Source organism: Arthrobacter sp. 05N428_2 (assembly GCF_056397065.1).
On sequence record NZ_JBFTMR010000009.1, the window covers coordinates 56,005 to 113,675 of the forward strand.

Genomic DNA, 57,671 nt, shown 5'->3' on the forward strand with positions numbered 1-57,671 from the left:
CTCGACGGCGGGATCGGCCGCGCGCACCAGGGCCCGGACCTGCCGGCAGACGGCCTGCTGCCAGGCCGGGAGGGCATCGATGTATTGGTCCACCCGCGGATCGTCCATGCGGGCATTATGCCTGATGCGGGCCCCCGGCGCGTCCCGTACCCGGCAGGGGACTCGCCGGTTCGGTCCCGGTGCCCGCCATAGGACAGACTGTTGCCGTGAGCAACTCTTCCCGGACCGGCCTGGCCGTCGCAGGGCTCAGCCTCGGTACCGCGCTGAACCCGCTGAACTCGTCGATGATCGCCGTCGCGCTGGTGGTGCTGCGCGCGGATTTCGAGCTCGACGTCGCCACGGTCACCTGGGTGGTCACGTCCTTCTACCTCACCTCCGCGGCGGGCCAGCCGCTGATGGGCCGGCTGGCGGACCGCTTCGGCCCGCGCCGGCTGTTCCTCTGGGGCATGGCTCTGGTGGCGGTGACCTGCGCGCTGGCACCTTTCGCGCCGAACTTCGCGCTGCTCTGCGTGGCGCGGGCGTTCATGGCGCTGGGGACCGCGACGGCGTACCCGAGCGCCGTCGTCATGGTCGCCGCACTGGCGCGGCAGGCGAACGTGAGATCCACCCGGCCGCTGGGCCGGATCCAGATGGCGAACACCTCGGCGGCCGCCGTCGGGCCGGTGGTGGGCGGACTGCTGGTGAGCCTGGTGGGCTGGCAGGCGCTGTTCCTTGTCAACGTCCCGCTCGCACTGGCGGCCATCTTCATGGTCCGGCGGTTCGCCCCGGCGGACGGCGCGCGGGAGCGCGGCGAGGTGCGGGACCTCGTCCGCGACTCGGACCTGCCGGGGATCGGCGCCTTCATCGGCGCCCTGGTGCTGGTGATGATGGCGGCCCTGAATGTGCTGCCGGACTACCGGTGGTGGCTGCTGGGTGGCGGACTCCTGCTCGCGGCCTTGTTCGCGTGGCGGGAGCTGCGCTTCAAGCCGCCGTTCCTGGACCTGAGGCTGCTGGGCCGCAACCGGCCGCTGCTGCTGGTGTACCTGGGCTTCGCGCTGTTCAACGGCGTCTACTACTTCGCGTTCTTCGGCCTCCCGCAGTTGCTGCAGACCGCCGGCGGCTACGACCCCGGGATCGTGGGATTGCTGATGCTGCCGCTCGCCGCGATCTCCGTGGTACTGACGCCGTTCGCGGTCCGTGGCATCGACCGGTTCGGGGTGCGGCGGGTGATGATCGCCGGCGTCGTACTGCTGGTCGTGGCGTCGGGGGCGATGTGGCTGCTGACCGCGTCGCTGGCCGCGCCGCTGGTGCTGGCCATGACGGCGCTGCTGGGGGTGCCGTATTGCGTGGTCAGCATCGCCTCCAGCCAGGGCATGTACCTGTCCACCCGGCTGGCGGAGCGCGGGGTGGCTGCCGGGATCTTCCAGACCTGCCGTTACCTGGGCGCGATCACGGCCACCGTGCTGATCGGCATCTTCTATGGCAGCGGGGTCAGCCAGGCCAACTGGGGGCTGATGGTGTTCGTCATGCTGGGGCTGGGCGCCGTGGTGTTTGTGGTGTCGCTGGCGTGGCGGGAGCGGCGGACCGCGTAGGCGCTCCTAGCCCTGGGCGTCCCGCTCGAGGGCCTCATCGTGCCGGGCGTGGGCGCGGCGGAGGAGGTCCATGAAATCGGTTTCGTTGCGGATCAGGCGCCGGTACTTTTCCGGCAGGGACCGCAGGTAGTCTTCCTCGTCGGTCATCTTGGTGAAGATCCGGGCGCGTTCGCTGAGGTCCGTCTCGTAGTCGAGGTCCAGGTAGTCCGTGGCGTGCCGTTTGGCGCCGGAAATCATGGTCTTCGCCTTGCCCATGGGGCTGAGGACGGAGACCACCACGGTGACCAGCAGGACGCCGAGGATTACTCCGAGGGATAGCCCGGTGCTGATCTCGACGACGCTCACGGGCTCGCCGCCGTTGATGAAGGGGAGGTTGTTTTCGTGGATGGCGTGCAGGACCAGTTTGACGCCGATGAAGCCGAGGATGACCGCCAGGCCGTAGGACAGGTAGACCAGGCGGTCCAGGAGCTCGTCGATCAGGAAGAACAGCTGCCGCAGCCCCATCAGGGAGAAGGCGGTGGCGGTGAAGACCACGTACACGTTCTGGGTCAGGCCGAAGATGGCCGGGATCGAGTCCAGCGCGAAGAGTACGTCCGAGCCGCCGATGGCCACCATGACCAGCAGCATCGGCGTCAGGACGCGTTTGCCGTTGTGGACGGTGAAGAGCTTGTCTCCGTCGTAGTGTTCCGACGCCGGCAGGAACCGTTTGGCGAGGCGGACCACCGTGCCGCCCTCGGCGTCGTCGTCGCCGGGTTTGAGGAGGTTGCCGGCCGTGATCAGCAGGATCAGGCCGAAGATGTAGAACACCCAGGCGAAGCTGGTGATCAGGGCGCCGCCGAGGAAGATCAGGCCGGTGCGGGCGAGCAGCGAGAAGGTGATGCCGAAGAGGAGCACCTTTTGCTGGTCCGCGCGGGGCACCCGGAAACTGGTCATGATGATCAGGAACACGAAGAGGTTGTCCACGGACAACGCCTTCTCCGTGACGTAGCCGGCGAAGTATTCGGTGCCCAGCTGGGTCCCGCCCAGGACGAACCCGCCCAGGCCGAACAGCAGCGCGAGGCCCACGTAGATGGCGGACCAGGTGGCGGATTCCTTGAGTTTGGGGGAGTGGGCCTTGCGCACGTGGACGAGGTAGTCGAAGGCCAGGAGCGCCAGGATGGCGGCGACGGTCAGGATCCAGACGTGGGTGGGAACTTGCATGGTCCGTGTACCCGGTGCCGCTTAGCCGGTGTGGCCGGGTGGCTGTTCCCGGGCGAGGGCCATGACCCAGTCCGGGGTCACCTTGCCCAGCCGGCGGTCGGTGACTTCGCGGAGCTGGGCGGCCGCCACCTGCATGGCGCGGTCATCCTCGTCGAAGGCATCTTCCGCTTGTTCGGCTTTGGCCTGGGCGGCCTGCGCGGCCTGCGCTTCTGCCCGGACGGGCCGCGGGGTCCCGGCGTGGGCGCCATGAGTGACCGGGCGACTTGCGGTGCTCATCGTCGTGGCTTCTTCGGCGTCGCCGGTCTCGCGGATTTCTTCATTGTCGCGCGGCGCGGGAGGGCCGTCCATCCCGGCGCCCGACGGCGTGGGCCGGGTCCGGGCTTCCCCCGCGGGTTGCGCTTCGGCAGGTGCGCGGCCCGTCCGGGCCGCTGTCGTACGGGCCAGGGCCGCCGTGTTGAGAGGCTTCTCCGCTGCGGCTTCGAGGACGGCGAGCTCGCCACTGCCGGCCAGCGGGCTTTCACCGAGGACCTTGAGGACTTTCAGCCCGATGGTGCCGCGCKTTTTATCCCCGGAGTAGACGGAGTCCAGGGCCCACTGCGTCCGCCGCCACCATTCGGCGCGGTTGTCCGCTGCCGCTTTCTGCCGCAGGGTCCGCCAGCCGATGATGCCGGCGAGGACGGCGCTCAGGAGCACCGCCAGCGGGCCCAGAGCGGCAACAATCTGCCACCAGTCGGCCGGCCCGGAGTGCAGGAAGACCTCGACGGGGGTTGGAGACGGAGAAGGCGGCATGCGACCAGCCTAGACCGCAGTACTGACGCGGGCACGGGATCCGGCCTACTGATTGTTGCGGGCGCGGGCGGCTAAGGCTGCGCTCAGCCGACGGCGGCCGCGGTCAGTCGTTCGCCGTTAAGGTATTCGAGCTCCCAGCCGTCGACGGGGTGGTGGTGAGCCAGGTTCAGCACTGCATTGTCGATGCTCGGCAGCGTGCGGTCGAGCGCGAGGCCCAGGCTCAAGCGGATGAGGGTGCCATGCGCGACCACCAGGACGCGGCGGCCGCTGAACTCCTCGGCCAGGGCCTCGAAGGCAGCCAGCCCGCGGGCGGCTGCCTCGTCGTCGCTCTCAGCACCGCGAAACCCGCCCGGGATGCGCAGAGCCTCCAGCTCGGGTCCCGCCTGCATGCCCTCGGCCGGGCCGAACGAGCGTTCGGTGAGCTCCGGCACGCGGCGCGCCACGCTGAGCCCAAGCCCTGCGGCGATCAGGTCCGCCGTTTCCGCGGCGCGGCTTAGCGGCGAGGAAACCATCACGTCCCACTCGTACCCGGCCAGGGCGTCGACGGCGTCGTGCGCCTGGCCGCGGCCGACGTCGTTCAGCGGAATGTCGCTGGATCCCTGCAGCCGGCGCTGCGCATTCCAGTCGGTCTGGCCATGGCGGACGAGCGCGAAGGTTGTGAGGGTCATGGTTCCATTCTGCCGTGGGCCGGGCGCTGGCCGGGACGGGGGAGTCAGGAAGCCCGCGGTGCTTTCCGGCAGACATTCCCTGTCTAGTCCACGTTCCGGAACGGGCTGCAGCCCCAGTGTCGTCTAAAAAGCAGGCTGTTCGGGACAAGCGACTGACTGCCGAATGTAAGGAGTCGATCAGGAGGACCGAGCCATAAATTCACAGGTTCCCTTCGGATGGGACGGATCGGGCAATCAACGACTTCAGGTAACGAAGCGCTAGCTGTGGCCGATAGTCATGGTGGATGTATGAGTTCGTCCTACGCGAAGTAGCGAGCGTGAGTTCGGCCCGCCGTAGCGAGTGCAGCCCAGCTATCTTCCCATTTGGCTTCTCCAAGTGGGGACTAACCAATAGGAGAATCATTGAAGCCGCGCAGTATTGCAGCCCCGCTACTTTTGCCTTTCGTCACTCTCGGTATTTACTCGCTTGTTTGGAGTGTCAAGACTAAGACTGAGATGAATCAAGCCGGGACATCCATCCCCACGGCTTGGCTCCTCATAGTGCCTATCGCAAACATTGTCTGGCTGTGGAAATACTCGGTAGGCGTTGAACTGTTCACCCGCAGGGGCCTCGGTCGCCATGCGGCCTTCTGGCTGATGTTCCTCCTTGGCCTCATCGGCCACGCCGTGGTCCAGAGTAAATTCAACAAGGCGATCCAGGGTGCACCTGCGGAGAAATTGGTCGCGGTCTAACGCCCGGTCCTGAGGGTGAGAGCCGGATCGCGTTACGACTGCTGCCGATACGGGCAAGCGACACTTAGGGCCCCAACGTTCAGCGAAGGAAGGTGCACGGCCCGGAAATGGCCTCAGCACCAGCACCCAGGCGGCGTTGTTCGGCTGCAGCCAGCCATCCTCGACCAACGGCTTCGCGCTGAGAAGCACCGTGCCGGCGGGCAGCCGCACCCGTTCTGTGCCCATCGCGACGGCGACCAGGAAGTCCTTGTTGCGCTCGCAGATCAGCAGGTTCCCGTCCTCGACGCGCCAGCCACCGCCGTCACCTGCGGCGAAGACCTCGTTCTGCCACAGCTGCCGGCGCCGTTCCAGCGCCGCCTTGGCGAGATACAGGGCGGACCCGGCGTCCTGTTCCTGCACTTCGATGGCGTAGCTGCCCCAGTCTGTGGGGATGGGAAGCCAAGACTTTGGCGACGGCCGCAACGGTGACGGCGACGGCGACGTGCCTAGCGAGAACCGTGGTTCAACGCGGGGTCCGCGGTCCAAGGTCACCGAGCGGACAATGTCGTGGTTCTCCAACGCCCAGCTCGGGGTGGCGCCGTGCAGTTGGCGGCAGCTTCGAGCTCGTTTCCGACGGGGCCCAGGACTCCGGCTCCCAGCCGAGCTTCACAAATGCGAAGGCGAAGGCCGCTGGGCACGATCATGGCCTGGTGCGTGTTGATCCCGCCGATGTCCGTGAAGAGCCGCACCAGCGGCACCGGGAAGAGTCGTTCGCTGTTTAGCATCGGGGCCGAGAAGTTGATTCCGTGAGCGTTCGACGACGGCATGCCGGTTGGGTTACGGTGCCCGCGGTGGCGCGGCCCTCCATGGCTGCCGCGGCGGCAGCACGACCCGAGATTGAAGTCACGAGTAGCGCCCCAAAAGTTTGTCCGCCGCTAGCCCGCCACCGCCGCCTTTGCCTCCTGCTTGGCCGCCATCCACTCGCTCAGCCACGGGGCCCGGACGCTCGACGTGATCCGGCAGTCGGCCACGAAGGTTCCCCTGGCGCCGGCGTCGATCCAGTCCTGGAGCGCGGAAAGGTCCGCCAGGGAGCGGATGATCGCGGATTCGGCACCGAGCGCGCGGGCGATGCCGCTGAAGTCCACTTCGGGGATCAGCATGGGCTTTTCGGTCAGGCCTTGGGAGCCGTACTGGTGGATTTCGGCTCCGTAGGCGGCATCGTTGTAGATCACCACGACGGCGCTGCTGGCCGCACCAATCAGCGATTCGAGGTCAGACAATCCCATCAGGAGACCGCCGTCGCCGGAGGCCAGCACCACGGTGCGGCCGCCCTCCACCGCACGGGCTGCCCCGACGGCGCTGGCCAGGCCCAGCCCGATGGCCTGGAACGCGGTCCCCACCATGACCAGGTCCTGGGGCCTCGGGATGCGCCAGTACATGGGTGCCCAGCCGACGAAGTGCCCGCCGTCCTGGACCACCGTGCGGCGCTCCGGCAGTACCGTGTCAAGTGCCCTGGCAAGGGAGCGCGGATCCAGCCGACCGTCCGGCGTCTCCGCTGAGCCGGGATGGTGGGCCGGTCCCTCCGACAGGCGTTTACGGGCTTCCGCGCGCCACGCTTCCGAGCGCGTGTCCGCCGGAACGCCGCCTTCGAGCATCCCCAAGATGCGTCCCGCAGCAGACTTCACGTCCGCGCTGACGAACGTGTCCACTCGGGGGTGCGTCGGCTGCAGGGCGGTGTCGATCTGGATGACCGTGCTGTCCGGGCCGAGAAGGTGCCCGAACCGCATGGTGAAGGGGCTCAGGCTTGCCCCGGCCACGAGGACCACATCGGCCTCACCCATGAGCCCGGCCGCGGTGTCCGTACCGAAGCCGCCCGCGACGCCGAGGTACCCGGCGCCCTCGAGGAGGTTGAGCGCAAGGGCGGTTCCGGCGGTCAGCGCGCCCAAGCGGTCGGCGAGCTCCCGGAGTTCCGGGCCGGCGCCGGCGAGATGTGCGCCGCGGCCGGCGAGGATCAGCGGCCGCTTCGCTCCGGCGAGCAGGCGGGCTACCTGCCCCAGGCCGCCGTCGACGTCGTCACTCCCCGCCGGTGCCAGCGGCGCTGGAAGCTCTTCCTCCTCAACTTCCAGGGCTGCGAGGTCGTAAGGAATGGCGATCACGACGGCGGTTCGCTTGGTGAGCGCGTATTCCACCGCCTGCTGCGTGATGGAGCCCGCGGCGTCGCGGGTGACGGTGAAGGTGGCGGCGCCGAGGCCCGCGGCGATGGCCGCCTGGTCCACGTCCTGGGGCCGGGCGCCGCTACTCGGAGCGTCTCCGGTGACCAGCACCACCGGGATTTGTGCCTGGACGGCCTCCGCGAGGGCGGTGAGTGCGTTGGTGTAGCCGGGGCCGTAGGTGGTGGTGCCCGCTGCGAGGCGTCCTGACGTCCGGTAGTAGGCGTCGGCCGCGGCGATGGCGGCGCCTTCGTGGCGGACGGCAGAGAAGCGGAGGCCCAGCTTTTCCGCGGCGTCCAGGAAGTAGACGTTTCCGTTGCCCATGACGCCGAAGACGTCGCTGAGGTAGCGGCTGAGAACCTGCGCCACGCGGCCGGAGACGGTAAGTGAAGTCATGCAGGAATCATGTGGCCTGGTTCACACAATGGCAAGAGAGTGGAGTTTCATTGGGACATTTGGCAGTGTGACGCGACGAACCTGAAAATCTGCGCACTTATAGTGGTCGTCGCCCGATCAGGTGGAAGGCCGTGATTCCTGCTCCGACAGCCGGCTCAGGAGGCCGTCGTAGCGGGGCGGCATGAGTTCCAGCACGGAAATAGCGGTGCTGGTCCGTTGGATCCCCTCGATCTCCAGGATCTCGTTGGTGATGCGGTAGAGATCGGCCGTACTGCGTGCCACCACCTTGGCCATGAGGTCCGCATCCCCGGTGGTGGCATGCACCTCGATGACCTCCGGGATCGCGGCGAGACCGTCTTCCACCGCGCCTGTCCGGGTCTGGCTGATGGACAGGGAGAGGAAAGCCATCAGGTCATAACCCAACGCGGCGGGATCCAGCCTGCGACTGAAGGAGCGGAGGGCGCCGCTGCGCTCGAGCCGTGCCAGCCGGGCGTGGACCGTGTTCCGTGCGACGCCGAGCGTCCGCGAGAGTGCCAGGGCGCTGGCTTCGGGTTCCTTGTCGAGGGCCAGGATGATCCTGCCGTCGAGGGAATCCAGGGTGCGGGGGTTCGGGATGGTCATATTTTCACCACAGACAGTAGATGTTGAGCAGAAGTCCCAATGGGTTGAGGGTATCTTGCATTGTGGGCCGAGTCACAATCATGATCGTTCCTCATGACCCGTGATCAGATCCTCACCGCACCGGACACTGCGCTTCCCACCCTTCGTGGCGCGGTGGCCGGACTTCCGCCCTACGTCCCGGGCCGGCGCAGCGCCGGCCTGGACATTGCTGCCCTCGCCAGCAACGAAAGCCACTACGAACCGCTGCCCGCTGCCACCGCTGCGGTGGCCGCAGCGGCCGGCACCATGAACCGCTACCCGGACAGTGCCGCCGTCGAACTCCGTGAACGGATTGCCCGCCACCTCGGCATCACGGCCGGCGAGGTGGCGGTGGGACCCGGCAGCGTCGGCGTCCTGCAGCAGATCATCACCGGCCTGTGCGACGCCGGGGATGAAGTGATCTTCGCGTGGCGCTCCTTCGAGGCTTACCCCATCCTGGTGGAGCTCGCAGGCGCCCAGCCGGTCCGAATCCCGCTGGACAACGCCGAGGGCCACGACCTCGACGCCATGGCCGCGGCCGTCACTGACCGCACGAAGGTGATCCTGCTCTGCACCCCCAACAACCCCACCGGCGTACCGATCAGCCATGAACGGATCGAGGCCTTCCTGCGATCCGTCCGCTCCGACATCCTTGTGGTGATCGACGAGGCCTATGTGGAATACGCCGAGGCGGGCAGCGGCCCCGACTCCCTGGTGCTCTACCGCCAGTACCCGAACGTCTGCATCCTGCGCACCTTCTCGAAGGCGTACGGACTCGCCGGCCTGCGCGTGGGATACGCCGTGGCCTCGCCCGCCATCGCCGAGGGACTGCGCCGGACCGCCCTACCCTTCTCCGTGAGCGCGCTGGCCCAAAAGGCTGCCATCGCGTCGCTGGAGGCCGGGAAGGAGATGGAAGCGCGGGTGACCGCCGTCAAACAGGAACGCGCCCGGATGGCCGCGCAGCTGGAAGCCCAGGGCTGGAAACTGCCGCCGAGCCAGGGCAACTTCCTGTGGATCCGCGCGGATGAGCTGCTCCAGGCGAGGCTGGTGGACGCGTTTGACCGCGCGGGCATCCTGGTCCGGGCGTACCAGGGGGACGGCGTGCGGATCACCGTTGCCGGCTCCGCCTCCAACGACCGCGTGCTCCAGGTTTTGGAAGCCCACGCTGCCTCAACAATCGACTGACCTAATCCCCACTCCGTCCCACCTACATTCAGAGGACTCCCCATGGAACAACAGACAAAGACGTCTGGCCGCGCACTGGGCGCCGCACTCAAACCCCGCCAACTCACCATGATGGGGCTCGGAAGCGCCATCGGCGCGGGCCTGTTCATCGGCTCCGGCGCCGGCATCCAGGCTGCCGGCCCGGCAGTGCTGATCTCCTACCTCGTGGCCGGCACCCTCATCATCCTGGTGATGTGGGCCCTCGGCGAGATGGCCGCCGCCAATCCGGACAGCGGAGCCTTCTCCGTCTATACCGCCAAGGCCTACGGGCCGGTGGCCGGTGCCACAGTGGGCTGGCTCTGGTGGATCCAGCTCGTGGTGGTCATCGCGGCCGAAGGGCTCGGTGCGGCCGGACTGCTGGCCACCATCTTCCCGGCGCTGCCGGTGTGGCTGATGGCCTTCGTGTTCATCGTGGTGCTCACCGCTGTGAACCTCACCAGCGTGAAGAACTTCGGCGAGTTCGAGTTCTGGTTCGCCCTGCTCAAGGTGGCAGCCATCGTGGGATTCCTCCTGGTGGGCGCTGCCCTGCTCTTCGGCTGGCTGCCGGGCGTGCAGTCGCCGGGCCTGACCAACTTCACCGGCGCCGGATTCGCTCCCAGCGGGTTCGCCGGGATTGCCACGGCACTCTTCGTGGTGGCGTTCGCGTTCGGCGGCACCGAGATTGTGTCCGTGGCGGCAGCTGAGACCGCTGAGCCGGCCCGCAGTGTGAAGAAGGCGGTCCGGACGGTGCTGTGGCGCATCCTCATCTTCTACATCGGCGCCATCTTCGTGATCGCGGCGGTGGTTCCCGTGGGTTCGGCGGGGCTGAAGAGCCCCTTTGCCGCCGTGCTGGACGCCGCCGGCATGCCCGGCGCGGCCACCGCCATCACCCTGGTGGCTGTGGCGGCACTGCTTTCCGCGCTCAACGCCAACCTCTACGGCGCCTCCCGGATGGCGTACTCCCTCGCGGAGCGCGGTGAGGCTCCGCGCCTGCTGGCTTCCGTGTCCAAGGCCCGGGTTCCGGTTGTCGCAGTCCTGGCCAGCGTTGCTTTCGGCGTTGTCACGGTTGTGCTGGAGTTGGCTTTCCCGGAGAAGGTCCTTCCCGTGCTGCTCAACATTGTGGGCTCGACGTGCCTGCTGGTGTGGACGTCCGCGCTCCTCGCCCAGCTTGCGCTGCGCCTCCGGGCCGACCGCGAGGGAACGGCGCTTCCCCTGCGCATGCCCGGCTTCCCGTGGCTCACGGTGTTTGGTCTGGTGATTCTCGCGGCGATTTTCACGGTGGGCTTCATCGGCGAGGATTCCCGTCCCCAGCTCCTTAGCACGTTCGGTCTCGTGGCGCTTCTGGCGGTGGCGAACTGGCTTCACCACCGGAACGGGAAGGTTTCGCCGGTTGTGGAATCTGCGGATAGTACCAAGCAGCGGGTGCTCGTCGACTGAGTCAGGTGCTGTGGACCCACATGGCGTGTGGACTTCGGAGCTCTTTGGCGGTGTTCTGGTGGCGCTCTTTGTCGTCAGTTGCCAATGACGAGGGTGCTGGCGGCCGCTTCGATGACGTCGTCGGTGATGGTTTCGAGTTGGTTGATCTTCAGTTCACGGGTGATCTGGGGGAAGAGTCGTTCGAGGAGCCGGAAGTTGCCGCGGGTGATCCGTTCGATTGCGGCTATTGCCTGGGCGTCGGTGAAGTCGTCCGGGTCGAGGGACCTGCCGAGCCGTTTCCAGTGCCGATCGGGACTGTGGAATTAACGGTTTATCCGGCTCGACACGCCAAGCGGTAAGCCTGGCGGGAAGGAGCCCGATATGGCCGCAACACTTGAGGCTGTGCCGCGCGGCCGGGAAGCAGACCGCGAACTCCCGCAACGGGGTCCGCCCGAAAACGGTGCTGACGGAGACGACCGGCCCCGTAGAGGTGGACGTGCCGCGGGACCGGGCCAGCACGTTCGAGCCGGTCATCGTCAAGAAGCGCCAGCGCCGCCTGACGGGGGTTGATGAGATGGTCCTCTCGCTCTATGCCAAGGGCCTGACCACCGGGGAAGTCAGCGCGCACTTCGCCGAGATCTATGGTGCGTCCGTGTCGAAGGAGACGGTCTCGCGGATCACCGACAGGGTGTTGGAGGAGATGGCGGCCTGGCAGAACCGGCCGCTGGACGAGGTCTACGCGGCGATCTTCATCGACGCCATTAATGATGCGTTTCAGGAGACCGCGTATCGGGCAACGGAGTGGGCGCCTATTGCCGTGTTGAGTTCTTCCAGGGTCGGGGGGTTCGCCCCCGGGCGCTGTACGGTAATGGCCGCGGCCGCAGTTGCGGTGTGTCCGAGCTGCTCCAGGACAGCCGGGGCGAAGCCTTCGGTTCCTCGGGTGAGAAAGCCCAGGATCAGGGCGGACATGAAGGAGTCCCCGGCGCCGATGGTGTCGGCGACGTTGGATTTCACGGCAGGAATCCTGATGTTAGCGGCGGGGGTGGTGAATTGTGAGCCTTCTGCTCCCTTGGTGATGACGGCAAGTCCGGCGCCCAAACCGAGGATGTGGGCTGCGGTCTCGTCCAGGCTCTTTTGGGGGTAAAGCCACTGGGCGTCTTCGTCGCTGAGTTTGACGACGTCGGTTAAAGGTATGAGTTCTTCGAACGTGGCTTTGGCTTCCAAGTGGCTGCCGAGCAGGGCTGGCCTGATATTCGGGTCATAGGTGATCATGCAGTGTTTGTGGGCCTGTTCGAGCAGGGATTTCACGGCGGCGGCGCCGGGATTAAGGAAGGTGGCGATGGATCCGGTGTGCAGTATTTTTGGGAAGTAGGCGGGGGCTGTCGGGGCAAGGTCCCAGGTGATGTCGAAGTCGTACTTTGCGGAGCCGTCGGGTTCAAGGGTTGCGGTTGCCGATGCCGTCCGGGTGAGGGATTTTGATCCGGGCAGGAGTATGACGCCCGCGCTGTGGAGATGGTTTTCGATGAAGGTCCCCCGCGCGTCCTGGGCGATGGCGGTGAGCAGGCCGGTGGCTACGCCGAGGCGCCCGAGTCCATAGGCGACATTGGCCGGAGAGCCGCCCGGGTGTTCTACTTTGTCGTGTGACGTGGTGACCACGTCAATCAGCGCTTCGCCTACCACCATGACGTCGAGTATCTGGTGAGCGTCGTGGCGGGCTGTCTTGAGGTAATCCATGGTCTGTCTCTCGTGGAAGCTGATGGCGGGGACTGTCCGAGCCACGTCAGTCCGCGGACCGATCAACCGGGTCCGCGGACTGATTAGTGGCAGGCGGCAGATGTTCAGGCGGTGGCTGCACCGGTCATGATCGCAACAGCGTCGGTCATGGTGTGTGATTGCGGCGTGATGGTGGCGGCGCACTTGCCGAGGCGCTGGATGTGGATGCGGTCCGCGACGTCAAACACATGGGGCATGTTGTGACTGATCAGAATGACCGGCAGCCCGCGGTCCCGGAGGTCCCGGACCAGTTGCAGGACCTGGTTCGATTCCCGAACACCGAGTGCCGCCGTCGGCTCATCCAGCACTACCACCTTTGAACCGAACGCCGCGGCGCGTGCCACGGCGACGGCCTGGCGCTGTCCGCCGGAGAGGTTTTCGACCGGCACTGTGACGTCCTGGAGGGTGGAGATTCCCAAGCGGGTCAGCTCTTCCTTTGCCTTCCGGCGCATGCCTCTGGTGTCAAGCATCCGGAACAGGCTCCCCAAGGGGCCGGGGAGTCGCTCTTCACGGCCGAGGAACAGGTTCGAGGCAACATCGAGTGCCGGGGAAACGGCCAGGTTCTGGTAGACCGTTTCGATGCCGTGGACCCGGGCGTCCTGCGGTCGCTTGAAGTGCACCTGCTTCCCCGATACGTAAAGTTCTCCCGTGTCCGGTACTTCGGCGCCGGTAAGGCACTTGATCAGCGTGGACTTGCCGGCACCGTTGTCGCCGATAACGGCCAGCACTTCACCCGGGTAGAGGTCCAGGCTGACGCCATCGAGGCCGACGACGCGGCCGAAGGTCTTGACGAGGTTCCTGGCCTTGAGGATGGGCTCGCGGGTGGCGGTATGGGAGGCTGCAGATTCTGTCATGGTCATGACTTAACCTTTCGGATCCACTGGTCGATAGACACAGCAACAATGATCAGGATGCCTACGGCGAGGGTCTGGTACAGGACGTCCAGGCCGGCGAGCGAGAGGCCGTTTCGGAAAACTCCGACGATCAGCGCTCCGAGCAGTGAACCCCAGATGGAGCCGCGGCCGCCGAAGAGGCTTGTTCCGCCGATCACGACGGCGGTGATGGAGTCCAGGTTCAGATCGACCCCGGCGTTTGGGCTGGCGGCGTTGGTGCGGCCGATCTGGATCCAAGCGCCGGCGGCAAGAACTGCTCCTGCGGCAAGGTAGACGCTCATGAGGACGCGGCTGACCGGAATACCGGCGAGGCGGGCCGCCTCCTTGTCATCGCCCACGGCGTAGACGTGTCGGCCCCAGGCCGTCTTGCCCAGGATGAAGGCGACAACGGCGTAGAGCAGGAGCATCATGACGACGCCTGTGGAGATGCGGACCGGCCCGACCGGGAACGTGGTTCCCAGCCAGGTGAGGACACCTGGCATCGCGGATCCGCGGACCGTGCTGCCCCCTGAATAGAGCAGCGTCAGGGCGACGAAAATGTTCAGCGTTCCGAGGGTGACGATGAACGGTGGGAGTCGGAATCTTGTGACCAGGAAGCCGTTGAGCGCGCCGGCGGCAAGACCGACAGCGAGACCTGCAATGAGTGCCAGCGGCCCGGGAATACCGTTGCTGACCGCGAGCTGGGCGATCACCATCGAGGACAGGATCATGACCGCGCCGACGGAGAGGTCGATGCCGGCGGTCAGGATGATGAGGGTCTGAGCGATGGCCAGGGTGCCCACCACCGCTACCTGCTGCGTGATCAGGGAGAGGTTCTCTACCCGCAGGAAGCGGTCATTGAGGAGGCCGAAGACCACCACTGCGATCAGCAGGACAATGGCGGGGCTGAGGGCCGGGTAGCGGTGGAGAATGTTGCGGATTCTGCTGAGAGTGGTCTGGCGGTCGAGGAATTCCTCGGCCAAATCAGCATGCCCGGTGCTCGGCGGGCCGGCGGTCTGTTGCTGGGTCACTTGAATTACTCCTGAACGTCCATGTTCTGTTACTGGTGTTGTGCTGCGCGCTGCGGGGAGACGCCTTGGCACGTCCCCCCGCGACGGGAGGGGTTACTTGCCCCAGCAGATCTGAGATGCGGCCGTGGTGTCGATGCTGTCCAGCCCGGCAACTGCCTTGTCAGTGACCAGGGCGGAGCCGGTGTTGAAGAAGTCCAGGCCCGCTGAGACCGAGGGCTTCTTGCCCGACGTGGCCAGGTCTTGGATGGCTTTGACGCCGAGCTGGGCCATCTTGACGGGGTATTGCTGGGCGGTGGCGCCGATGATTCCGGACTTGACGTTGTTCACGCCGGTGCAGCCTCCGTCGATGGAGACGACCAGCACGCCTTTTTCTTTGCCCGCAGCCTTCAGTGCCTCATAGGCGCCCGCAGCGGCCGGTTCGTTGATGGTGTAGACGACGTTGATGTTGGGGTTCTTGGACAGCAGGGTTTCCATCGCGGTCCGGCCGCCGTCCTCGGCGCCCTGTGAGGCCTGGCTGCCGACGATCTCGTAGTCCCCGCCTTTACCGCCGGTGTACTTGCCGGTCTTGGCCTCGTCACCGTTCTTCGTCTTGTCGGCGGTGTCGATGCCCATTCCGGTCAGGAATGCCTGGTCGCGGTTGTAGTCAACCGAAACGACCTTGTCGCTGAACAGGTCAACCAAGGCAATAGTGGCCTTCTTGCCATCCAGCTGCGCCGCGGTCCACTGCCCGATCTGTTTGCCGGCCGCGAAGTTGTCGGTCGCGAAGGTGATGTCCACTGCGCTGGCCGGGTCCGGCGGGGTGTCCAAAGCGATCACGTACAAGCCTGCGTCGCGGGCCTTCTTGATGGCGTCGACAACGGCGGGCCCGTTCGGCGTGATGAGGATGCCCTTGTCGCCCTTGGAGATGGCATTCTCGATCGCCTGGATCTGGGTGTCTTCGTCGCCGTCGGACTTGCCGGCAGCCAGCTTCAGATCAATATTTCCCCCCTCGGCTGCTTTTTTCGCGCCGTCTTCCATTGCTACGAAGTAGGGGTTGGACGTGGTCTTTACGATCAGCGAAACGCCGATCTTTGCGTCAGTGGCGCCTCCGCTGGCAGACGTCCCGGTGGAACTGCCGCCACAGGCAGTAAGACTGAGCGCTCCCAAAGTTAGGACTGCTGCTGCAGACAAGAGGCGGGTGGTTGTCGAACGAGGCGCTGTGGAACTCAACATTGAATCTCCTGGTGTTTGAGGCCCTCACTGGCCTCGACAACGATGTCATGTACGATGTAAGCAGCATCACACCGGAGAGTCAATAGATGCAACTTAGAAGGAGCGATTTTTTGACAACGATGTCCGATCGTAGCCAGGCGGCCCTTTCCGCCAATCGTCCGACGATGCGCCATGTGGCGGCCCTTGCCGGCGTCGGAATTAAGACCGTCTCCCGGGTGATCAATGACGAACCCGGCGTGTCGGAGGCCACCCGGGAAAAGGTGCTCAGCGCTTCCCGGCAACTTAACTACCAGCTGGACATGGCGGCCGGCAGTCTTCGCCGCGCGGGCAGGAGAACGCTCTCTGTCGGGCTGCTGCTGCCGAGCGTCTCTAATCCATTCAGCAGCGAGATCAACCGGGCCATTGAAGATGCGCTGGGGGCGAGGGGAATAGCGGTTTTTGCGGCGAGTCTCGATGACGACCCCCGGCGGGAGCAGGCCATTGTTACGGCGTTTCTTGGCCGGCGTGTCGACGGGCTCATCCTCACACCAATCGCCCGAAGCCAGGCGTACGTAATCCCGGAGCATTCCCGCGATCTGCCCTTGGTCTTCATCGACCGTGAACCGGTAGGACTGGAAGCAGACGCCGTCGTGACCGACAACGCCGCCGGCGCCGCAAAGGCGGCCGCCCACCTGATCAGCCACGGCCACACCAGGCTCGCCTATCTGGGGGACCGCACAGACATCCAGACCGCGCGGGAACGCCGTCGCGGGTTCATGGAGGAGATCGGCCGGCAAGGCATTCCCACCTCAACGGTTCCCGTACGCGAAAATCTCCACGACGAGGAATCGGCGAGGCTGGCTACGCTGGAGCTTCTCACTGCTGCGGAACCGCCGACGGCCATATTCTCCAGTCAGAACCTGGTCACGTTCGGCGCCATGCGTGCTCTGAGAGAGCTCGGGCTTAGCAATCGCGTCGCCCTGATCGGGTTTGATGACTTTACGCTTGCCGACATGATGGATCCCGGCGTGACGGTCATCGCCCAGCACCCCGAGCGAATCGGGAAGCTGGCAGCGGAACGGCTGCTGGCCAGGATTGATGGCGACCCGGAGCCTGCGCATACCTATGTTGTCCCGTCCGAGCTGATACAAAGAGGCACCGGAGAGCTACGCCCACCGGCCTGACGCCGGGAAAATTTTCGAACAGCCCGCTGCGCACCCATATCTGAAAGGGATCATGATGACCAAAATCCTGTACGCCGAGTTCACCGTCAAACCGGGCAGCGAAGCCCGTGTCGCGGAGATGATGCTCGAGCTGACCCAGCACGTACGCCAGGAAGAGGGCAACGAGCTCTTCCTTCCCTATACGCGGGAAGAAAATCCCCGGGAGTACTTTGTCTTCGAGGTCTACCGTGACGAAGCCGCATTCCAGGAACACATCCGCGCCGACTACGGCGCCAGATTCAATGAGGAACTGGCCCGCCACATCGAAGGCGATGGCTCGGAGCTGACCTGGCTCCTACCGGTGGAATAGCCGGCGGCCACGACCCCCGGCACCCATTCATATGACGGCGTCCGGGTTCCCCTGAAGGGAATGGATGGACCCCACGTACCGAAAAGCACCCTTCCAATCCGTCCGTTGGAGGGGGAATGCCGGCTGCCCCGCCTATGCGTACCCCTGCCTAAGTAGAGGGACTGCGCTCTCATCCATAGGCCGGTCAGAATCGTTGACTTGTCTGCTGTACATAACTTAGTGTCCATCGCACTGACAACGTTGTCTATCGTAGGCACGCGCAACGAAGGGCGAAACAAGCAGATGATAAGAACGACCACCCGCAGGACGCATGCCGTTTCTGCACTAACACTCGCAGGACTGACGCTGGCAGCGGCCATGGCGGGTTCCCCCTCAGCGTCGGCCGCGACAGCGCTCGGTGATGAACCCTACCGCCCGGCCATTCACTACACGCCCGCAAAAAACTGGATGAACGACCCGAACGGTCTTGTTTTTTACAAGGGTGTCTATCACATGTACTACCAGCACAATCCCTCGGGCAACACCTGGGGGAACATGTCCTGGGGCCACGCCACGTCCACGGACCTTGTCCACTGGAAGGAGCAACCCCTGGCCATCTCGGCCGATGCTCAGCAGGATATCTTCTCTGGCAGCGTCGTTGTGGACAAGGACAATACGTCCGGCTTCGGCACAAAAGAGAACCCCCCGATGATCGCTGTCTTCACCAGCGCCTACAAGGACGCCTCCCCGAACCACGGTCTCCAGGCTCAGTCTCTGGCCTACAGCCTCGATGACGGCCAGACCTGGACCAAATACTCCGGCAATCCGGTGCTGAACCGGAACTCCGCCAACTTCCGGGACCCGAAGGTCTTCTGGTACGACAAGCCAGGGGGCGGCGGCTACTGGGTAATGACGGCGGTCGAAGCCCAGGACCACAAGGTCGTCCTCTACAAATCCGCCAACCTTAAGGACTGGACGGCGCTGAGCGAATTTGGGCCCGCCAACGCCACCGGCGGCCAATGGGAATGCCCCGACATGTTCCCTCTGGCCGTGGACGGCGACAAGAACAACATCAAGTGGGTCATGGTCGTGAACGTCAACCCCGGCGGCGTGGCTGGCGGCTCCGCCGGCCAGTACTTCGTGGGCAACTTCGACGGCACCACCTTCACCTCCGAGACGACCAAACCCGTGGATACCCTTCCTCCCGGCAAGGTTCTGGCCGGATTCAACGACGGAAGCTACAACGGCTGGACCGTGAACAACGAGCCGGGCAACTGGAAGAACGGGCCCTTCGGTAATGCCCCCGCCTCCGGTGCAATTGCAGGCCAGAGCCCGGTGTCCGGCTTCGGCGCCCCAGGCCTCATCAATTCGTTCAATGACGGTGACTGGCCGCTTGGGTCCATGCAGTCACCAACCTTTACGGTGTCCGACGATTATTTGAACTTCCTCGTGGGTGGCGGCAAGCACCCTCGAGTCTCCGACAAGCTGGACAACACACCACCCGAGGGGGAGCTTAAATTCAACGGCTTCGAGGTTCCCCCAGGTACCACACTGGCCGACTCAGGCTGGACCGGAACCGGCGATCTGACACCCAACTTCCAGCCCGCCAGTAGTGGCGGGGACTTTTACATCGGGACCAAGCGGATCAACACTTTCGAGACGGGAACCACACCCGGCGATGACCGGCAGGGCACCCTGACATCACCGGAATTCCCCCTCACCAAGAATTTCATGAGCATGCTTGTCGGCGGCGGCAACCGCTCTGCGGACTCTGGACAGATCCTGGCTGTCCAGTTGCTCATCAACGGCAAGGTGGTCCGTTCCCTGGCAGGAGATAATTCCGGAGTCATGAACTGGAAGGGCTGGGACGTCTCAGAATTCGCTGGACAGAATGCACAATTGCGGGTCGTTGACCAAGCTACCGGCGGGTGGGGACACCTGACCCTTGACCACGTCATGCTCACCGATACCGCCGCTGTTCCCAGGTCCGATGAAGAGACCGTGAACCTGGTTGTCAACGGAAAGGTGGTCCGCACGGCCACAGGCAATGACAGTGAATCGCTGGATTGGGCATCCTGGAATGTTAAGGAATTCGTTGGCCAACAGGCGCAGATCAAAGTCGTCGACAACAACCGATTCGGCTGGGGGCATATCCTCGCTGACGAATTCATGGCGAGTTCCACAGCAGCGACAAGCCGCCTGCAGTCCTACGACTGGCTGGACTACGGTCGGGACCTCTACGCCAGCGTGTCTTTCGGCAACATGCCCGATAACAAGCGGGTCATGCTGGGCTGGATGAACAACTGGGACTACGCGAACGACATCCCCACCAGCCCGTGGCGCAGCGCCATGGCACTTCCTCGCGAGGTCACCCTGACGCAGACCCCCGACGGCCCCCGGCTGAGCCAAAGCGCTGTGAAGCAAGTCGACAAACTCGACGGAAAGGTCTCCTACAAGGACAACAAGGGCGGCCCGATTTCCGCAGGGGCCCACCAGTTGCCGGCTGCGGCCTCGGGACAGGTCCAGCAGGTGGACATTACCTTCGCCCCCAGTACGGCGAAAAAAGCCGGCATCACCGTTCTGGGCGACGGAAACTCCTCAACAGTCATCGGTTACGACGCCACGACCGGAAAAATGTTCGTCGACCGTACGAAATCCGGCAACACGGCATTCCACCCGGCATTCGCCTCCGTTGAGAACGCTCCCATTGCCCTGGACAAGAACGGTAACATCACCATGCGGATCTATCTCGACCACTCATCCGTAGAGGTATTCGCTCAGAACGGTCTGCGGACCATCACTGACCAGGTATTCCCCAACGCCGGAGCCGACAAGATGGCCCTCTTCGCAGAAGGCGGGACCGCCCAGCTCAAATCACTCACCGTAACGCCCTTGGAAAAGGCGATGTTCCTTCCCAAAAAGAAGTAACCTGACCGGCTCCCTGTGGGTTGGAGCTAAGGGAGCTAAAGGCGAGCTGAAGGGACTGAGCGCCGGTATTGCACCGGCCTCAGTCCCTTCAGTCTTTCCAGATGGCTATGAAGAAGCATTCGCGTTGAGGATTGCCAAATGGCCACTTAGGGCGACAATTAGCGCTGCGAAAACGCCGCCACTTAGCGCTGCGAATCACACACATGGCGGGTCCGGTGCACGCGGAGGTCGCGTCCGGTCCGGCCGGCCGCGCCCTCCGCGATGCTTTGCCGAGGTGGCCATGCTGACCCTACAATCGGCCAGTTCGGCCGCTCCGCACTCGTCGGGCTGCCGCCACCGGGTGCTCTGGATGCGTGACCGGCCACAACCCAGCTGTTCCACCCCGGCGACGTGTTCGAGGACTCGGTATCCGCCGCCAGCTCAGCCGCCTGCAGATCGGCCGTCAGCTGTTCGGCGTGGGGTTCCTGGCCGGCCTGATGCTGTTGCAGTTCGCCTCCGGCCTCGCCGCGCGGGCCAGCGCCTCCATACTGCTGTACGCGATGGGCCGCGAGTTCGTCCTGCCAGAGGCAGTCTTCGGCAGATTTCAATGACACCCTCAGGCGGGGACCCGAGGTCGGCGACGGCGCTGACCGTCGCTTCGAGCCCGGAGCTGACTGACGATGCCATGAAACGGGTAGGCCATGACGCGGTACCGGGGTGCCGGGCGGCGTGGGGGGAGCCGCGCTCGACCAGCGTGTGCGGCATGATCTTCGGCCCCAGGTCGCGGGAGCGGAGTAGCTTCTTCACGGCCATCCGCCCCATTTCCTCAAGCGGCTGGGCCATGGTGCTCAGCGGCGGGTTTACGTGCCGGGAGGTGGAGCTGTTGTCGGGGCCGAGGACGGACACGTCCTCCGGCACCCGGAGGCCGCGCCGCTGCAGTTCATTGACGACGGCGGCGCCTATCTCGTCGCTCATCGCGAAGATCGCGGTGAGTCTGGGTTCCTGCTGGAGCAGGTCGTCCGCACCGGCGGCGCCGCTTTCGTAGAAGAAGCTGCCGGCGGCGGTCACCGGGGTGCAGCCCGCTGCGGTCATGGCGCGGAGGTAGCCGCGTTTGCGGGGCTGGGCGACGTAGATCGACGCCGGGTCACCGGTCAGCAGGCCGATGTGCCGGTGGCCGAGCCGCAGCAGGTGACGGGTCGCGTCGTAAGCTGCCTGCTCGTCGTTGATGGCGACGCTGGGCGAGCCCGACTTGTCGCTGATGGACACGGAGATAATCGGGACGTTGGGCCCCAGCAGCTGCCTGGTTTCCGGCGTGATCACCGCGGAGAGGCGCCGGTGCGCCCGAGCATCACGGCGTAGCCGCGTTCCTGGGCTTCCTTCTCCACGCACTGCATGACCTGGGATGCCAGGTCGTCGGAGACCATGGGTGCGAGGAGTCCGATCACGGAGGTCTGCCGGGTCTTCAGGCCCCGCGCGAGGTGGTCCGTTTCGTAGCTGAGGCTCTGGACCGCGGTCTCGACGCGTTCCCGCGTCTCGTCGGAGTAGCCCACCAGCCCGTTGACAACCCGGGAGACGGTGGCCGGGGAGACACCGGCGTGCTTGGCGACATCGCGGATGGTGACCACTGTTCCTCCTCCCTGAGGGTGCCTGCGGGTGCAGCGTGAATCGGCCGTGGGCCAGGTTACGCAAACGGTTTACGTAAACGGTTTCGTTGCGTGCGGGATCAACAGTAAGGGGTGTGTGCGGGATGGCGTTGCGTTTCGTAAACGGCGCCGGTCGGTTCGTCCGAAAGTCGAGGAGCCTTTGTTTTTGGGCAGACGGCGGGTGCTTGGGGGAGGAGGTTGAACGCGCCGTACCCGGGCCAGCCTGGATCCATGAATACAATCGCCATAGATCCAGAGCGGCCCTAATGGATTCTCATCTAGGCCGCGTTCACGTCTCTTGGGAGGCGCAACCAAAAGGAGTAAGGGATGATTGATATCGAAAGCATCACGCTGGAGGCGGAGCTCGTCGGAGAGGACGCCACGCGTGATATCGCAAAGGCGGTGAGTGCTCGTCACACCATTGCTCGCAAGTACGTCATGAGGCTCCGCCGGCGGCATCCGGACGCGACTCCTGCTGAAGTCATCCAGATGCTGGAGCGTCACTACGCAACCTCGATCACGACTGCTGGTGCCCTCATCAGCGCCGGTGCGATAGCCGCTGACATTGGTATCGCCATGATCCCCGGAGTAGGGGCTGCAGCAGCCGGTATGAAAAGTGCAGGTCAACAGGCTGCCAAGAAGACAGTCCAAAATGCGGCCAAGAGCGCTGCGAAACAAGCCGCAAAAAACATGGCGATGAGTACTGCGAAGAACGGGGCACAGCGGGCTGCTGCACTACTTCCAGCCGGCGATGAGCAACTGCAATTCGAAATCACGGCGGTTTTCGCGCTCGCTATTGCCGATATCCACGGGATGGATCTCGACAAAGATCAAGCCCTTGCCCTCGTCTACGGACTTTCAAATGAACGCGTGAGCCAGAAACAGATCGCGACGATGGCCACAGACCTATCGAGCTCGTCGGTCGAAGGTGTCGTCGTAGGTGGCAACACTGCCGCGGCAGGTCGGACGGATTGGTCGCATTGGGCGAATACGCTCGCCGATAGCCTTCCTGGCGGCGCCGCGCAGAGTCTGGTTCGTACCATTGAGACCGGTGAGCTAGACACCGTCCGCCAAAATTTGAGCGGAAAGCAGCAGGCCACGATCGAATATGGCGTCGGAGCCATAACGGGAGGCGTCACGCGCTTCGTGTTCGGTCGCGAAGTCGTCATAGCAGCCCGGGCGGCCTTCGCCGATGCTCCCGGCACGTTCCCCGAACATCTCGCCATTCCTCTCGAAGCTGACGCAGAAGACGGTGACGCCGACCAGAACCGAGCACTCGCCGCAATGGAAGACGCCGCGAAGTTGACTGGTAGCTGGATTGCTGGCACTGCCAACACAGTCGGAGGCGGCGTCGCAACGGGCGCTGCAGCAGTCGGCGCCGGCGTAGCTACCGCGGCCGACACGGTATCGCGGGCGTTCCGGAGCGTAGACCTCGACGGGGACGGAATTCCGGATGAGCCCCAGGCCCTCACTGCGGTGAAGGGCGTCGGTGGCGCCATAGCCGGTACAGCAGGCTCCGTCGGCGGGAGCGTCGCAGGGTTGTTCAAACGGAAGAGGCGCGGCGAGGATACATCGGGCGGGTCTGAGGCCGGCAGTGAAGAAGCGGTCGAAAAATAACCCGGGGTTGCGCGGCTGCGGTACACGGCGGAGTTGAGAGCCCCTCCGTCCAGTAAGCGACGCAGTCTAGAATCACTGAACTGTGCCGGGCCCTTCGACACGTAGGGAACTATTCTGCTGGGACGGCCTAGCCGCGTCACGGTGTTGAGGGCGCATTCGCATAAGCTCGGACCTGCAACTTCCAGGACCGGTGGGCGCGCCATAATCTGGCGCTCCCTGCTTTCGTATATCGTTCGAGGGTACTCGACGATTCGATGTGTTGTGGCTGGTAAACAGCGCTGAGTTCCGAAGCAATTTTGACGTCAAACCAAAGCTGGAGATCGAAGCGCCGTGAACTTCTTCAAAGCAATCATAAACTTCTTCAAAGCGCGGGTTCTGCTTTGGCCGGTCTTGCTGCTCATCGTGCTGGTGGTTGGGGGAGCGGCCGCCGCGTTCGCAACCGGTGGACTTAACGCCATTGCCCTCAAGTCCCTGTTCGGCAGCACCTCGAGCGAACGTGATTCCCAAGTGGTCCAGGCCGTCACGCGCGTGCAAGAAGTCGCACTACTTAGCCTTCACATCGAGGGTGTCACGAGGCATGAAAGTAATGGAGAGATTCTCGGCGTGGCTATACCCGCGAGCGAGAAAACGACGTTTATCCAATACAAGTTCGACGCAAAAATAGGCGTCGACGGGTCACGGGTGAAGATTGAACCCACCGGCCCGAAGTCGTTTCGGGTGACCATCCCTCAATTTATCGGCATCGGCTTTGATGAACCCGTGTTCGAGGACGCCCTCGAGAGCTCCAACCCGCTTGGCATGCTGGCGGCCCCAGCCGTTCAAACTCGCATGATGAACAAGGTTCTCAGCGACGAGAACAAGCAGAAGTACGTCACCCAAAACTCAGCAGAGCTGAAAGAGCAGGCCAAGGTGTTCTACACGGGAATCATCGCAAGCGTGGACCCCGAAGTCACAGTTGACTTTGAGTTCGCAGAGTAAATACTTGCCACGCCAAGTCCTCGCGCAGAAACACGCCGTGGGGATGGCTGCTATGGGCGGAGCGGTCATGCCGGAGTATGCCGGCAACCGTGATGAACGGGGAACCCGCCTTGCTCTCCACGGCGCAAGGTGTCCCTTTCTGTCAGATCGTCCGCCTACAGTGCTTCCATGACTCCCGACGAAACGGCCCCAATCGCGCAGCCGAAGAAGAAGCGCACCGTCTCGCGGAAGTGTCCCGTGTGTGGCAGCGAGGCCTGGCGGATTGCCTATGGGATGATCATGCCCTCAGCGCGCCAGACGATGCCGAAGACGGAATTCGCTGGGTGCATGGTCATGGACGAAATGCGTGTTTACCCCGCTACGGGCAAAGTCGAATTCGGCTTATCCAAATGGGCGTGCCAGAGCCTGGAATGCCGTCATCGCTGGTGGTAAACCTCAGCTGATCCGGAACATCTTCCCCAACGCCGGCATGTGGATTAGCGTTTCGACGACGGGCCTTTTGGTGATGGACTTAATCGCTTCGGCATACCCTCGCATTTGGCCGATGTACTTGTCCTTGATGTGACCGACAGGATCCTTGCCCGGGTAGGACTTGTGGTCCACCAGGACATAACCGGCTGGCGTCTCCAGCAGGAGGTCAATCCACCCCTCCATGAGCTGGTTGTCAGCATTGCGCCAGGCAACCGACTGCTCCGTGGTGACCGTCGCCCCGGGGTAGTGCTGGGCGAAGAATGCGAGCATCCGCTCACCCGCTTCCACCACGACGTCAGCGCCGACGGCGGAGGCCGCACCCCAGCGGTCCAGAAGACGTTGTGCCGCCGAGAGCCGGATGGAGTCATCCATCTCAGCAAGGGGCAGGGCGAAGTAACCGTGGATTGCGGAGCCCACCTGGTCCCAGTTGGCAGCGCCGTGGGCAATCAGCTGGGCGCCGAGGACGGCCGCCTCGGTGACGTCGGCAGCGAAGCCGAAGCTCTCCAAGGAGCTGGCGGTTACCCGGGCAGGTTTATGCGAAACCGGCGCGACGACTGCCAGACCGTCCTCGTACTCGACCTTGGTGCCGTCGACTGTATCGGCGGGTCCATCCGCGGGCCCGTAGCTAAACGCCTCCACCGTGAGAGTGTGTTCGCCGTCGCGTCCTTGAACAGTCAAGGTGCCTTCGCTGCCGGTTCCCTCCGTCCACTCCACAATCGGGCCCGTTCCGAGCGAGTTCAATGAAGCTGGCGCGGGCTTGGCGGCGGCGAGGCAGGTCACGCTGACCGACCGGGTCAGGCCAACGTAGAGCACGCGCGCCGAGTCGGCCTGGCGCCGTGCCAGGACCCGCTGCGCGACAGCCGAGGAGTCGGCCGCTCCGGACAGCGGCTTGAACCCCTTTTTACCGAAGGGCCACGGCCAGAAGCGGATCCAGCGTCCTGCGAGGGGATCGCTGACGTCGATCTCATCGACGCCCTCGACAGCCACGCCCCACGGTTTCGCGGTGACATCGGTGTCGAGGCTCGCCAGCACGACGGCCGGCCACTCCAGCCCTTTGGCCCTGTGGTAGGTCAATACGTTCACGACGTCGTCGCCGAAATTCTCGCTGCCGGTGCTGTCGACATCTGCGAGGAATTCGAGTGAGCCGCTCAGCGTCACGGGCTTGCTGAGTGCGGCACACGAATCGTAGTACTGCTCCAGCATGGAGCGCAGCGCGTCCAGATTCTTGAGTCGGGTTCCGGGGTTGCTCCACGTCTTGATGAGCCGGACCAGCCCGAGGCGCGCTGTGACCTCTTCCATGATTTCGGTCGGCGTGCACAGCTTGGCCAAGTCGCGGAGCTCAACCAGGCCGGACACCAGGGGGTCGCTGGCCCAGCGTTGGAGCTCTACTGTCGGCTCCTCGGCGTCGAACAGTGCGGGGACCCAGCGCCCGAACTGAGGATGGTCAGGATGCAGGTGCGCCAGCTCAGCCAGGGCCACGGTATCGTCGTCGGACGCGACGAGCGCCATACCTGCACGGACCAGTTGAATTTCCCGGGCGGCGAACAACGAAGTGGTGTTGGTGGTTGCCTTGACTCCGAGCGCGGCCAATTCTCCAGCGATGGCGGCAACGTCGACATTCGTCCGCGCGAGGACCGCAACATCGCATCCCTTGAAGCCTCGTCGTTGGATGAGATCCACGACGCCGGCGGCGACCGCCCGCCGCTGCTCCGGCACGGTTTTCGCAGCCAGTGTCCATGCCTCCCGGGCGCCGCCCAGGGCATTCTTCGGATGCGCAGCGTCCAGACGGGCTTCGGGGACTGTCAGCTGGACTTCGTCCTCGCTTAGCTCTGGGAACATGGCGAGACTGATCGCGTTGGAGAGGTCGATGACGGATTCTTTGGACCGCCAGGAATCATGAAGCTGGGTCTTGCTCTCAACCCGGGCGGCCACGGCTTTCATCAGCTCCGGATCGGTGCCCCGGAATTCGTAGATAGCCTGCTTCGAATCGCCCACCCAGACCACCTTGTCCACCAGCTCGGCGAACTTGGTGAACAGCTGGAGCTGCAGTGGGCTCGTGTCCTGGAACTCATCCACCACCATGAACTTGATGCGTCCGGTGATGGAGGCCTGAAACTCCGAATTGTTTTCCAGCAGGTCCAGCACCAGGGTTTCCTGGTCCGCGAAGTCAATGAGCCCGTACTGCCGCTTGAAATCCGCGAACCGGTCCAGGCAGGCAGCGGCGCAGGCAAACACCAATTCGGTGAATTCCCGCAGCTCGGTCTGAAAGGCCGGGTTGGAGACCAGCACGACGTCGACCGCTGAAATGTAGCTTTCCAGCTGCCGTTTGGCGTCAGCGTTGGGGACACCGGCCGCCTCGACCCAGAAACGCCAAGGCGCACCCTCCGGCGACGCGTGGGTCAGCACCGGCTCCAGCAGGGCGATTGAGGCCAAGAGATTCTTCGGTGGAGTCTTGCCGGATTCGGCGATCTCGGCGGCCAGCCCGCGAAGGCTTATGAGCCCCTGGAGGAGCTGGTTGGACCAGGTTGCGCGGTCGTCGAGGCCGGCCGGACCCAGAACCTGCCGCAGTCCCTGCCATGACGCAGCGGCGGACTGCGTCAGCGTTGCGGAGTCAATCCTATTGCTGCGGGCGGCATCCGTGATCTCCCGGACGACCTTCCGCCAGTCGGTGTCGGTGCCCCGGATGTCGGCTTCGCCGTCGTGCCCCAGCCAGCGGGCGAGAGGCTGGATCCGCGGAGTGAACTCTGCGAACACGGCGTCCGTGGCGAGCTGGAAGATCCGGAGTTGTTCGTCTTCGGCGATGACTTGCAGCGCCGGCGACAGCCCGGCGTCGACCGCGTACTCCTGCAGCAGCCGGCTGCAGACGCTGTTGACGGTGCCCACCATGCTGACCGACATCTGCCGGGCGGCATCAGGGCGCTCCTGGCCGAAGAGTTCGGCTTGCACCCGGTCGATGAGTTCGGCAGCGGCCTTCTTGGTGAAGGTGGTGGCCAGTATCTGGCTGGGTTTCGTGCCGCTGTTGATTGCCCCGGCGATTTCGCCCATCAGGCTGTAAGTCTTGCCGGTTCCGGCGCTGGCCGTGATCATGGTGACGTTGTGCAGGGTGTGGTTCATGACAGGTCCTCCTTGAGGCCGCACAGGACGGAGAAGTCGCAGAAGTTACAGGAGGGCCTCTGATAAAGTCGGCCGTCTGCCGTCGCTGTCTCCCGCTGTTCGTCGGACGATCCCAGTTCCTGACGTCCGGCCGCCAGGACGCGTCCGCCGACCACTTCCGCGATGGAGAATTCGGCCGCGCGGACGGAGCGCTGCCAGGTGCTGCGGCTGGACGCGGGGCTGGCCAGGGCCGGGCCGAAGAGTTTGCTGGTCGAGGCGAATTCGCCCTGCTTGAGCATGTAATAGGACATCGTAGCGTCCTCCGCCACGGTGGACATGGGGTCGGGCCCGTTGTCCAGGGCCCAGTGGTACAGAGCGAGCTGCATCGCGTCGCCCGTGGTGATCTCTTCTCGGCGGTACTTCGAACGGTTGGTCCACTTGAGGTCGATCACGACGGGCTCGGCTCGCTGGTCCGCGGCCAGGACATCAATGAAGCCGGAGACCGTGACTTCGATCTGCGTCCCGTTGACGTTGAACAGGGCCGGTTTGCTGAACTCGTGCTCGGTGGCGCGGATATAGACCCCTTGCGTCTGCAGGGTCTGGAACAGCTTGACGACCGAGTTCTCGATGATGGGCCGGAGGCCGGCGAGTTTGCTGCCGCGGCCCGGCAGGAGCAGCTCCGAGGCGTAGTGCGGCACGAGCTGGTCCAATTTGGCCTGGACCTCCGCCGGCTCCGGCACCGCCCGGTTCGCGGCGTAAAGTTCGCCGAAGAGTTCTTCGACCACCCTGTGGACCAAGGTGCCGATCATGGTATTCCCGGTGGGCACGGACTGCGCGTCGCCAACCTTCAGCCGGCCCTTCTTCTCCAGGACCCACTTCATCGAGCAGCCAATCAACGTGCTGAGCTGCGAGTAGGAGAGCTTGTCCGGCATGAACTCCGGACGGGGCCCCAGATCATGGGACGCCGGCACCGGTCGGGTCTGGGCTGGCTGAACCGGCGTCAACGAGGCGGTTCGGCCTGCGAGCCGCCAAACACCGTCGCACACCAAGTCGGCGGGGGTGGTGCTGAAGGCCGAAATGGCGTGTTCCACCGCCTGCTTGTTCTCCTCCGGGCTTCCCGGCAACGGCGAGGGGAGGGTGCTGAAGGCCAGCGAGGACAGCAGCGGGTGGGCCTTCGTTGGCTCCCCGCCGATCTCCGCGGCGCGCACCAGCAGCAGTCGCCGGCAGCGCCGCATGGCGTTCACCGCCACGGAGAGTTCCAGCTCTGCCAAGGCAGCAGGATCCGGCAGGACGACGCCGGCGCCTAGCAGTGCCTGGCGGTCGGCGTCGTCCCAGTGGCGGGACCGGATTTGGCCGTCATCCTGGCACCCCCACCAGACGAGCGAGTCGGCGTCGTCGCACAGTTCACCGAGGCTGTTGAGCGTCAACCACGGCGCCGCCTCGCCGCCGGCCAAGGGACTGGCGCTGGCGGGAATGACAGATTCCAGGATCCTTGCGATGGTCTTGCGCGTTACCGGCTCCGGCCCGTCGATCAGGGCCATGAATTCATTGAGCTGGCTGAGGACGGATTCGAGTTGCGGGTCGAACTGCACGCGGCGGCTGAGCTGGGTGCGCAGCCACTGTGCGCGTTCAACGACGGCGCTGCCGGTGACGGTTCCGTCGTCCGTCAACAGCCCGGTGCTGAGAAGCTGGTCCAGCTCTGCCGCTACGACGGGGCCAAGGGCCTCGTCACTGCTGATCATTTGGAGGGCGCTCAGCCATTCATCCCCGCCGGTGCCCGGCTGGGCGGCGAGGGCGTGCAGGAGATGGCGGGCGGCTCTGCGCCGGACCGGGCTCACGGAAAGGTTCAGGAACTCGCCCAGCAACTGGACGTCCACCGGCCCCCAGATGACGGTGAAGAAGAGCGGAATGATCTGGTCTATGGCCCGCCAGCGTGAGCGGTTGCCGACCCCGATTCGTGGCAGTCCGCGGCGCTGCAGCTCCTGGTCCAGCAGCGCGGTGCTCGTGGAGGCAACGACGGCGGAGCGGACCGCAGCGGGTTTACCTGCGGTGTTCGCCGCGGACGCGAGCCAGCGGGCCGTGTGCTCGGCCGCTTCCCATTCGGTCTTGGCGACGAGGACGGTCACGTCGCCCACAGGTTCCGACGGCACGGACGGTTCCATGACCGTCACGCCGCGGCGCTCCAGGGCGCCGATGAGACGGTCCCAAATGGCGGGGAACGTGGCGCGGGGGTGCTGGAGTTCAAGCTCCGGAATACCTAGCGGCCAGTGGGAGGCGGCCTCGCTCTCGAGCTCATGGATGAGTTCGAGCGGGAAGTCGGCGAACGCCCGGTCGAGAGGGAGCCTGCTCTGTTCCAGAGTAGCGAGGGTTTTCAGTTTGGCGCCGGACCCGTCCGGTGCGAGGCCCGTCCACCCGTTGACCACAAGTTCGTCGCGCATGTTCAACAGGTCGATGGCCGTGGACCACGGATCGACGGTGAACGATCTGTGGAACCAGGCATCCGGGCTGTCCTGCTCCGCGAGCCGGGCCATGAACTGCCTGATCCGGGTGGAGTGGCGGGCGTCGGGGCCGGTGAGTCCGAGGCGGGTCTGCAGGAGCTGGGCCAGCCCGAGTGGACCGAGCCTGACTGCGCCGAGGGCGGAGTCACGATAGATCCACGGAGCGCGGTCCAAGTACAGGCCAAACAAAACGTTCACATCATCCCCCGGGACGTGTTGGAGCGACAGTTCCTAGATCATATGGGCAGGGTCGGACAATGAAGGTTGCGACGCGTTCGGGAGGGATGTGCAAGCACACCCCTCCCGTTCCGTTCAATTCTGGAAGGTTAGGTCCCTAGGTCGCCATGATCGATGACATGCCCGGCAAAGTCGCCCTCGCAAACAGGAAGATGGACCTGGCACAAGTGGGCCAACGTCAGCACATAGTGACGGACACAGAACACTTCGGCGTCTTTCCCGGCAGCCAGGTCCAACGTCACAAAACGTGTGGGGGCATCCACGCACACCGACTTGTCCCACATGCATCTGCCGTTCCCAAAGTCGGCACCGATCCCGGCGCCGACGATGGTGTCATCTTGCGTCCGCGTCATGCGCTGCCTTCCTCGATTAGCTGCCCGAGGGTTCTTAGTCCCTCTTGGATCTCGTCCTTGGTCAGCTGCTTGTCAAGATCCAGCCAACGGGCCCATTGCCGTTCAAAGGCGTACTCCCGGTCAAGCTCTTCGACCCGGGTGGCGCGTTCTCGCGCAGTGATCACCGCAGAGGCCCCATCGTGGTCCGTGCTCACTTGCAGCATCGAACCCACGGCGGGAAACGTGATGCACGTCCGGGTGTTTTCCAGCCAGAGGATGAACCAGGAAGCCTCGTTGACGCGGGCGTCGCCAGGTAACAGGTCGCCTTCGAGAGCGGCGTAGTCCAGGCAGTTCACCGCCAGGAAGGACTCCAGTCTCTGCCCGTCCATGGCGGTCTGCAGGGACGGATTCCGCGTATAGCCACCGTGGCCTGAGCCCTCCCAGTTCGCCACCCCCGTCCACGGCTGGAAGACATTCGCCTTGTACGTGACCCTCACCTCGGGGTCTTCGGACCGATCAAAGTGGTGGTTCTCGACCACCGGTGGACTGTAGGACCGAACCACGAATGGCAATTCGTCAAGCAGGTGGACCGCGATCGGCGCGTTGTGGTTGCCGAGTGACTTCTTCAGCCATGCGGCTAGCTCGTTTGCCGTGGTGAACTGCGATGCGTCCGCTTCGTGGTCCTCGTAGTTCACGATGTTGTGCTCCAGGCGGTAAAGCCGGGCTTCAGGCCCGTTCCCCACCCACGGCCGCCCTTCGGAGCGGTACCCGTCGGGTACCGAGTGCCTCAGGATCCACCCGGCCCACTCGGAGGCGTGGGCACCTATACCGTTGTCCGTGCCCGTCTCTGGGTCAACGAAGTGCTGCTCGACCCCGTCAACCGCGCACAACACCTCCAAGGGGGCCAGATCGTCGCTGAGGGGGAAGATCAGCTCGTAGAGGCGCTTTGGGGTGCGGGCGCGGGCGATGACCGGCCGTTCGGCGTCAAGGTGCTCAGGATCAACGAGGACGAGGTCTGTGGGCAGCAGACGTGCACCCGCCGGCGCCCCCAGTTTTCCGCGGGCATGCGCCTGCTTCCATTCGCGGAGCTGAACTTGGCGAAGGGCCATCAGCCTCTCGATGGGGTAGGCGTCCGCCGGAACGGAACGTGCCACCGTCAAACCGGGGAACGCCAGGGCGGACTTGTAATCCTGACGGAAGAACTCGCCCCGGATCGCCTCGAATCCTTCCTGGGTGCCGTCGTATTCGGCTACCGTGACTTCGCCCAAGTTGGTGATGAAGGAGAGCCTCCGGCGTTCCCCCACGCGCTCTTCGACAATAATCGAGGTCCTCAGGTAGGCGGCCAGGACAGCCAGCGTCGGGCACTGCTGCTCGTTGATCTCGACATGGAGGTAACTGCGGGACCCGACGAACTGGGCAAACTTTTCAGGCGTCCAACCGCGGTCATAGAACGCGTCGGTACCGATGGACACCCCGACCATTTCATCGACGCCCCCGGTGGTTTCACCGGAAAACGTGATGGGCCGGAACTCGGGTGCGGTGATCCGGGCCGGCCACGGCTCAACGGGTAGCCGCAAGAACGATTCGCCGGGGGTATTCATGGACTCAATGACGGGTTGCACTCGAGCCCACTCCTGGCCTGCAATCCAGACGTCGTAGCGAGGCATGTCAGCCGCGACCCGAAACCAGTTCTGCGCCAAAACGAGGGTCAGCGGTGACAGCTAGGAAATCCTCTTCTTTCAGTCCGCAGCCAGCCTCGTAGCGCGCCCACGCTGAAATTCCCTCACCGGTGATCCCGGCAGCCTTCAGGCCGGCACGCGTCAGCGCGTTGTCGTCCTCCTTGGTGAGCACAACGAAACTCAGCTGCCGGTGCTCAGCCTGGAGCAGTTCGAAGAACTTCTCCTCGGTGCAGTCGGCCTCGGCGACCTTGGCCAGCAGGTCGTTGACCAGGATGTTGATGGGGGTGACATGCTCCAGAACCAGCTGTCCCGTTATGGTTACTGTCGAATCAGCCTTGTTCCCGAAATATACGTCGCGTGCGTTCGGGGACCACGGAAAGTCCAGCGGTTTGTTGTGGCTGAAAATCCGATTCTTGCCCTTCGGCATCCGAGGTTCCTGCCAGATCTTCTGGATCGCCTCACGCAAAGCGCGATTGACCACAGCCAGGCGGCGTGAGGCCAGTGGTTGGAGGGCCTTATAGATCGAGTAGATCGCCTCGGAATCGGCGCGGTCACGCGCCTCACCCAAGGAATCCAGCTGGTCAGTCGAGCGGGTAACCGGCGACCGGTTCGTAGAGTCCTTCATGAATCCCCAATGTTTGAGTGAGAAAATTTGACCTAATAGGTCGCTGAGCAGTAGCTATGAACAACAGAAGAATAGCTTCAGTGCCGGGATTATTGGCCAATGCCATTTATATACGGAGGTACCGACGAAACTCCGCTGACGGCCGGAAGGCACGCAAAGGGAATCCATTGGCCGCGTTGCGCTGAGAGGCGGCCGGGCAAAACCCCGCGGCGAGTGGAACGTCAGTTCACCGACGAACCGTCTGCACGCAGGAACCGCACGATTGCTTCGGCCTCGGCGGCGTACCCCTCAGCGGACAGCGTTACCGTGATGGCGTTGCCCAGGCCTGCCCAGGTGACAGCCGACCAGTTGTCCTTTGCCTCCGTCTGCTTTGCATAAGCCTCCTCGAGGCCCGCCGATTCGAAGTCACCCTCATGGATTCCCTTGCGGTCCCAGGGGCCATGTTCCGGGTTCTTGGGGGCATTGCTCAGCCAGATGAACTTCACACCCATTTTGGTATCCAGGCGGGCGTCGATGCAGCCGTGCAGATAACAGATGGCCTGGTTGGAGTACGTATCCGGGAACTCCTTGCAGTACCCGCGGCCGCCGTTGACCCAAGCGTCGTATTTGGCCTCGACTCCGGCAACCGGGTGCCACGCGAGGCTTCCGCGGGCTGCCTGGTCCTCGTGGAGCTTGGAAGCGACAACCATGTCGATGCTGCGGCGGTCTGTCACCTCCGAGTCGTGGCGGAATTCAGTTCCGGACAGAAGCCGCAGTCCCTCGCGGTCGTGGATACTCGCGGCGTCACACAACACCCCGAGCACCGCTCGTTCGAACAGGTCGTCGGACATTGTGAGAAATGTGGTCACTTCGGCCTCGGTGGCCTTGGCGCCGCCAAGGATCTCGTTAAAGCGAGGAAACTTGTGTCGGTATTTGCTGCTAGTAGCCTCGTGGAGCAAGCCATCTTCAATGAGGCTCTCGACTGTGACTGTTTTCGGTTCTTTGGTCATGATGAGCCTTTCGGTTATGCCGGTCAGTGAACTCCGATCGAGGATGTCAGAGCCACACTATGCCGACTTGCGCCGAAACAAACACGGTTCGCCGAGAGGGTGGCGATGGTCTCACATTCGAACACTTGTGCGAAACTACCAGCAGTCCGATGAGTGAATATTGGGCCAATGGACTCGACGCCCGATAAAGTGAGCTCGCAATGGAGCGAGGACTTTTGGAACGTGTTCCATACACATGGCGAAGTTCAGAGGATTTCTGAGATGGGGCACGGTTGATGACTGACCCGGAACCCCCAAGGCTTCGCATCTATCCAGCATTCTGTTCCATGTCATGCCGTGCTTCGGTGCGGCATCCGAGACATTTGGGGGAAATTTGTCACCGTGGAAATTCATTCGCATCACTTACATCATTCCACTTCCACACGGAGCATTTGGGGTTCAGCAAGGCACTGAATGTCCGCACGAAGAACGGTCAGCTAAGAGGCAATTCGTGCGGAACTACTTGCCGGACGGAGTCGACAGACCACGCGCTAAGAGGCCCAGCGGCCGTGTGCTGGGGGCCTCGATCGAGCAGGCGCTGGGGCTGGGAACGAACAATGCGACGGGGGACGAGCGAGAAAACCGCCTTCCCCGCAGGGTGAAGCTAAAGCCGAAGCCGGAGCTAGATACGCCGCAAGACATAGGCCAGCCGGACTGGGAAGCCGAGTGGGTCAAGTTCGGGCATCCGGAGGACCTTAGTACCCACGCGGACTTCCTCTTAGTTCATACAGAAGTACCTGAAGTTGCAGATGCGGAAGCATTCCTTTCGACGAACCGCTTCGACCGCGAGAGTTTTCTGAACCGAGTCTTGAAAGGACTGGGCGTTGATCGGGTCCTTTACGGCGACGGGGCTCTAGGAGGCGGCGCGAAGACACCCGCGGACAGCCTCAGCTTGCGGTTTCCGATAATGACGGTCACCTGGGCAGTTCCCGCCGGTCCCGCCACGCCGCCCAGCCCGCTACTCATGGCACACCATCAGGAGTGGAGCGCTTGGCAGAAGTGGGGTTTCCTGTTCGCCACGCACCAACCTGCCGATCGGAGGATCCCTGCGGACACGAAAGAACGCGCTGAGCGGGGGGTGCTGAAACGCAGGGCGGCGTGGGACGTCCGGGTGGAACCGTTTGGGGCATCGGTACTCTCCAATGCGTCACCCAAGGACATCGGCGGGGACCAGTTGCACTTCCTCAGGGCCGAGGTCAACCCGTTCGTGGAGTTGGCGTTACTCGCCTACGTCCAGCACGTCGAACTGGAGCGGTTCTCCCGTGAGCTGGCCCGGACGTCCTATGCTGAGGACCAGGACCTGGATGCCCAGCTAACGGCCCTGAATGCTTTCGGACGGAAGTTCCACCGGTTCCGTAATGCCGTATGGTTCGACTCCGTTCCGAATGAAGGGTTTTGGACTGCCTACCTGCAGCTTCTTCATGAGCGGCTGGGCTCCACATCGAAGATTGGGCAGCTGTGGAGAGACTACGAAGACTGGGCCACCTACCTGAGAAACCGGGCGGCGGAGGCGAATGAAAAACGTTCAAAATACGCGGCAGACCGGAAAGAAGCGAACGAGAAGCTGATTAAGAAGTACTCTGCCGTCGCGGCGGTGGCCGGACTCGCCTTTGGACTCCTCACTCTGCTCGTTGAGCCGGGGCACAGTGACGCAATTCTGTGGGGATGGGTCTGCGGAGCACTGTCGCTGGCGGGATTCGCCTCCGTATACCTGTGGGACAGGTTCGCATCAGGCGTGGCGAAAAAGTTGAAGCGGCCAGTTACTTCAGCGGCGGAGCCGGTCCAGGCGCCAGCGGGGCCCGAGACGCAGGACTGGGGCCAGACCAACGGGCAGGACGCTGAGAGGGAGAGCATGTCGCCGACGACCGTCGGCCGCTAACCTGCCACAGGGGCAGAACCTCATGATCTTCTTTCGGCGAGTGCTGTGGGTACCCACACCTCGGCGCGGGCGAGTGCCGCCTTCAAGTCCCGGCCGCCAGCGCTCTCCAGCAGCGAGGAATCCCCGACCACCACCAGCAGGCTCCTGGCCCGGGACAAGCCCACATACAGCTGCTCGGCCGCACGCTCCATGTCCTTGAACCCGTTGACGCACAGCACCACGGCCGAGCGCTCCAGGCCCTTGAACCCTAGAACATGGCCGTAGAAGACGTCGTTGTTGGCATGGAAGTCGAGCCAGTACTCGGCTATCGAGCCGGCGTCGAAGCGCTCCTGGTGGACCGGATGCCGGGATTTGGTCGTAAGCAGGGCTATCTGGTTGGGGCTCCAGCCTTCGTCCAAGAGCGCTTCGACGCACTCATCCGCCGCATCAAGGGCGTCCTCGGTGTCGCATTCAACGCGCCGGACAGGCAGGCCGGTGCCGCCGCGCGGCGTGAAGTGCTCGCCTGCGAAGGACCGGAATGTTTCGGCGATCTTCCGGGTGTTGCGGAGGTTTTCATCGATATGGATCGGGACCAGATCCGCCGTCGGATGCTTGCTGTCGGCGCCGCTGCCTCCCCACCTTTGGTAGACGTCCTGCCGGTCGTCCATAAACGCATACACCTCGCCGGCGTCCGGATTCTTAGTGCAGGCGAGCAACGACTCCCACCACAACGGCGCAAAGTCTTGCGCTTCATCGACGACGACGGCGTCCAGCCGCTCGTGCGGTTGCATACGGACCGCCAGCTCCTTGAGGAGGCGGGGCATCTCCTCCTCGAAGTAGTCAGTCCCGGCTCCGTCCGGGACACCAAGGGCGCGGACGTACTCGTGAAACTCTCCGGTAAAGACCGGTTTGGCCTGTCGCCAGCCGGAGACCTGCTGCTGCAGATACTGGCTCAGCCCCTTGTTGTAGCAGAAGAGGCCCACCCGTTTCCCGTCCTTACAGAGGAGCCGCGCCTTCTCCAGGGCGAGCCACGTCTTGCCACTGCCTGCACCCCCGGTGAAGCGGACGCGGGGAAGGGACCGGGTCGCGCGCAACAGCACGGATTGCCGCAAGGTGAGGTGGTCCTGGGCGTCTTCGGCTTCTTGGAGGTCGGGGACCTGAGCGGACCCCGCGTCGAGATCGCCGCCCAGCTTCCGGACTATCCGTTCCAGGAAAGCCGGGGTCAGCGTGGTGGCACCGCTGCCTTCACGCTCGATGGCGTGGCGCAACTTGTCTTTCAGCGACTCAGTGTCCGCCCGGTCCAGTATCAGCGAACGGGGACAACCCGCCATGGCCCACCCCTGCGGCACATCCGTGTAGGGGAGACTGACCAGATACGCGAAGCGGCTGCTGAGCCGGGATCCGAGCTGGTCCTCCAGCCAGTTCTTGAACGCATGCATCGACGCCTGCGACTGGACCACCGGGCTCTGAATGTTGTGCCCGCCCGCCTTGTCGGACTGATACCACTGCCCGTTCTCGACGCCGACCTTTCCGCCTTTGACCTCGATGGCGGCCATCCCGACGCCGGGCCAGAGCACCAGAATATCGATCTCGTGCTCCGCTCGTCCGTCCCTGATTTGGACGGAGTGTGCGAGGACGACATCGTCTGGAAGACTCTTCTTCAGGGATTCCCAAACCGCTTCCTCGGCCCCTCGGCCCTCGCCAAAGTCCGGTTCCTCCGGAATGCATTTCATTGCTGGCTCCTAAATTATCGAGCCGGTGATCCGGCGTTTCGCTGTTCCCACGTTAGCCGGGCGAGGCATGGTGGTCATTGGAACGCGGGCCACGCTCGGCAGGATATTTCAAAACGTAAAGTCGAGAAGACTCTCGCTGAAGTGCCCCGGCCATCTAGGGGGCTGGGTCGAAGAGCTCCCGGACGTCGTAGCTCATCTCGCTTTGGCGAATAGTAGAGATTAGCCGGCGCGTTTGATCGGCGCCCGGAATGTGGAGTTCTTCGCCTTTTCGAAAGGCCTCGGCGCAGTATTCAAGCATGGCCCGATCCTGGTTATTCACATGGGCCTCGGACCTGACGTTTACGCAATGTCGTCGAAAAATGTATTCCCAGGCGCTCTGAACATGCTCGTCAGTCTCGAATGGCAGCGCGACCTCAGATTGATGCGTACCGACGGAGTTGATGTTAAGGATTTTCATGCTTCGCGTGCTAACCACCCGGCGCGATCCCTGTTCGCCGCGGACCGCAGGAACCGTGGCCTCGACTAAAAGCAAGATCGATGAGGCCAACGCGGGCCACTGCCTGAATAGGGCTGTCTTTGCGCTCGGCCCCCAGGTTCAATTTCATGATTATCCCTCCACGCCTCGGATAGTGAACGGATCAATGGGGTTCGGGGGTCCACTTGCGGCTTGGGAGGGCACGTGTGGGTCTCACGCCAGCGGTCGAATGCCCATCTCGCAGAGGAGCCGGTTCCTACGGTCTGGGTACTGGCGCCGCAGGAGCAGCGCTCTTCGATGACGGGGTAATTAAACACAGGACAGCTCTCTACTTGATGAGGTTGGTGACATCTTCGGCGTTTCCCGCCAACTTGGATTGATTTGCCTGCACAAGGTCGTCGAACTTGGTCGCGAAGCCAACGTGGAACCCGAACATGTCGATGATCTTGGCCCGGGTGAATGTTCGGTCCGTGATCTTGCCCGTGGCGAAGTCAAGGGTTCTATAGGTCTGAGCCAGATCATCTATTTCTTGTCTATTATGGCCGTAAAATTCCCCAAGCAAAGAGAGCGAACGGCTTTCAATCTTGTTGAAGGCTGCCTTTTCCGGGCCTTCGACCAGAGACCGAAAACCTTTGACAAAGTAGGTATCAAACGACGGCACGCTTCCCCAGGCTCCCATCATCACTTTGCTGACCAAGGTCCGTGAAGCGCCACCTTTTGGAAGCAAAGCGTGCTGCAACTCCAAGTAGGCGTCAAGAAGCAATTCCTGCGCCTTGGCATCGAATAGCGGTTTGTTCTGCAACTCACTCATACCTGTATTGAACCGCTCGATGACCTCAATGGTCGCTTGGTAGTGGCGGACGTTGGTTTCGCGAAATAGGTAGGACGAACCTCGCAACATTCCCCAACTAGCAAGGTAGTAGCCAAGTTGAAGACAGCTGACCTCCATATTTCGAGTCGGCTCGGGATTTTCTTGGAAGTAGTTGAAACAGAAGTCCCAGCTTCGTTCCCGGCGGTACAGCGCGGTCGGCTGTCCGTTGGATGATCGCAGGAACGACTCGATGGCGAGGGTGATTCGTCCAGCTGGAATACGGTGCATGCTGCGAGACTAGCCGTAAGTTCCGAAGATTTAGGCGAGGCCGACTACACCGCGGTGAAACAGGATTCCGTCCTCTCGGCGTCTTGACGGCACCGCGAGACGACTAGGGCATTTGCCATCATGTCCTTACTCCAAGCCCCCAAGTGGTGGGACGCCACCCGAGAGGTCCCGGTCTTCCCCGAGGAGTCCCAGAAACAACCCATTCGGGTTCGCGCCAGGCAGCACCCGCCGCACTTCGGTCAGCGCCGCCAACGGAGTAACCTCGGCAACACGCGCCCCGTACAGCGCCGCCACGGTGGGCGTTCGGGACTCGGCCCGGACGCAGTGCAGCAGCACGGTCTTGCCCTCCGCGCGGAAGCGTTCGACGGCGGCCGCCGCATCCCGCAGCACAAACGCGGCGTGCGCGTTGTCCTCTGCGGCAGGCGAGTCGATCACCCAGAACGTGGCGTGGTCTTCAAGCGCCACGCCGGGAACATCCGAAGTCCCCAGCCGGCACAGCGACACTACGGCGTCGATCCCCAGCTCGGCCACCCGCGAAAGGGACCCGACGCCGCCCAGCCAGACGCCGTCGTCGTGTGGGTGCCGGACCAGTGCGTCGGTGCGGCCCCACATGCTGTAGTCCTGGCGCGCGGCCAGGCTGCGGGCCGGCGGCCCTCGCCCCGGCCCAGTTCCATGCCGAGCATCATGAGGTCGCGGGCCCGGAGCCCGGGCCAGCCGTGCAGGCGCCGCCGCCACTCGAACGGCACCGCCGTGTAGCCGTAGGCGGCCCCCAGCAGGCCGCCGGCAATGGCGGCGACCGTGTCGGTGTCCCGGCCGCCGCGGACGGCTTCCTCCAGCGCGGCTCGCAGGTGCGCCGGGCCGGAGACCGACAATCCGGCGAAATGAATGGCGCTCCAGGCGCCCTGGAAGGCTTCGACCACCCAGCCGTTGCGGGTGAAGTCCCGCGGCCGGGACCGCTCGGCGACCTTGATCCGCTCGAGCCACCGGGCTGCACGGTCGGCAGGGAGCAGCGGCAGGCCCACCCGGACATCCAGACGCCCGGTCAGGACTGCTTCCCGGATGGCCACGCACCAGAGCCCGCAGGCTTCCTGCGCGTCGGGGTCGGCGTGGGTCAGCGCGCTGAGTATCCCGGCCTTGGCCATCAGGGAAGCCGGATCCCGGTCGAGGTAGGCCAGCGCGAGCGGCGCGGTGCGCATCAGTGAGCCGTTGCCGGCGCTGCGGCCGGTGCGGGCGTGGAAGTCCGCGGCCGCGGCGCTGAAGTCGGCGGCGTGGACCTTGGTCCGCCCGTCGGCGGAGGCCAGCCCCCGGGCCGAAGCGATGACCGAGCTGGTCTGGGCACCCACGTCCTTGGCCTCGGCGGCCCAGGCTGTCCAGGCCCGGACGATCATCGTGAGCGCCGCAGGGGCGGAGGAGTCGGCGTCGGACGCCGCCGCCAGCAGGGCCTGGGCGATCGGGATGGCCATGGACGTGTCGTCGGTCCACTCGGCCGGCGCGAACCCGAACGGTCCGCCGCCCTTCATGGTGACCTCGGCGCAGTCCGGCAGCGGCGAGCCGAACTCGTAGCCGGCGCCGAGGGCGTCGCCAGCGGCCAGGGCGACGAGGACGCCGGCCGCGCGGTCATTCTGCAAGGGGGTCAGTTTCATGCCAGCTCCATCAGGGGGTGTTGGGTGTTCCAGCCGGTCAGGTGGGCCAGCTGGGGGCGGCGGGTGGGAAGTTCGACGGCGATGCCGGCGGCGGACACCGTGCCGGCGGCGCGGGAGACATTGCGGCTCCGGAGCGCACCGTGGCGCCGGACCTCGACCGCCGCGGCGCCGCCGTCGAACGCGCCGAAGTCCATCGCCTGGACCTGGGCGGCGAGGTCGCGGGCCCGCTGGCCCGGCATCGGGCCGGAAGCCAGCATCTGGGGTGGGAGGAGCTCCAGGTCCAGCAGCGCGGCGTCGATCAGCTGGCGGTAGTGCCGGCGGAACAGCGTGCCGGTGCCGAAGACTTCGAGGAGCAGCGGCTGCGTGCCCAGACCGATCACGACGCCGCGCTGGCCCTCCAGGGGTGCGGGGGCGTCAGCGGCGTCGAAGCGGTTGTGCGCGTTGTCCTTGAACAGGTCCAGGTGGTCCAGCAGGCAGCTGGTCACCGAGGCGCCGCGGGCCGCGTCGAAGCGGCTGACCCGCTCCCAGATCCGGCCCTGCCGGTCGCCGCCGCGCCGGCCGTCGAGGCCGTTGGCCAGCTCGGACCGGACGTTGAGCGGTGCGCGCCTCGCCTGCCGGCGGTGGCTGGACTGGCCGGCTTCCCAGCGGCCGGCCTCGACGCAGAAGGTGTCGATGTCGCGGGTTTCGCCGGGGCCCAGGACGACGTCGCGGGCGCAGGTCCGGTGCTGCTGTCCGCCCTCGAGCAGTTCGCCCTCCACCAGCAGGGCCGGGTGCGGACCGTTGTTGGTGACGGTGAGCCGGGCGACCTGGGGGCAGCTGGCGAGTTCGGTCACGGCGACGTCGGCGTGAGTGCCGGTGCTGATGCCGAGGCTGCCGGCGCCGGAGGTCCAGACGGGGAAGATGCTGAGGGGGCCGAGCCTGCTGCCGGCGCCGACGTGGAGCTGGGGGACTTGCATGGGAACCTCCGGTTGATTTAGATCAGTTCTGCGCTAATTGACTCCAGTATGCACGGCTTGCATCTTTAGCGCAACCCTGCGATAAATAATCATGTGAAGGATTCCAAGAACGGCCCGGGACTGTCCCTGCTCGACTACCCGCGCCCCTCGGTGGCGGTAGATACGGCGGTGCTGACGGTGGCCGAGGGCAGCGTGTGCGTGCTGCTAGTGCGGCGCGCAGAAGATCACCAGCACGGGCAGTGGGCGTTGCCCGGCACCTTCCTGCGGGAACGCGAGACCCTCGCGGACGCGGTGCTGCGCTGCCTGCGGGAGAAGGCCGGGATCTACGGGCGGGTGCCGCGCCAGTTGCAGGTTTTCGACGACCCGGCGCGCGATGACCGCGGTTGGGTGCTGTCGGTCGCCCACGTCGGCGTTGTGCCGCTGGCAGACCTGGAGGAAGCGTTGAAGTCCGACGGCGTCCGGCTGGCTTCTGTGACCGGGGAACCGGAGCTGATCGCCGGGCTGCCGTATGGGCACGCTGAGATTGTGGCGAAGGCGGTGGAGTGGCTGCGGGCCGCCTACGCTGAGGCCCCGGATCCGGGGGATCTGCTGGCTGAGCCGTTCACGCTGAAGGACCTGCGGGAGCTGCACGAGACGGTGGCGGGCGAGACTTTGATGCGGGATACGTTCCGGCGGTTCATGGAGCCGAAGCTCAAGGGTACGGGGCAGATGTCCGACGGGACGCGGGGGAGACCGTCGCGGTTGTGGCTGCGGGACGGGGAGTAACGACGCAGGCTCAATAGGTGACTTGCGCGTTAGGGCCTCGCAAGTCGACAGCGTCCGGCCCGACTGAATGCGCTCGATGGGCAGCGGGGAACTCTTCGAACGGGGAGTGTATACAGCGTGAGCCCATTGCCGTTCGCGATAGGCTGTGGGCGAAATGCCTCCACGGGAAACTTTGATCGATTTGCTTTCGGACGTTCAGGTGTTGTTCCAAGAGTGACGCAGACCAGATGCATAGCGGCCGCTATGCAAGATCAATCCTTGATGTTGGCCCAACAGAGCACGCCATGAAATATCTACGATGGGGAGTTACATGAAAACCAGAGACATTGCCAAGAAATACCAGCTTGACCCGGGGGACTTCGATCGGTGGTTAAAGCAATCCAGCTTCCAATTCAAGTCTGGGATTACTGGCCTGAGCGTCGACGACGGCGTCAACGCTGACGAGATGGTCGGCCACTTCAACCAGTACCGTATCCAGGAGAAGGCACGAGTAGCTGAGGAGCAAGAACGTCTCGCGCTAGAGCAGGCCAACGCGGAGCAAGCTGAGCTAGCCAAACAGCAGGCTATGGCGAGCATGCTCATCAGCTCCGGTTTCAACTTTGAGGGCTACAGCATCACCAAGTACTCGGGCTACATTTCCGGCGACGATGCTGTATCGATGGACCGACCAACCCACTGGTTTGGGAGTGTGAACAAGGATGTCGGCTCAGACTTGCTGTCAGGACTGTCGCACATCAGGCGAAACGCTCTAGCAGAGTTGAAAGAGGCCGCGTATGCGCTCGGATGCAACGCCGTGATCGGAGTGGACTTCGACTACCTGACCTTGGACCCGGAGACTGCGACTAGTTCGGGCGGAACACTGTATCTGCCGTTCTTATTTGCAGTGACCGCGAACGGCAACGCTGTTGTGATCGAGAAGAACGAACACGCTAGTTTGGCGTAGCGGACAGATTCGCGCATCGGAGCTTCTCGGGATTTCCATACGAGAGGTTCGAGCTTTGGCGGAGCCCAAGTTGGCGGTTGTCCTGGCAAATTCCGACAGTGAAATCACTTAAGTTTGTAGTTGGCCATGCCGTGCCGCTTCCGGACTCCATGCCGTACTTCGACATTTGCAAAGGGTGCGAGGTGTTCGGCGTCGTAGAGGTTCGTCGCGCTGGCGAACGGGACAGATTCAGCGAATGCAGAGATCAAGGCCGTTTCCATCGATTTTGGGTCTGACGCCGAGGCGTAGTGAACGAAGAGATCGTCCAGACCAGCGAGCGTCTTTAGCCACCAGCCTCCTGCGTGTGGCGATCGCTGCCCGACGCGTGTGACGTAATACTGACGCACCCTCTTCCGGACGGATGTCCCCGCAAGCCCGATGTAGAGCACAGCGGAATCTGGAATCCAGAAGGCTCCGATGCGCGCCGCCAGCTCATCGCCGGTGGCGGATTGTCCGTCGATGTCGACGGCAGGGCAGACCAAGCGCAGCATATCGAATGCCGCGGGATTGTGACTGTAGCTCCGAAGCGCCCCCAAGGAGTCATGAATGTCGGGTGTTGAAGCGACTACATAAATGCCTGGCGCGTCCAGTGGAACCTGTTGACCCCATTTCACAACGCCGGCCGGATGCAGTGCACATTTGTCGAAGAGTTCCCCCACTGAGATGGTCATCCGCCCATGTTAGGTGACCTCCAGGACAACTTGGCTTTTCGTCATTGTCGCTTACACCCCATAGCCTGGCGCAGTGACTAATTCCATTGGGGGAGTGGCAGCGGAGCAGCTGCCCGAGGGCTTGTACGAACTATTGAACACGGACCTGCTCGGCCGGCGCCTGGGCCATGAGGCAGAACTAGAGCCAGTCTTCGCTGAAATTGACGACGACGACGCCCCGGACATCCTCTCCCGCCACGTAGCCGACGCCGTCCGACAGGCCCTGAGTGCGGCCAAGCCCAACGACCGCGTCGCCCTGGCGAACAAGCTCCTCCGGGAGCTGAACACGGAGGACCGCATCGCCCCAGGTCCGACCCAGCTCCATTCCCTCCACCGCCCGGATACGCTCAGGCGCCGCAGTCTGCGCCGCCCCACCACCAAGCTGAGCGACTCCGCACTCCTCACCAACAGCAAGGACGACCCCAACCTCGCCGCGGAACTCAGGACCGAGATCGAGTCAGCCAACACCGTAGACCTGCTCTGCGCCTTCGTCCGCTGGACCGGGCTCAGGCTCCTCGAACCAGCCCTTGCGCGGCTCAAGGAACGCGGTGCCCGCCTGAGGGTCATCACCACCACCTATATGGGCGCCACCGAGCGCCGCGCCATCGACGAGCTCGTCAACCGCTACGGCGCCGAGGTGAAGATCAGTTACGAAACGCAGGCCACCCGCCTTCATGCCAAGGCCTGGCTGTTCCGCCGCAACTCCGGCTTCGACACCGCCTACGTCGGCAGCTCCAACCTCAGCCAGGCCGCGCTCCTGGACGGCCTGGAATGGAACGTCCGGCTCAGCTCCGTCGGCACTCCCACGCTGCTGCAGAAGTTCGAGGTGACCTTCGACAGCTACTGGGAACAGCGCGCCTTCCAGAGCTACGATCCGGAACGCGACGGCGAAAAGCTGGACGCCGCGCTGGAACGCAACGGCGGCCGGCGCACCGCAGCCCCGGACGCCGCCACCGGCCTCGAGCTCCAGCCCTTCCTCCACCAGGAGGAGATGCTTGAAGACCTGGAAGCCGAGCGGCTCAAGGGCTTCAACCACAACCTCCTCGTCGCCGCAACCGGCACCGGCAAGACCGTCATCGCGGCGCTGGACTACAAGCGTCTCTGCGAAGCGGCGGGCAAAGATCTGAAGCTGCTTTTCGTCGCCCACCGCCAGGAAATTCTCAAGCAGGCCATGCGCACCTACCGCGACGTCATGCAGGACGGCGCCTTCGGCGAACTCTACGTCGGGGAGCACAAACCACGGCAGTGGAGGCACATCTTCGCCTCCGTCCAGTCGCTGTCGTCCCTCGGCATCGACAAGCTGGAGCCGGACTTCTTCGACGTCGTCGTCATCGACGAATTTCACCACGCCATGGCGCCCACCTACCGCCGGCTACTGGACCACCTGCAGCCGCAGCAGCTCCTCGGGCTGACCGCGACGCCGGAACGCGGCGACGGCGTCGACGTCGCCCAGCAGTTCTTCGACGGCCGCACCGCCAGCGAACTGCGCCTCTGGGACGCCCTGGACGCGGATCTGCTGGTGCCCTTCCACTACTTCGGCGTCTCGGACGACGTCGACCTCAGCCAGCTGGAGTGGAAGCGCGGAAACTACGACACAGCGCAGCTGAGCAACCTCTACACCGGCAACGACGCCCGCGCAGCGAAGGTGATCCGCGAACTCCGCGACAAGGTCACCAGCACCGAGCAGATGCGCGCCATCGGCTTCTGCGTCTCGGTCCAGCACGCCCACTACATGGCCGAGGTCTTCAACCGCTCCGGCATCGCCTCCGTCGCCGTCGACGGCAGCACCGATGACGCCGACCGGGCGGCGGCTCTGAAGCGGCTCGCCGCACGCGAGATCAACTGCATCTTCGCCGTCGACCTCTTCAACGAAGGGCTGGACCTGCCGCAGGTGGACACCATCCTGATGCTCCGGCCCACGCAGAGCGCCACGATCTTCCTCCAGCAACTGGGACGCGGGCTGCGCCGGGCCGAGGGCAAAGCGGTGCTGACCGTTCTGGACTTCATCGGCCAGCAGCGCCGAGAGTTCCGCTTCGACCTGCGCTACCGGGCGCTCACCGGCTACGGGCGCAAGGAGCTGGAAAAGGCTGTCGAGGACGAGTTCCCGTACCTGCCGTCCGGCTCGCAGATCGTGCTGGACCGGGTGGCGCAGCAGGTCGTGCTGGACAACATCAAGGCCCAACTGCGGTTCAACCGCGCCCAGCTGGTCCGGGACATCGCTTCCTACGCCGAGACCGAACTGGAGGCCTACCTGGAGCGGTCCGGGAACGACGTGAAGTCGATCTACCGGTCCACCAGGGATTCCTGGACCGGCTACCTGCGCCAGGCCGGCCTGATCGACGGATTCTCGCCGCTGGAGGCAGTCCTCAGCGGAAGGATCTGGGAGCTCTCCGATGCCGACGAGAAGAAGCTTCTCGGCCGGATGGCCGCGCTGATCCACGTGGACGATCCGGAACGCGCCGCGGCGTACTCGATGCTCGTCGGCGCCGACGCGCCCCGCTACGCGGAGCTCGGCATGCGGGAACAGACCTTCGCCCGCATGCTCTTCTACACGCTCTGGGACGACGGCGGCGGGTTCCCGTCGTACGACGCCGGGCTGGACTACCTGCGCGGTTATCAGTTTGTCTGCAGCGAGATCCGCCAGCTCGCGAAGCTCGGCGTGACTGCGTCCAAGCATGCCGCCAGGGGCCTAGGTGCGGGACTGCAGCACGTTCCGCTGCTCTCGCACGCCACCTACCGGCGCGAAGAGGTCCTGGCGGCGCTGCAGTACGGATCGCTGGAGCTCGGGAAGAACGTTCAACACCGCGAAGGCGTGGCATGGTGTCCTGCGGCGGCCACGGATGCCTTCTTCGTCACGCTCAACAAGGACGACAAGAAGCACTCGGCCACGACCATGTACAAGGACTACGCCATCAGCCCCGAGCTCTTCCACTGGGAATCGCAGAACGCCACGTCGCCCGGAAGCCCGACTGGCAAGCGTTACCTGGACCGGGCCGCGCACGGCTCGAAGATCCTGATCTTCACGCGGGACACGTCAGAGGACGAAACCGGCTTGACCGTGCCGTACACGTGTCTCGGACAGGTGGATTACGTGCAGCACACGGGCGAAAAACCGATCGCGATCACCTGGAAGCTGCACCGGGCGATGCCGGCTGACGTGTTTGCGACGGCGGCAGCGGTGGCGCAATAGCGTTGGCACAGTAAATGTCTTATCGGAGAAGACGGGGCAGATGCGTTCGTGTCCTATCAACGCGACAACGTGCCAAGCCGAGGCCTTCTGGTTTGCGGTTGGGAGAACGGCTCACAAATCTTTTCGGCTGTTAACTAAGACCGTCGTGCGGCTCCTGCGCCGATTGCGTGGCGTCGCGCGAAACCTACTCGACGGCGATATGATCTCAGCATCTAATCGAGCGGTTTGACCACCCTTTGAATCTGGTCGACGTTTTGGGGCATGTCGAAAGGAAGCAATGTGGTCAAAGATGCCACAAGGAGAGTCAACGAGGCGCAAAGTTGTCTTGGGGTTATCCGAGATCAAGTCCTGGCACCTCTCATAGGCATTTTCTGGGACGCGGACAGAGTTGTTTGGGCCTTTACAAGCGTGGTCAAGAAGGCGACGAATGACGGCCGCGATTCTTATGTGCCAACAGACATGCTCTGTGGCGATGACCGGCATGCCTTGGCTGCGGGCTTCCTTGAGCGGAAGCTAGCGGCGGGCTAGGCGGACATGGGTTTCTGGCACACCGGATATTTGGAGTTCCATGAGCAAACGGGCGAAGGCCCGGACTCAAGGGTCGCACCAAAGCCCCCTACATTTCCCTGCATGCGATGCCGTGTGGAGTTTCTCACTGAACGCGATCTTCGTGTTCATAACTTTGAGGGACACACGATTCAACGTCCGGTTCTGGTGTTTAAGGGACGGGAATGCGGTAGAAGCCGGTTGACAATCACCGCGGAGACCGCGGTGAATGATTGGGTAATCCGTAACGCTGACAGCGTCACGATCAACGGTGTCCCGACACCTGCCGCTAAAGCTGTAGAAGTCCTATCATCTCAGCGGACGGGCATTTTTGATGTGTCCTTGGCGAACATGGATGTCGTCCAGACGTCCCAGTTCGAGTTTGATCTTGCGGAAGAGGAAGATCTGGCGGGTGTGGATGCTGCGCTCGAGCGTTTCATCGACGGTGGTGAGCTGAGCCTTCGTGCCATCGACGACTTCATAATGCGCTCGAAGCGGTACTCGACAGCAGGAAGATATCTGTCGGGTCTAGCCAACTACTTGTACGGCGTCCTGGCCCGTGAAGACGTCGCTGAGTCGGGGCTACACGGCCAACTACACGAAGGCGGCGGATATGAGGGCAAATACGACCAAGCAGTCGGTATCCTCGGAGCGTTCGATCGTCCGCCAGCAGAGGCGATCTGTGGCTTGGTCGCATTTCATTACAATCAGTTCCAACGAGCAATGACCAAAACCAGGAGCCAACGAGTTGCCGAGGTCTCCATGCGTTTTCAGTCGCTACTCAAAGGTGAACTTTTGCGCACTGAGGATTTGTCACAGTCGCCCCACACCAGCCTCGATTTTGTCCTCAGCGACTCGGTTCTTGAGCAAGTCCTTGCGTGGAGCGCTTTACCCCTCGACGGCACCGCTGCCAGCAGCATCGCCGACATGGCCTCCGAAATCGGGGCTCAACTACCCCGCGACGCCTTTAAGTTGCACTTAGTCGCAGCGGAACATGCCATCGCCGCAGAGGACTTTGCCTCAGCGGGCTACCACGCGGAGCGCCTCCGCCACAGCCGTGAAGCGGAGAGCTGGTATGCGGGCTTTCGAGCGCGGCTTCAATCTCAAGGAGTTTCATAGAAGTGACCACTGATTCTCGACCGAATAATGCCCTCCCCGAAGCCCCTGGCGAGATCGTGCGCGAAGTGGCCGTGGTCACCCCCGCGCAGCCGGTCGAACAGGACAGGGAAACGAACGACGTTCGACCAAAGTCCATCCTGGCGTTGATGGAGTACGCGTACAGTGAGGGTGGCCGCAAGCTGAATCTCGCACGGCGGGACTTGGATGGGCTTTCTGTCGACAAGGCGCAGAGGGAAAACGAGATCGAGGCTGTTCGGCGGCTGGCAGTCGCGGACCCGTTTCTTGCCGTGCCACCCACGTTGCTTGCTGCCGTGGGGGAACATGAATTGAATTCGCATGTCGTCCGAAGAATTCTTGAGCTAGTACTGGTCGCTTTGGCCAGCCACAAGCTTTTCGAGAACAAAATGGGAGGATTGGCAGACCCGAGCGCAAAACCCGCTCTCACCGCTCACATTGTGAGCGCTGCGGCCAATGACATCACCTTCGAAGCATTGGGGCTCCAAAAGGCATCAGAGTTCTCAGAATCTGCTCGGGAGCGTATGCGGGTCAATGCCGTCACCACCTTTTCGCTCTTCCGCGTTCTCCGCGATCGATGGACTTCGGAGCAGTTCATAAATGATATGAAGGCCTTCGTCTGGCGGGCGCCCCGCCAGCGAAGCGCCACGAAATTAGCGGCGACACTCGCGAATGCCAAAAACCCGCAGGCCTTGAGCCAGTTGTCTCGACATTTCGAGGTTCTTCTCCGTGACTCGGAAAAGGCGGCGGCCGAAGCGCGGTCGCAAACAAACTACCAAAAGCGTCTTGCGGAAGAGGCGCAGGCACTCCAAAAGACCTTGTCAGCCGATCTGCATGCGGCAAAGGCTCAAACCGCTGATCTGACCGTTCAGATCGCGGAGCTGTCACGTCGTCTGTCTCAGGAACAAAGCAGTCGGGTGGTCGACAAGAGTCACCTTGTAGATGACTACGAGACCCTCCGCACGCAAGTCGTCCGGCGACTAACCGCTCAAGTCGAGCTGCTTAGCGACGGTTTGCACGCTCTTCGCCATGGAAGCACCGGCGTAGCTGAGGAGTTCGTAGATCGGGCTCTCGGCGCCATAGACGCTGAGGTCAAGCGACTTAGGAACGTTGATGGAGGTACGCAGTGATTGCTGGATTCGACTTCGGGACAACAAATAGTCTCGTATCTGTGGTCGTGGGAGATCGTGTCATTGACGTTCTCGACGAGGACGGACGACCCCACCCTTCTGTGGTCCGCTACGAAGGCGAAGAAGTGATCGTGGGCCGGGAGGCCCGCCACGCTCTCGAAGAGGTCGGCTTAGGCGTCCACGGCAGTACCGTGCGATCGCCTAAGTTTCAACTGGGAAAAGAGGTGATAAACGTCGGCGGAGTAGACCGCAGCCCCGTTGATATCGTGGCCGACGTTATTCGCCACGTACGTTCCGAATCTCGTCAGAGCCCTCAACGCCGCGTGCTGGGAGCGCTGGATCGTGCAGTAGTTACAATCCCCGTGAGCATGAATGGGCCGCGGCGAGCCGCCCTTAGGGATGCATTTGGGCGGGCTGGAATTTCCGTCGCTCAGTTCGTGCACGAACCGTTGGCCGCACTGTATGGTCATTTGCGGGGGGCGTCTAATCCGGAGAACGAGATCCGGCGGCTGATGCGGCGCCACGTGCTCGTTGTCGATTGGGGTGGCGGAACGCTCGATCTCACATTGTGCCGAATCGAGCCAGGACGCATCCTCCAACTCCGGAACGGCGGAACTGACCAAGTTGGCGGTGACGAATTCGACAAAGTTATCCGCGATGAGGTCGTAAAGCGGTTCTCGAATAAACAGGGGATCGTAGAATCAGATCGCCCGCGGCGCGAGGCTCGGTTGCGGCTCCTGCAAACTACAGAGCGCAATAAGATGGCGCTCTCGGAACGTCCTGAAGTTACGTTCTATAGCCCTGACTATTTTTCTGACTCGGGAACCACCTTGGAATACCCGCTAAGCCGACAGGAACTTGACTCCATTACCCGGCCCCTTGTAACACAAGGCATCAGTGAGATCGAGTCGCTACTAGACAGCGTTGGGATGGCTCCTGCCCAGGTTTCGCTCTGTCTCGTGGCCGGCGGAATGGCTGCGATGCCGAGCATACGCGGCCGGTTGCACGAGCTATTTGGGCCTGAACGGGTTCTGGTCCCAGAGAACAGCGCAACGCTTGTTTCGCAAGGGGCCGGATGGATCGCTCACGACTCGCAGAGGCTAGTTCTGGCGAAGCAGGTCGAGTTGGAGATGGCACGTGGATCTCGTCTCCCCCTCCTCAGAGCAGGAACACCTATGCCAAATGATGGCGAGGTGCGCCAAGATCGGATCCATCTTTACTGCACGGATCCTACGGACGGTGTGGCAAAATTCTCAATCGTGGCGCCCTCTCAGTTGTCTGAACAACCGCAGGCAAGCGATCCTCGAACAACGTTGGGCGTCGTCGCCATAGCTGTGGACCACACCGCACCGCCGCTAGTCGAACGCCTCGAGCTCGATGTCGAGATTGACGAAGATCTTATTTTGTCTGTAACTGCTTCTTCAAGCCAGCGCAAGGATCAATCGAGCGCCTCTTACTTCGACCTGGAGTTCGGAATCGGACTTCCCGTCAGCGACATGCAAGAATTCCTTGATTTCGCTGATGCGGAGATATGTGCGCCCAGCGGCGGCCTAGCCATTCGCGCCAACGTGGCGGATAAGAAGGACGCAGCGCTTATTCCCGGGGATGTGTTGTACAAACATAAACCCGGTGCTTTTGCTCGGCTTTCCGACCAGGCCACGCAAGAACAACTGACTGAGCACCTTTACTACCAGCCATGCGCCGTCTGTAAACGTCAGTGGGGTGACCCGGCCTGCCGGTGTGCCTCTGTGGCCTAACAGGTGGCTGCACAGCAAATCCTCGTTCGCGTCGTTAACGACTCGTCCGAGGTCGAAGAGGTTCGACGCCCTGTTCGGCTGACTCCTGACGGGTGCGCCGGTGTTGTTTACGCGGGAGCGGTCTACCCCGTTTTAGACGGTGGCGTAGTCAATATAGCTGGACCATCGTGGGAGGTGGAGGACTGTAACAGGTTCCTCCTGGCCGGTACTGCTATCCCGTACGCTCCGCAGCCTAGCGGTGCCTCCGGCGGCCCACCCGAGTTCACAGGCTTCCGGGGCGATTGGAACGTAGACACCAACGCATTTGGCCACTATGTCGTCTTCAATGGCCCGGAGCGTGTCGCTGGTGATGTTGTCAGTGCACTGGAAGCCGCCGGCCTCGCCGTGCAGCGTTGGGATGTCAGCCACCGACCTGCAAGCGATGGCAAGTTTTATGACTGGTTTGCACGCCTCCGGACAAAGACTTCCCACGATGATGCGGTAGCTCGTGTGTCTGCGGTGTTCTCGCCTGAACTGGGAGCTGCGGAGCCCCCGCCCGCGCCAACAGCCACTCCGTTTGAGGACCTGTCGGCGCGGGTTGAGGCGCTGCTCGACCTCACGGCCGAGCTAGGGAGTCGTCTCAAACAGTCGGAAAATGAGATAGCTCTCCTGCGCCAGCGGCTTGCAGCCGCGACCGATCACGAAACCAAACTCTTGGAAGACTTGGATCGGTCGCTGGCTTACCAGAAATCGCTGCACGATCAAATCTCAGAGTTGAGCAACGCTCATGAGCTAAGTGCCGATGCCAAGGCTTATCTTGTCAAGCAGTCGGACACGGAAGAACTTCTGGAGCTGGCTCTGAGTGAGAATTCTGAGCTTACTAATACGGTTGTGAACTTCCGGAAGCACACAGAGGAGAGCGATTACCGAATTCTCACTTTGGAAGCGCTGGTATTTTCCCTTCAGGAGCGCTTGGATGAACTCGGGCAGCAGGACCGAGAGCGGCGCCGCGCTGCTGCCGCCCATGTAGTCCCTCGTCGTGGTGTTTCGGGCTTCTTGGATAATGCCTTCCTCCGCCTCACATTTGTACTGGACAGCGTTGAAGTGCTGGCTAATTTGGACGCGCCGGCCTCTGTGCTGCGGGTGCTGACACAGATAGATATGGGAGAGCTTCTAGGAAAGGATCTCGAAGGTATTCGGGGTTGGCGGGAGGTGTCAAAACTGGCGACGGGCATTGCAGGAAGCGAGGACATGGGTCGTGTCTACTACATGCCGGACGGCAGCCAAGTTCTAGTCAGTGTCCACGTCAAGCAGGACGAAAAAGAACAGCGGCGCCATATTGAAAGGCTCCGATTGATCTGAGTCGAGACATCAGATCAATTCGCTGTTCACAACACGCGTGCTTGCCTTGGCAAGTTGAGCAGAAGTCTTTGTCTGACGTGGAAGCCGGGTCTTGCCGGCATTGGACCATGGGAACGATGCGCCACTGTTTTCTTCGAACTACGGTCGCAAATTAAGCGGCTTGATCTCCGTCCCGTCCTTGATCAGACCCAGCAGATCATCCTGCCGTGCCTGGCCCAGAGTCAGCCGGTACTTCGCGAGCCCCGCAAGCATGTGTTTGGTTCTGGGCACGTCTCGGCTGAGGGGGTGATCGAGCAGCCGTCGCTCGATCTTGTGCTTTCCCCGGTAGATCCAGTGTGGAGCGAACTCATTCGTTCCGTTCTCTGTCAGTGCGGCGACCGAGTCTGCAGCCACCCTGAAAAGGGACTGCCACGGATTAGTGACGTCCGGCTTCAAGACGTCCCGACCGTGCCTGCACGCAACATTCTTCCGCACTGCATGCCCCAGGTACCGGTGCACACGGCCTTCGCGCTGTTCGAAGTCGACGGGGTTGCCGGGCACGTTCCAGTGGATGACCGAGTGTGCCCACCAGTGGAAGTCGATGCCCTCCTGGCCCACCGACGTAGACGCCAGCACGAACGGCCAGAACGGGCTGTTGAAGGCCCGGCGGACGTCGGGCATACGGTTGCTGTCGCCGTCGTCTGTCTTGGCATTGCTATAGCGCACGGCGAAGCGGCTGCCCATGCGGAGATCCTCGTGCGAACCGTCCGGATATTTCGCGAGCATCTGCGCCGGTTTGAGGGACAACGAGCGCCGGATGTCGTCGGCCAGCGCCCGGAGCTGCTCGACCGTGATATCCCCGGGAGCCTGCTGGCTGCGGAGCTGGAAGACGTACTCATCCAGCACCGCCTGGAGGTTTCCGGCTTCGCAATAGCGCAGGACCTTCTGCCAGTAGTCGCCTTCGGGGTAGAGCTTGTCCAGCAGCTCCGTGGCGTCGAGCCGGTTGAACAGCGTGCGCAGGCCAGTCGCCGCCAACACGGCGGCCTTCCACAGCTCGGCGCCGCCAAAATCGTCCGGAACCACACGCTTCAGGGCGCGATAGATGCAGTTGGCGGGGGAGTTGACGGCCAGGTCTTCGATTCCGTCCTCCCAGCCCGCCGGCTCGCTGCCCACGGCCTCGAGCATCCGGTCAACGTGTGCGAGGTAGAGTCCAGCCTCGGGGCCACCTTCCTGCTCGGTGTCCCCGTCGTCCGAGGCTTTGCCTTGCCGCTGGGTGAGTTCGTCCAGCTCCCGCAGCTCGCGCCCCGCCAGCTTCGCGTCGTCGTTCCACTCTCCCGGCAGAGCGCCGGGCACCGAGAAATAGGACGCCCATGCGCCGAGGCGACTGGCCGGATCAACGACGGCGCCGCCAAGCATGGCCATGGAGGCCGCTGCCGCAGCAGCCCGCACCGCGTCTCCGGCGACGAGGAACCCGCTCATGGCGGCACTCTCCAGCGGGTCACCTGATAGTGCCAGGGCCGCGTGGGGAATGAACAGCGCCAGCGTGGACATCGCCTGGGGCTCACCGTCGCGGACGCGGAACCGGAGCCTGCCACGGAATCGCTTGCGAGCCTCGGCCGTGTTTTCCCCGTGCAGCGGCGACCCCTCAAGGATCTGCCGCTCGGCCTCGTAGGAGAGCATCGTCGTGATCGCCGTCGGGGCCGCGTTCCACGCCGAGAATACGAGCTGCTTGGTCACGTCCGAACCCACCTCGGCGAACACCCCGGAGGGCTTCACATAGGGGAGCGACGGCGGCATCCACAGCAGCTTCCACCAGCCCTGGCCGACGGTGTGATCGCGCACGGCCCGGAACTTCGCGTTGTCCGTCTCCACGGCACCGTAGCTGCGATAGGTCTCAGGATCGATGGTGGTTAGGCCCGGCAGGACCGGGTCAACCGCTTCGCGGTCGCAGTGGATCCTGCCGTCCAGCATCCTGCCAACCTTGTAGTCGGTGAGAAAATGCGCGAACATCGGCACGGACTTCCAGTACTCCATCGGGTTGCCGGTGCGTGCGGCCCGGAACAGCGCGGAGAGGGACTTGTAGCTGGTGAGGTCCCCGGCGCGGACGTCCGTCGGCGCCATCTCGATCACGGACAGCATGTCGTCTTTGCCCAGCTGGGGCCGCTCCGTACGGCTCATGAACAGCTTCAGCCCGTCCTCGATGCGGTGCGTCAGGGCATCGTCCGGGACCTGCTTCAGGAGCTGGGTCCGCCGGCCGTCGAGGTCTGCCTCGAGTCCTTCCATGTACCCCGGCCGTTCGCTGCTCAGGAAACGCAGCAGCTGCCGGAAGTCCGCGGCGTGGTCGTCGCCGTCGTCCTCGTTCGCCCCGGTGTGCGCCTTGTACGGCGTGGCCGAGAGCAGGATCAGCTTGGCCCCCTCGTAGTTCAGGAATTGCCGGGCCAGCTCTGCCGCGGAATCCTCGTCGTCGGGTGCGGTGCCGGGGGAGTAGAGCAGATCACGGAAGCGCTGGAACTCGTCCAGGATGATCAGGTCGGGTTCCAGGCAATCCAGCCCGGCCTGGGCCAGGTCTCCCCGTAGCCCGCCAATGATGGCGCTCATGTGCGGCCGGACGGTCTCCGCCCCGTCGCGTGTCGCCTCCCGCAGGGCTTTGCGGAACGCCGGGAGGTTGCCGCTTTGGTGCGCCAGGGTGCGGAACCGGTTCCGCACGGGGACTGAGAAACCGTCGGGGAACTGCTCGTGCATGTACTGGACCAGGCGTCCGAAGTTCTGCGTTCCCGAGCCCGCGCGCAGGAGCTCGACGGCGTCGTCGTGCTGGTCCTCGCCGATGACTCCGAGCTGCGTGATGATGCGGAAGAGGACAGCGCGTTCTTTGGCCTGGCCCGTTGCCCCGCCGACGTTGAATGACGTGCCCGGAGTCAGGGAGATGAAGTTGACGCGCTTGCGTGTTCCCTTCGCGGCCGGAGCGTTGAGCTTGGCCAGTTCGGTGGGCAGCAGCGTGAGCCGGCCGGACTCGATGATGTCCTTCTGCCCGGTGACGTTCAGGCGGCTGAGGTTCTGCTTGGCCAGGTCAGCGTTGGAGCAGACGTAGACGACGTCGATCCGGTTCACCCCGGAGTCGGGCCGGTCGAGCAGCTCGATTGCCTTCGCAATGACGCCGCGGGCCACCATGCTCTTGCCCAGCCCGGTCTCGTCCGCGACAAGGAAGCGGTCCGCCGGCTGGTCGTCCAGGTAGAGGCGCTTGAAGACGTGTTCCACGGTGCGGCGCTGGAAGCCTCGCAGTCCGTCCAGCGCGGGCGTTGCATCAAACCCCATGAAGTTCCCCTATGTCCAATGCTTCGGTGGCTGCCGTCCAGAGCGCGTGCAGCTGCTGAATCTCCGGGTCGTCGCCGCGAAGGGCGAGCAGCCGGTCCATGACGACCTTCAGATCCGGGAAGACCGAGGCAGCGTCCGGACCCGCCATCGCGCCCACCATCGCTTCGAAGAGCCCGGCGGTGGATCCGTCGCCGAACCCTGACCCGGCGAACCATCCCGTGCCAGTCCCCGACCCCGGCAGGGCGTCTTCCGGGGTGAGGAACAACAGCAGGAACTGGCGAAGCTTCTGGGGGTCGTCCAGCTGGCGGGCAATGATCTCATCCAGCCGTCCCGCAGGATCGGTACGCAGACTGCCCTGGATCACCGTGCTCTTGGACAGCCCGGCCGCCGGGTCCTCCAGCGTCAGCACCAGATACGGCGTCACGTCAGCCAGCGGTATGGCGTGGAAGACATGTTCGTGCTGCCCCCCGGAGGGTTCGACGACGGCGCTCGGCTGGGGGAGCGAGAGGAGCCGCAGCGCCGCGGTGAATTCTGGCTTCGGCGACCAGCCATGCGAGACGGTCACGGCGAACGTGTTTTGGGCACCGCCCTCGGGGACGGCGTCGAGGAGGAACCGCTGCGCGGCGGCGTCCCGCAGGGCGTTCTCCAGCCGGAAGGCCGCCACGTCTTCTTCGGAGCGGGCTAAACCGCCGGTGCCCAGGTAATCGGCGAAGGGCACGTCCTTGAGAGTCTCCCGGATGCGCTGCACCCCCAGGCGTTTCTTTGCTCCCC

45 protein-coding genes and 2 pseudogenes (2 of these 47 only partly in view) are annotated in these 57,671 nt (G+C 63.7%); 19 read left to right on the forward strand and 28 right to left on the reverse strand.

Annotated features, from left to right (window positions below):
* Positions 1-108, reverse strand: partial view of a DUF1801 domain-containing protein gene (locus AC1DGI_RS11815; RefSeq protein ID WP_476898959.1) — the 5' portion only. It extends 279 nt beyond the left edge of the window; only the first 108 of its 387 coding nucleotides appear in the window; the start codon lies at positions 106-108; its stop codon lies beyond the left edge, outside the window.
* A 98-nt stretch (positions 109-206) separates the two neighbouring features.
* Between AC1DGI_RS11815 and AC1DGI_RS11820 the strand changes: the two genes are divergently transcribed.
* The gene (locus tag AC1DGI_RS11820; protein ID WP_476898960.1) at positions 207-1,571 is read left to right on the forward strand and encodes an MFS transporter; all 1,365 of its coding nucleotides are present in this window, start codon (positions 207-209) and stop codon (positions 1,569-1,571) included.
* Between the two features lie 6 nt (positions 1,572-1,577).
* On the opposite strand, the gene AC1DGI_RS11825 is transcribed toward AC1DGI_RS11820, so the two are convergent.
* From AC1DGI_RS11825 to AC1DGI_RS11835, 3 genes are all read right to left on the reverse strand, one after another.
* On the reverse strand, positions 1,578-2,771 hold the full coding sequence (locus AC1DGI_RS11825; protein WP_476898961.1) for a TerC/Alx family metal homeostasis membrane protein: 1,194 nt from the start codon (positions 2,769-2,771) through the stop codon (positions 1,578-1,580).
* Between the two features lie 21 nt (positions 2,772-2,792).
* On the reverse strand, positions 2,793-3,560 hold the full coding sequence (locus tag AC1DGI_RS11830; RefSeq protein ID WP_476898962.1) for a hypothetical protein: 768 nt from the start codon (positions 3,558-3,560) through the stop codon (positions 2,793-2,795).
* Positions 3,561-3,643: 83 nt separating this feature from the next.
* Complete coding sequence (locus AC1DGI_RS11835) at positions 3,644-4,228, reverse strand: histidine phosphatase family protein (protein WP_476898963.1); 585 nt, start codon at positions 4,226-4,228, stop codon at positions 3,644-3,646.
* A gap of 435 nt (positions 4,229-4,663) precedes the next feature.
* Between AC1DGI_RS11835 and AC1DGI_RS11840 the strand changes: the two genes are divergently transcribed.
* Positions 4,664-4,960, forward strand: a complete 297-nt coding sequence (locus tag AC1DGI_RS11840) for a DUF4234 domain-containing protein (RefSeq protein ID WP_476899030.1) — start codon at positions 4,664-4,666, stop codon at positions 4,958-4,960.
* A gap of 914 nt (positions 4,961-5,874) precedes the next feature.
* Here AC1DGI_RS11840 and AC1DGI_RS11845 read toward each other — a convergent pair.
* Together AC1DGI_RS11845 and AC1DGI_RS11850 are read right to left on the reverse strand one after the other, a co-directional pair.
* A complete protein-coding gene (locus AC1DGI_RS11845; protein WP_476898964.1) occupies positions 5,875-7,545 on the reverse strand; it encodes a thiamine pyrophosphate-binding protein in 1,671 nt (556 codons plus the stop codon).
* A 117-nt stretch (positions 7,546-7,662) separates the two neighbouring features.
* On the reverse strand, positions 7,663-8,166 hold the full coding sequence (locus AC1DGI_RS11850) for an Lrp/AsnC family transcriptional regulator (RefSeq protein WP_476898965.1): 504 nt from the start codon (positions 8,164-8,166) through the stop codon (positions 7,663-7,665).
* 93 nt (positions 8,167-8,259) lie between these two features.
* Here AC1DGI_RS11850 and hisC point away from each other — a divergent pair, with 93 nt between their 5' ends.
* A complete protein-coding gene (hisC, locus tag AC1DGI_RS11855; RefSeq protein WP_476898966.1) occupies positions 8,260-9,369 on the forward strand; it encodes a histidinol-phosphate transaminase in 1,110 nt (369 codons plus the stop codon).
* A gap of 42 nt (positions 9,370-9,411) precedes the next feature.
* Positions 9,412-10,824 (forward strand): amino acid permease, encoded by a 1,413-nt coding sequence (locus AC1DGI_RS11860; protein ID WP_476898967.1) that lies wholly within the window; start codon positions 9,412-9,414, stop codon positions 10,822-10,824.
* 74 nt (positions 10,825-10,898) lie between these two features.
* Here AC1DGI_RS11860 and AC1DGI_RS11865 read toward each other — a convergent pair.
* Positions 10,899-11,114: pseudogene (locus AC1DGI_RS11865) on the reverse strand (AAA family ATPase); the annotation flags it as partial.
* A gap of 98 nt (positions 11,115-11,212) precedes the next feature.
* Between AC1DGI_RS11865 and AC1DGI_RS11870 the strand changes: the two are divergent.
* Positions 11,213-11,566 (forward strand): annotated as a pseudogene (locus tag AC1DGI_RS11870) (transposase); the annotation flags it as partial.
* A gap of 11 nt (positions 11,567-11,577) precedes the next feature.
* On the opposite strand, the gene AC1DGI_RS11875 reads toward AC1DGI_RS11870, so the two are convergent.
* From AC1DGI_RS11875 to AC1DGI_RS11890, 4 genes are all read right to left on the reverse strand, one after another.
* The gene (locus AC1DGI_RS11875) at positions 11,578-12,537 is read right to left on the reverse strand and encodes a carbohydrate kinase family protein (RefSeq protein ID WP_476898968.1); all 960 of its coding nucleotides are present in this window, start codon (positions 12,535-12,537) and stop codon (positions 11,578-11,580) included.
* Positions 12,538-12,641: 104 nt separating this feature from the next.
* Entirely contained in the window at positions 12,642-13,436 is a 795-nt protein-coding gene (locus AC1DGI_RS11880; RefSeq protein WP_476898969.1) for an ATP-binding cassette domain-containing protein, read from the reverse strand.
* Complete coding sequence (locus AC1DGI_RS11885; protein ID WP_441402636.1) at positions 13,433-14,479, reverse strand: ABC transporter permease; 1,047 nt, start codon at positions 14,477-14,479, stop codon at positions 13,433-13,435. The genes AC1DGI_RS11880 and AC1DGI_RS11885 overlap by 4 nt, the downstream gene beginning before the upstream one ends.
* A 93-nt stretch (positions 14,480-14,572) precedes the next feature.
* A complete protein-coding gene (locus AC1DGI_RS11890) occupies positions 14,573-15,691 on the reverse strand; it encodes a substrate-binding domain-containing protein (RefSeq protein WP_476898970.1) in 1,119 nt (372 codons plus the stop codon).
* A 164-nt stretch (positions 15,692-15,855) separates the two neighbouring features.
* Between AC1DGI_RS11890 and AC1DGI_RS11895 the strand changes: the two genes are divergently transcribed.
* From AC1DGI_RS11895 to AC1DGI_RS11905, 3 genes are all read left to right on the forward strand, one after another.
* Positions 15,856-16,854 (forward strand): LacI family DNA-binding transcriptional regulator, encoded by a 999-nt coding sequence (locus AC1DGI_RS11895; RefSeq protein ID WP_476899031.1) that lies wholly within the window; start codon positions 15,856-15,858, stop codon positions 16,852-16,854.
* 55 nt (positions 16,855-16,909) lie between these two features.
* Positions 16,910-17,203, forward strand: coding sequence for a putative quinol monooxygenase (locus tag AC1DGI_RS11900; protein WP_476899032.1), 294 nt, complete (start codon positions 16,910-16,912; stop codon positions 17,201-17,203).
* A gap of 357 nt (positions 17,204-17,560) precedes the next feature.
* Positions 17,561-20,110, forward strand: coding sequence for a GH32 C-terminal domain-containing protein (locus AC1DGI_RS11905; protein WP_476898971.1), 2,550 nt, complete (start codon positions 17,561-17,563; stop codon positions 20,108-20,110).
* A gap of 420 nt (positions 20,111-20,530) precedes the next feature.
* On the opposite strand, the gene AC1DGI_RS11910 is transcribed toward AC1DGI_RS11905, so the two are convergent.
* Both AC1DGI_RS11910 and AC1DGI_RS11915 read right to left on the reverse strand, forming a co-directional pair.
* Positions 20,531-21,409: a substrate-binding domain-containing protein gene (locus tag AC1DGI_RS11910; RefSeq protein WP_476898972.1), complete on the reverse strand. Its 879-nt coding sequence runs from the start codon at positions 21,407-21,409 to the stop codon at positions 20,531-20,533.
* Positions 21,406-21,714, reverse strand: coding sequence for a LacI family DNA-binding transcriptional regulator (locus AC1DGI_RS11915; RefSeq protein ID WP_476898973.1), 309 nt, complete (start codon positions 21,712-21,714; stop codon positions 21,406-21,408). Before AC1DGI_RS11915 ends, AC1DGI_RS11910 begins: the two co-directional genes overlap by 4 nt.
* Before the next feature lie 345 nt (positions 21,715-22,059).
* Here AC1DGI_RS11915 and AC1DGI_RS11920 point away from each other — a divergent pair, with 345 nt between their 5' ends.
* From AC1DGI_RS11920 to AC1DGI_RS11930, 3 genes are all read left to right on the forward strand, one after another.
* Positions 22,060-23,349 carry a hypothetical protein gene (locus AC1DGI_RS11920; RefSeq protein WP_476898974.1) on the forward strand — a complete coding sequence of 430 codons (1,290 nt, stop codon included), beginning with the start codon at positions 22,060-22,062 and terminating at the stop codon, positions 23,347-23,349.
* 330 nt (positions 23,350-23,679) lie between these two features.
* Positions 23,680-24,327, forward strand: a complete 648-nt coding sequence (locus AC1DGI_RS11925) for a hypothetical protein (protein WP_476898975.1) — start codon at positions 23,680-23,682, stop codon at positions 24,325-24,327.
* 168 nt (positions 24,328-24,495) lie between these two features.
* On the forward strand, positions 24,496-24,759 hold the full coding sequence (locus AC1DGI_RS11930; RefSeq protein WP_476898976.1) for a hypothetical protein: 264 nt from the start codon (positions 24,496-24,498) through the stop codon (positions 24,757-24,759).
* A gap of 3 nt (positions 24,760-24,762) precedes the next feature.
* Here the strand turns inward: AC1DGI_RS11930 and AC1DGI_RS11935 are convergent, their stop codons facing one another.
* The 6 genes from AC1DGI_RS11935 to AC1DGI_RS11960 all read right to left on the reverse strand — a co-directional run bounded on the left by AC1DGI_RS11935 (position 24,763) and on the right by AC1DGI_RS11960 (position 34,251).
* Positions 24,763-27,912 carry a UvrD-helicase domain-containing protein gene (locus AC1DGI_RS11935; protein WP_476898977.1) on the reverse strand — a complete coding sequence of 1,050 codons (3,150 nt, stop codon included), beginning with the start codon at positions 27,910-27,912 and terminating at the stop codon, positions 24,763-24,765.
* Positions 27,909-30,587 (reverse strand): PD-(D/E)XK nuclease family protein, encoded by a 2,679-nt coding sequence (locus tag AC1DGI_RS11940; protein WP_476898978.1) that lies wholly within the window; start codon positions 30,585-30,587, stop codon positions 27,909-27,911. Before AC1DGI_RS11940 ends, AC1DGI_RS11935 begins: the two co-directional genes overlap by 4 nt.
* Positions 30,588-30,715: 128 nt before the next feature.
* Positions 30,716-30,979 (reverse strand): hypothetical protein, encoded by a 264-nt coding sequence (locus tag AC1DGI_RS11945; protein ID WP_476898979.1) that lies wholly within the window; start codon positions 30,977-30,979, stop codon positions 30,716-30,718.
* Positions 30,976-32,580, reverse strand: coding sequence for a hypothetical protein (locus tag AC1DGI_RS11950; RefSeq protein WP_476898980.1), 1,605 nt, complete (start codon positions 32,578-32,580; stop codon positions 30,976-30,978). The genes AC1DGI_RS11945 and AC1DGI_RS11950 overlap by 4 nt, the downstream gene beginning before the upstream one ends.
* Positions 32,581-32,626: 46 nt before the next feature.
* The gene (locus tag AC1DGI_RS11955) at positions 32,627-33,262 is read right to left on the reverse strand and encodes a hypothetical protein (protein WP_476898981.1); all 636 of its coding nucleotides are present in this window, start codon (positions 33,260-33,262) and stop codon (positions 32,627-32,629) included.
* Positions 33,263-33,483: 221 nt separating this feature from the next.
* Complete coding sequence (locus tag AC1DGI_RS11960; protein WP_476898982.1) at positions 33,484-34,251, reverse strand: hypothetical protein; 768 nt, start codon at positions 34,249-34,251, stop codon at positions 33,484-33,486.
* 490 nt (positions 34,252-34,741) lie between these two features.
* Between AC1DGI_RS11960 and AC1DGI_RS11965 the strand changes: the two genes are divergently transcribed.
* The gene (locus AC1DGI_RS11965; protein WP_476898983.1) at positions 34,742-36,169 is read left to right on the forward strand and encodes a hypothetical protein; all 1,428 of its coding nucleotides are present in this window, start codon (positions 34,742-34,744) and stop codon (positions 36,167-36,169) included.
* 20 nt (positions 36,170-36,189) lie between these two features.
* Here AC1DGI_RS11965 and AC1DGI_RS11970 read toward each other — a convergent pair whose 3' ends face one another.
* The 6 genes from AC1DGI_RS11970 to AC1DGI_RS11995 all read right to left on the reverse strand — a co-directional run bounded on the left by AC1DGI_RS11970 (position 36,190) and on the right by AC1DGI_RS11995 (position 42,054).
* Positions 36,190-37,881 carry a nuclease-related domain-containing DEAD/DEAH box helicase gene (locus AC1DGI_RS11970; protein ID WP_476898984.1) on the reverse strand — a complete coding sequence of 564 codons (1,692 nt, stop codon included), beginning with the start codon at positions 37,879-37,881 and terminating at the stop codon, positions 36,190-36,192.
* Positions 37,882-38,035: 154 nt separating this feature from the next.
* Positions 38,036-38,338: a hypothetical protein gene (locus AC1DGI_RS11975; protein ID WP_476898985.1), complete on the reverse strand. Its 303-nt coding sequence runs from the start codon at positions 38,336-38,338 to the stop codon at positions 38,036-38,038.
* A 346-nt stretch (positions 38,339-38,684) separates the two neighbouring features.
* Positions 38,685-39,455, reverse strand: coding sequence for a hypothetical protein (locus tag AC1DGI_RS11980; protein ID WP_476898986.1), 771 nt, complete (start codon positions 39,453-39,455; stop codon positions 38,685-38,687).
* A 126-nt stretch (positions 39,456-39,581) separates the two neighbouring features.
* Positions 39,582-39,986 (reverse strand): protein-tyrosine phosphatase family protein, encoded by a 405-nt coding sequence (locus AC1DGI_RS11985; protein WP_476898987.1) that lies wholly within the window; start codon positions 39,984-39,986, stop codon positions 39,582-39,584.
* Positions 39,959-41,098: an ADP-ribosylglycohydrolase family protein gene (locus AC1DGI_RS11990; RefSeq protein ID WP_476898988.1), complete on the reverse strand. Its 1,140-nt coding sequence runs from the start codon at positions 41,096-41,098 to the stop codon at positions 39,959-39,961. The genes AC1DGI_RS11985 and AC1DGI_RS11990 overlap by 28 nt, the downstream gene beginning before the upstream one ends.
* Complete coding sequence (locus tag AC1DGI_RS11995) at positions 41,095-42,054, reverse strand: ARPP-1 family domain-containing protein (RefSeq protein ID WP_476898989.1); 960 nt, start codon at positions 42,052-42,054, stop codon at positions 41,095-41,097. The genes AC1DGI_RS11990 and AC1DGI_RS11995 overlap by 4 nt, the downstream gene beginning before the upstream one ends.
* A 93-nt stretch (positions 42,055-42,147) precedes the next feature.
* Here AC1DGI_RS11995 and AC1DGI_RS12000 point away from each other — a divergent pair, with 93 nt between their 5' ends.
* Together AC1DGI_RS12000 and AC1DGI_RS12005 are read left to right on the forward strand one after the other, a co-directional pair.
* Positions 42,148-42,819 (forward strand): NUDIX hydrolase, encoded by a 672-nt coding sequence (locus AC1DGI_RS12000; protein ID WP_476898990.1) that lies wholly within the window; start codon positions 42,148-42,150, stop codon positions 42,817-42,819.
* Positions 42,820-43,129: 310 nt separating this feature from the next.
* The gene (locus tag AC1DGI_RS12005; protein ID WP_476898991.1) at positions 43,130-43,762 is read left to right on the forward strand and encodes a YbjQ family protein; all 633 of its coding nucleotides are present in this window, start codon (positions 43,130-43,132) and stop codon (positions 43,760-43,762) included.
* A 104-nt stretch (positions 43,763-43,866) separates the two neighbouring features.
* On the opposite strand, the gene AC1DGI_RS12010 is transcribed toward AC1DGI_RS12005, so the two are convergent.
* Positions 43,867-44,472 (reverse strand): hypothetical protein, encoded by a 606-nt coding sequence (locus tag AC1DGI_RS12010; RefSeq protein ID WP_476898992.1) that lies wholly within the window; start codon positions 44,470-44,472, stop codon positions 43,867-43,869.
* 73 nt (positions 44,473-44,545) lie between these two features.
* On the opposite strand from AC1DGI_RS12010, the gene AC1DGI_RS12015 reads away from it, so the two are divergent.
* The 5 genes from AC1DGI_RS12015 (at position 44,546) to AC1DGI_RS12035 (ending at position 53,609) form a co-directional block, all read left to right on the forward strand.
* Positions 44,546-47,701, forward strand: coding sequence for a DEAD/DEAH box helicase (locus AC1DGI_RS12015; protein ID WP_476898993.1), 3,156 nt, complete (start codon positions 44,546-44,548; stop codon positions 47,699-47,701).
* Positions 47,702-48,448: 747 nt separating this feature from the next.
* The gene (locus tag AC1DGI_RS12020) at positions 48,449-49,366 is read left to right on the forward strand and encodes a hypothetical protein (RefSeq protein WP_476898994.1); all 918 of its coding nucleotides are present in this window, start codon (positions 48,449-48,451) and stop codon (positions 49,364-49,366) included.
* 2 nt (positions 49,367-49,368) lie between these two features.
* Positions 49,369-50,511 (forward strand): hypothetical protein, encoded by a 1,143-nt coding sequence (locus tag AC1DGI_RS12025; RefSeq protein WP_476898995.1) that lies wholly within the window; start codon positions 49,369-49,371, stop codon positions 50,509-50,511.
* Complete coding sequence (locus AC1DGI_RS12030; RefSeq protein WP_476898996.1) at positions 50,508-52,268, forward strand: Hsp70 family protein; 1,761 nt, start codon at positions 50,508-50,510, stop codon at positions 52,266-52,268. The genes AC1DGI_RS12025 and AC1DGI_RS12030 overlap by 4 nt, the downstream gene beginning before the upstream one ends.
* 3 nt (positions 52,269-52,271) lie before the next feature.
* Entirely contained in the window at positions 52,272-53,609 is a 1,338-nt protein-coding gene (locus AC1DGI_RS12035) for a hypothetical protein (protein ID WP_476898997.1), read from the forward strand.
* A 138-nt stretch (positions 53,610-53,747) separates the two neighbouring features.
* Here AC1DGI_RS12035 and AC1DGI_RS12040 read toward each other — a convergent pair whose 3' ends face one another.
* Positions 53,748-56,900: a helicase C-terminal domain-containing protein gene (locus AC1DGI_RS12040; RefSeq protein ID WP_476898998.1), complete on the reverse strand. Its 3,153-nt coding sequence runs from the start codon at positions 56,898-56,900 to the stop codon at positions 53,748-53,750.
* Positions 56,890-57,671, reverse strand: partial view of a phospholipase D family protein gene (locus AC1DGI_RS12045; protein ID WP_476898999.1) — the 3' portion only. 1,099 nt of this gene lie beyond the right edge of the window; 782 of the gene's 1,881 nt are visible here — the last part of the coding sequence; its start codon lies off the right edge, out of view — the gene reads right to left on this strand; the stop codon is at positions 56,890-56,892. Before AC1DGI_RS12045 ends, AC1DGI_RS12040 begins: the two co-directional genes overlap by 11 nt.

What these genes read in the sequence shown, in the direction of transcription:
- AC1DGI_RS11825 (WP_476898961.1), bottom strand. Translation starts at nt 2,771, where the DNA reads ATGCAAGTTCCCACCCACGTCTGGATCCTGACCGTCGCCGCCATCCTG.
- AC1DGI_RS11835 (WP_476898963.1), bottom strand. Translation starts at nt 4,228, where the DNA reads ATGACCCTCACAACCTTCGCGCTCGTCCGCCATGGCCAGACCGACTGG.
- AC1DGI_RS11845 (WP_476898964.1), bottom strand. Translation starts at nt 7,545, where the DNA reads ATGACTTCACTTACCGTCTCCGGCCGCGTGGCGCAGGTTCTCAGCCGC.
- AC1DGI_RS11850 (WP_476898965.1), bottom strand. Translation starts at nt 8,166, where the DNA reads ATGACCATCCCGAACCCCCGCACCCTGGATTCCCTCGACGGCAGGATC.
- hisC (WP_476898966.1), top strand. Translation starts at nt 8,260, where the DNA reads ATGACCCGTGATCAGATCCTCACCGCACCGGACACTGCGCTTCCCACC.
- AC1DGI_RS11860 (WP_476898967.1), top strand. Translation starts at nt 9,412, where the DNA reads ATGGAACAACAGACAAAGACGTCTGGCCGCGCACTGGGCGCCGCACTC.
- AC1DGI_RS11875 (WP_476898968.1), bottom strand. Translation starts at nt 12,537, where the DNA reads ATGGATTACCTCAAGACAGCCCGCCACGACGCTCACCAGATACTCGAC.
- AC1DGI_RS11880 (WP_476898969.1), bottom strand. Translation starts at nt 13,436, where the DNA reads ATGACCATGACAGAATCTGCAGCCTCCCATACCGCCACCCGCGAGCCC.
- AC1DGI_RS11890 (WP_476898970.1), bottom strand. Translation starts at nt 15,691, where the DNA reads ATGTTGAGTTCCACAGCGCCTCGTTCGACAACCACCCGCCTCTTGTCT.
- AC1DGI_RS11895 (WP_476899031.1), top strand. Translation starts at nt 15,856, where the DNA reads ATGCGCCATGTGGCGGCCCTTGCCGGCGTCGGAATTAAGACCGTCTCC.
- AC1DGI_RS11900 (WP_476899032.1), top strand. Translation starts at nt 16,910, where the DNA reads ATGACCAAAATCCTGTACGCCGAGTTCACCGTCAAACCGGGCAGCGAA.
- AC1DGI_RS11905 (WP_476898971.1), top strand. Translation starts at nt 17,561, where the DNA reads ATGGCGGGTTCCCCCTCAGCGTCGGCCGCGACAGCGCTCGGTGATGAA.
- AC1DGI_RS11920 (WP_476898974.1), top strand. Translation starts at nt 22,060, where the DNA reads ATGATTGATATCGAAAGCATCACGCTGGAGGCGGAGCTCGTCGGAGAG.
- AC1DGI_RS11930 (WP_476898976.1), top strand. Translation starts at nt 24,496, where the DNA reads ATGACTCCCGACGAAACGGCCCCAATCGCGCAGCCGAAGAAGAAGCGC.
- AC1DGI_RS11935 (WP_476898977.1), bottom strand. Translation starts at nt 27,912, where the DNA reads ATGAACCACACCCTGCACAACGTCACCATGATCACGGCCAGCGCCGGA.
- AC1DGI_RS11945 (WP_476898979.1), bottom strand. Translation starts at nt 30,979, where the DNA reads ATGACGCGGACGCAAGATGACACCATCGTCGGCGCCGGGATCGGTGCC.
- AC1DGI_RS11955 (WP_476898981.1), bottom strand. Translation starts at nt 33,262, where the DNA reads ATGAAGGACTCTACGAACCGGTCGCCGGTTACCCGCTCGACTGACCAG.
- AC1DGI_RS11960 (WP_476898982.1), bottom strand. Translation starts at nt 34,251, where the DNA reads ATGACCAAAGAACCGAAAACAGTCACAGTCGAGAGCCTCATTGAAGAT.
- AC1DGI_RS11970 (WP_476898984.1), bottom strand. Translation starts at nt 37,881, where the DNA reads ATGAAATGCATTCCGGAGGAACCGGACTTTGGCGAGGGCCGAGGGGCC.
- AC1DGI_RS11975 (WP_476898985.1), bottom strand. Translation starts at nt 38,338, where the DNA reads ATGAAAATCCTTAACATCAACTCCGTCGGTACGCATCAATCTGAGGTC.
- AC1DGI_RS11980 (WP_476898986.1), bottom strand. Translation starts at nt 39,455, where the DNA reads ATGCACCGTATTCCAGCTGGACGAATCACCCTCGCCATCGAGTCGTTC.
- AC1DGI_RS11990 (WP_476898988.1), bottom strand. Translation starts at nt 41,098, where the DNA reads ATGAAACTGACCCCCTTGCAGAATGACCGCGCGGCCGGCGTCCTCGTC.
- AC1DGI_RS11995 (WP_476898989.1), bottom strand. Translation starts at nt 42,054, where the DNA reads ATGCAAGTCCCCCAGCTCCACGTCGGCGCCGGCAGCAGGCTCGGCCCC.
- AC1DGI_RS12005 (WP_476898991.1), top strand. Translation starts at nt 43,130, where the DNA reads ATGAAAACCAGAGACATTGCCAAGAAATACCAGCTTGACCCGGGGGAC.
- AC1DGI_RS12010 (WP_476898992.1), bottom strand. Translation starts at nt 44,472, where the DNA reads ATGACCATCTCAGTGGGGGAACTCTTCGACAAATGTGCACTGCATCCG.
- AC1DGI_RS12040 (WP_476898998.1), bottom strand. Translation starts at nt 56,900, where the DNA reads ATGGGGTTTGATGCAACGCCCGCGCTGGACGGACTGCGAGGCTTCCAG.